We start from the raw sequence: 53,961 nt of genomic DNA on the forward strand, positions 1-53,961 counted from the left end.
GCCGCCCCCTTTTCCTCCCTGCTCTTCCGAGTCGTTGCATGTTGACAGAAAGCCACTTTCACGCCCCCTGGTGGGCCCGCAACCCCCATCTGCAAACCATTTTGCCCAAGTGGCTGCGCCGCTCGCCTGCCCGCTTCATCCAGGAGCGCTTCGAACTTCCGGACGGCGATTTCGTCGATCTGGCCTGGAGCGGCGAACCCGGCCAGGATGAACAACCCCTGGTGGTGGTGTTCCACGGACTGGAGGGGAGCATTCACTCCCACTATGCCAAGGGGCTCTTTGCCCACCTGCAGCGGCAAGGGAACGAGGCGGTGCTGATGCACTTTCGGGGGTGCAGTGGCGAGCCGAACCGGCTGCTGCAGGCCTATCACTCAGGCGCCATCGAGGATGCCCAAGCGGTGATTGCCGAGCTAGAGCGGCGTTTTCCTGGCCGCCCCCTGGTCGCCATCGGCTATTCCCTGGGGGGCAACATGCTGGTCAATCTGCTGGCGCGGGCCTGCCCGGCACCATTGAAGGCGGCGGTGGTAGTGTCGGCCCCGCTGCAACTGGCAAGCTGTGCCGATCGGGTCAATCAGGGCTTCTCACGGGTCTATCAGAACTACCTGCTGCGGACCATGCGAACCAACCTGCAAAGCAAGATCCGGCGCCAGAGCGCGGCACGGGCGCGCTGGCAGCCGGCCCAGATCACCCGCATCGCCACACTGAGGGAGTTCGACGAGCTGGTGACGGCACCGCTCCATGGTTTCGAGAGCGCCGATCACTACTACCAGACCTGCTCCGGCCTGGGCCTGCTGGCCCGCATTCCCATCCCGACCCTCGTCATTCACGCCGCCGACGATCCCTTCATGACCGATGCCGTCATTCCGGCGGCGGAGCAGCTCTCCCCTCTGGTGCGCTACGAGCTGAGCCGCCAGGGCGGCCACGTGGGCTTCCTGCACGGCTCTCCCTGGCGCCCCCGCTTCTGGCTGGATGAGCGCATCAGCCAGTGGTTGCGGGAACAGACTCAGGGCGCGAACCGGTAACCGTTGCGCCCCTCTTCCTTGGCCTGATAGAGGGCGCCATCGACCCGCTCGAGCAGCATGACGAGGCTCTCCCCGGCTCGCCACTGGGCTATCCCCTGGCTCAGGGTGAGGTGGGGGGCTACGTCGGAATCCTCATGGGCCAGAGCCCTGGCCGCCAGAGTGGCGCGAATGCGCTCCGCCACCTCCTGGCCACCGGCCAGCGTCGTCTCCTGCAGCAACACCACGAACTCCTCTCCCCCGTAGCGCGCCACCAGATCGCCGGGCTCCCGCACACTCTCCTCCAGGCACTCGGCCACCAAGATCAGGCACTCATCCCCCGCCTGATGCCCATAGCGATCGTTGTAGCGCTTGAAGAAATCCACATCGAGCAGGATCACGGTGAGCGGTACATCCTGGGTGGTGCCTTGCGCAATGGCACGCTTGCACGCCTGATCGAAGTGGCGACGGTTGGCTATGCCGGTCAGGGGATCCCGGTTGGCCATGGCATTCATCTTGTTTGCCAGCATCAGGTTGTCGTGCTCCCTTGACACCGCAAGCTCGAACCAGCCGTTGAGCATGCGCCGTCCCGTCTCCAGCACCACTAGCAAGACCCCGACCACTATGGTGTTGACCAGAACAAAGGGCTCAGGACTCCAGGAGGCTCTCACCAACAAGAACAGCAGGGGGACCGACACCAGTGCGTAAAACAGCCGCACATCGCAATACGCGGCGACGAGACCGGTCAGCAGCAACAGACTGACCATGTTGAAAATGAAACTGAAGCCTCCCTTCAAGTCGACGATCGAGATGGTGTAACCCACCATGGCCCAGGCCAGCCCCCAGGCCAGGGCACAGACGCACAGGGACACCAGCCAGATGGCATGGGGTTGACGGGAGAGCCAGCCCCACCCGAGCGGCAGCAGTAGGCCAACACCTATCATGGCAAAGAGCTGCCATTTGTAGGACCAGGGCAGGTTGCCGACCAGTACCAGGTGTGCATCCCGATAGATGTAGAAGCGGGTCAGCAGAAATACGAGGGCGATGAGATTGATGACCCAGTACCAGCGCAAACCGGCACTCAGGGCACGGCGGCGGGCATCGAACAGATGCTGTTCGAATTGGCTGGAGGGTCGGCGTTCGTCAATGGATGGCATGGCACCCCTCGTGCGAAACGAGACAAATCCCTTGCGCTTGCCGACCAGACACCGACAATATCCGCAACCCACTGCGTGAAGATGAAATCATGATTATCCCCTGGCAAGAACTGGAGCCGGACACCCTCACCAACCTGCTCGAACACTTTGTGCTGCAAGAAGGCACCGAATACGGTGAACAGGATGTCAGCCTGACCGACAAGGTCGAAGCAGTCAGGCAACAATTGCTACAAGGTAGCGCCGTGCTTGTCTACAGCGAGCTGCACGAAAGTGTCAATGTCGTCCCAAAGACTCATTTAGGCAAGTCTCCCACTGACGACTTCCCCCAAGCGTAACGCGGTCACGGCTTATCGGGCGGCTCACCCCGCCCTCCCCCTATCCAACTCGCACCATCAGGCCGCATGGCCAGCTCGCCACCCAGCAGCACCTATTCCGGCGTCCCCAGAGCACAGGGCAGCCCTCGTTCACCGCTATTGCCGGGAAGCGTGGGGGCAGCGGGAGGATGACGGCGCACTTGACCGCACTTTGGGCCACCCCTTATAACGGAACTCCCAAGGAAGAGAGAATTCTATGTCCGCCAAGCATCCCATCATCGCGGTCACCGGTTCGTCCGGTGCCGGTACTTCCACCTCCACCAACGCCTTCCGCTCCATGTTCCACCAGCTTGGATACAAGGCGGCCGTGGTCGAGGGGGACAGTTTTCACCGCTACACCAGGCCCGAGATGGACGTGGCGATCCGCAAGGCCCGGGAGCAGGGGCGGCATATCAGCTACTTCGGCCCTGAGGCCAACGACTTCGGTCTGCTGGAGTCCTTTTTCCAGGAGTATGGCCAGAGCGGCACCGGCCAGTATCGGCGCTATCTGCACAGCTTCGACGAGGCGGTGCCTTTCAACCAGATGCCTGGCACCTTCACCCCCTGGCAGGATCTGCCCGGCGAGACGGATCTGCTGTTCTACGAAGGACTGCATGGCGGCGTGGTCACGGGGGAGCACAACGTGGCGCGGCACGTGGACTTTCTCATCGGCGTGGTGCCCATCGTCAACCTGGAGTGGATCCAGAAGCTCATTCGCGACACCTCGGAACGCGGCCACTCCCGCGAGGCGGTGACCGACTCCATCGTGCGTTCCATGGACGACTACATCAACTTCATCACGCCGCAGTTCTCCCGCACCCACATCAACTTCCAGCGGGTGCCGACCGTCGATACTTCCAACCCTTTCAGCGCCAAGGTGATACCCAGCCTGGACGAGAGTATGCTGGTGATCAGGTTTCGGGGCATCAAGCAGGTGGACTTCCCCTACCTGCTGTCGATGATAGACGGCGCCTTCATGTCCAGGATGAACACCATCGTCGTGCCGGGTGGCAAGATGGGCTTCGCAATGGAACTGATCCTGCGCCCCCTGATCCAGCAACTGATCGAAACGGGCAAGATCACCTGAGCCAAGGAGCTTAACGATGCGCGCTGCACTTCTCTCATTCACGCTGGCAACCCTGCTGGGCGGTTGCAGCTCCGGCCCCGCCGCACCCACGGTCGAAACGGGCACCATGGTGGTTCGCCCGGCGGAGCATTGGACCTACGGGGCGACACCACGCTATGCGCTGGCCGAACAATTCCAGTATGCGGGCAACAGCGCCGCGCCCTGGCTCGAACCGGTACAGCAGGCCGTCATCCGGCAACTGGACGGCAAAGGCTGGCGCAGCGTTCCCCTGGATGAGGCCGACGTCTGGGTCGCCATCGGGGTAGCTGGCAGCCAGGACATGAGCGATGGTGAGATCTTCTCCCGCCTCGGCATGACACCGGGCCTGAACGCCGCCGCCAATGCCCGCAAGGGGACCCTGGCCGTCGTGCTGCTCGACGGGCATAGCCAGAAAGCGGTGTGGAGCAGCGCCATCCAGCTCGCCAGCGACGTGCCTGTCGCAGAGGAAGCCCGTGGCCAGCTTAGCCAGCAACTGGCCGCCCAGTTGCTGGGCTCGCTACCGTCAGACTGATGTCTCTTTCAACAAAAACGGCCTGCTTCACGCAGGCCGTTTTCCATGCACGCCGTGACGGCATCAGGGTCACTTCAACTCGCAGGTCAGCTGGGTCACACCGCTCTTGACCAGGGTGGCCTGCTTGTCCTGACGGGAGAAGGTAGTCACCCCGTCGGAATAGCTGGCAGTCTCTTTGGGCGACTCGATGCGCCCCAGCTTGTGATAGACACCGGCATAAGGGAACTGCACCATGTCGGCCTGGGCATCATAGGTGATGGCCAGCAACTCTTCCCCGCACTGATACTGGCTGTATTGATACTGGGTCGGCTGCGGCATGCTGCAGGCGGCCAGACCGAACAGGGGAAGCAACATCATCATTTTTTTCATCGCACTTTCCTTATGTCATGGCGTTATCGACGGGACAAACTTTAGCGGTCAACCCTCAAGAATTTGATAACTATGGGTAATTTCTACCGCTTTTTCCAACATCAGGGAAACTGAACAATATTTTTCCATGGACAGATCCACCGCACGGGCGACCTGCTTCTCCGCCAGCCCCTTGCCGGTCACCACGAACTTGAGGTGGATCTGCTCAAATACCCGGGGAACGGTATCGGCGCGGGTCCCTTCCAGTTCGACATGGCAGGCGGTCACGGACTGACGGGCCTTCTCCAGGATGGAGACCACATCGATGGAGCTGCAACCGCCGACAGCCAGCAGGATCATCTCCATCGGGCTGGCACCTTCACCCGGGTTGGCGCCATCCAGGGTCACCTGATGACCGGACTCGCTCTCTCCCACAAACTTCATGCCTTCCACCCAGCTGACCTTGGCTTTCATCTCTCACTTTCCTCTCAATGACTACGGTTCTAACGCCCATAGCATACCTCAAGCCGGGGTCGAGTGGCACATGCGCCAGGATCTTGCCCGTTTCCGGCGATAAAGCCCCGTTTGTGGCGACAGCAGTCTCTCCTGCGAAACGGACAACGACCCAAAGGGAAATAGATCGAAATCAACATCCGACCTCCTCTTCTTGCCTAGAATGCCCCGGACGACGCAGCAGATGGCGGCTCACCGGTGGACGGCAAAACCCCAAAGCCTTGTCAGCACAGGCAAAGGCTCTTATTCTACTGCGACCAAAGAGTAAGGAATGGCAAGCTTGGCAACTTGCCTGGACGCACAGTCCATAAAAATGACACTACAGAGGAAGTCTCATGATCATTGGCAAACCGCAAAGCGATCCCACCCTTGAGTGGTTCTTGTCGCATTGCCACATTCATAAGTATCCCGCCAAGAGCACCCTGATCCACGCCGGTGAAAAAGCGGAAACCCTCTACTACATCGTCAAGGGCACCGTCGCCGTCCTGATCAAGGATGACGAAGGCAAGGAGATGATCCTTTCCTACCTGAATCAGGGGGATTTCCTGGGCGAGATGGGGATGTTCGAAGAGAACGAGAATCCGGAGCGTTCCGCCTGGGTACGTGCCAAAGGCGCCTGCGAAGTCGCCGAGATCTCCTACAAGAAGTTCCGCCAGCTGATCCAGGTCAACCCGGACATCCTGATGCGTCTATCTGGTCAAATGGCCAAGCGCCTGCAGCACACCAGCCAGAAGGTCGGCAACCTCGCCTTCCTGGACGTGACCGGCCGCATTGCCCAGACCCTGCTCAACCTGGCCAAACAGCCGGATGCCATGACCCACCCGGATGGCATGCAGATCAAGATCACCCGCCAGGAGATCGGCCAGATTGTCGGCTGCTCCCGTGAAACCGTCGGCCGCATCCTCAAGATGCTGGAAGAGCAGGAGCTCATCTCCGCCCACGGCAAGACCATAGTGGTGTTTGGTACCCGCTGACCGGGTTCCGCCGACGGCGCCCGCACAGCGCCGTTGGATAAAAAGGCTGCCCATGGCAGCCTTTTCCGATCCTCTCCCCTATAATCCCGAACGCCCCGCCGTCATGGCCTTCGCCAAGAGAACTCCTATGCACCTTCAATGCCCCCTTTGCCGCAGCCCCCTGCACCTTCATGCCGCCTCCCACGGGGTCTATTGCGACAACAAGCACCACTTCGATCCCGCACCGGAAGGCTATCTGGACCTCATCCCCGGCAAGAAGAACCCCAAGGACAGCGACAGCCGGGCCCTGCTGCGCGCCAAGCGCCGCTTCCTGGAACAAGGCCACCAGCTGCCTCTGGTGGACGCCATGGCGAACCTGCTCGCTCCTCTTGGCGAGCGCGAGCTTGTCCACCTCGGCTGTGGCGAGGGGTACTACTGCCGCGCCCTGGTTGAGCGGCTGCCCGGCTGGCAGGTCGGCGGTTTCGATCTGGCCAAGAATGCCATCTTCGCCGCCAACAAGGCGCAACCGGAAGGCCAGTTCGTCATCGCCGACCCGGCGCGCGCCCCGCTGCTGCCTGGCACGGCCCAGGTGCTGCTGGTCAACGACCTCAAGGTCAAGACGGAACTCCTGGTCAGCTGGCTGGCGCCGGGCGGCTATCTGCTCCACGTGCAGCCAGGCCCTCGCCATCAGTGGCAATTGCGCGTCAGCCTCAATCCGGTGAGCATGGAACATCCCCTGAGCTGGCCCGCCTTCACCGGGCTCGTCAGTGTTGCCCAGCAACGCGCCCAGTTCAGTACGGCGCTGGATCAGGGCCTGCGCGAGCACATTCTGGAGACCAGTCGCCTCGGCTGGCGTGCCAGCGGCGAGCAGCGCCACGCCTTCACCCACCAGGGGCCCGACGCCCTCGAGCAGGATCTGCTGCTCAGCCTGTGGCAAAAACCGCTGTGAACCGGTGACATACCATGAAAAAAGGCCCTGACGGGCCTTTTTGACAAAGCGAGTGCGCCTTTCCCCTGACAGGGAAGAGACACCCGACCACGCAGTAAGACAAAAAATGGGGCCCTCGGCCCCATTTTTCATCACGGCAGATCAGTTGCAGCTCGCCGCGCCCTGATCGACCCAGACGGCGGCCTTGCCGGGCTCATCGCCCTTGGTCCAGTACTGGGCCTTCCACTTGCGGCCGTTGTGGCTGGTGACATCACCGCCGTTGTAGACCACTCCGGCATCCCAACCCAGTTGCACCTGGCTCACCAGTTTCCACTGATCGGCGGTGCGGCTCGGCTCGTTGCCCTGGGTCCAATACTTGGCCTGCCACACCAGTTGCTTGTGGCTCACCTTGTCATTGGTGTTGTAGACGGTACCTGCACTCCAGGCCGGGTGGTTGGCCGCATCCGGATCGCTGGCCTCGCAGCCACCACCTGTACTGGCCGGCTTGACGGTCAGGCGGGTAACGGCTGTGGCATCCAGCGCCCCGTCGGTGACCACCAGGGTCAGATCGTAGGCCGTGTCACTGGTCACGTTCGAGCCCGTTACCACCAGGGTCGCGCTGTCCAGACCGGTGGCGCTGAGCCCGGCCGGCACTGTCCACTGATAGCTCAGGGCATCACCATTGGGGTCGGAGGCGGTGGCCTTGATGCTCACCTGCTTGCCGGCCTCGACGGTCGCACTGGCCGGTACGCTGACCACGGGGGGCAGGTTCGGCTGCGGCGCCTTGTTGGTGACCACCACCTGATCCTTGGCCGAGAGCCCCTGATCGTCCGTCACGGTCAGCTCGAACACCAGATTGATGTCGCTGCTGACGGCATCCAGTACCACACGGGCCTTGGCCTGGGTAACATCCAGCAGGCTGGCCTGGGGTCCGGAGACCTGTTTCCAACTGTAGGTCAGCGCCCCGTTTTCCGGATCGTGGGAGGCGCTGCCGTTGAGGGTCACCTCGGCCGGGCCGGTGGCACTCAGATCGCTGCCGGCATTGGCAACCGGCGGCTTGTTGGCCTGCGGCAGCGTACCCTCGCCGTGGCCCAGCCCCTCGTGCATGGCGTTGAGGATGTCGCCGTTGTCCGCATCAATTTCCCAGGCGAACAGACCGCCGAGCTGGTTCGCCAGCACGTACTGCCCCTTGGCCTTGACCGAGCGGTCGTTGTCGAAGGTAATGAGGTCGCCACTGCTGGCCTTGAAGACATAGGGGGCCTCGGCCGACTCGTCATAGCCCTGCTCCCAGCCTGCGCCCATGCGGTTGTTGACGATGTCGCGGTAATCCACTACGCCATTTTCCCAGGTACCGCTCACCGGTCCGGTGGCGGTGCCGGTGAAGGGGTTGCCGGCCTGGTAGTTCTTCACTCCGGTCCAGCCACGGCCATACATGGCCGCCCCCACCACAATCTTGCCCGGTGTCACCCCCTGACCCAGCAGCGCCTTGACGCCCTTGTCGGTGGTGTACTTGGTGGCCGGATCCCAGCTGGAGGCAAAGAGGTTGGTCTGGTGGGCCAGATTCGTCAGGTCGAAGGCGCCGCTGAAGTCGTAGCTCATCAGGAAGATGTGGTCCATGTACTGCTGGGCCGCCTGATAATCCACCTTGGCAATCTTGTCACCGCCGGCGCTGATGGCCGAGGTCAGCTCATACTGGCGGCCGGTCTCGGCTTCCAGTTCATCGAGCATGGCTCGCAACTCCTTCATCAGCACCACATAGGTGGCACCGTCATTCGGGCCGCCCAGGCTGGGGTTGGCCCCCTGTCCGCCCGGGAACTCCCAGTCGATGTCCACGCCGTCGAAGAATTTCCAGGTCTGCAGGAACTCTTTGACCGAGGCGACGAAGGTATCGCGCTTGGTCTTGTCACCCAGGAAATAGAAGGGATCTGAGAGGGTCCATCCGCCGACAGACGGCAGGATCTTAAGGTCCGGGTGGGCCTGTTTGAGAGCCATCAGGTTGCCGAAGTTGCCCTTGTAGGGCTCATCCCAGGCGCTGAGGTTGCCCTGGGACATCTGGATCGCAGCCCAGGGATCATGGATGGAGACCTTGAAGTCTTCGCGACCCGCACAGGAGCGCTGCAACGCCTCGAAGCTGCCCGAGATCTCTTTGAGGCTGTCGTTGATGCCGTTGCCACCGCAGATGGGGGTGAAGCCGTAGAGGATATGGGTCAGGTTCTGGGCCGGGATCTTGTCCACGGTGAACTTGCGACCATAGACACCCCACTCCACGTAGTAGGCCCCCACCACCTTGCCGGACTTGTTGGCGTAGGGCTTGTTGTTCTCCTTGAGGGGCGCATTGAGCGGCGCCAGGTGGCTGCCGTCGGTATCGGCGACCATCAGCTCCTTCTTGTCGGAGAGGGTGCAGCCATCGGCATTGCACAGGGCCACCTGCATCTGGTAACGCCCCCCCTTGGTGACCTTGAAGTTGGCGGTACCCGCGGCGGAGGCCGGGCCTGACCACACCTCCTTGCCGTCGAGCAGTACCTTGGCGGTCTGTCCGACGTCACCGGACCAGAGGTTCCAGGTCACGCTGACGGGAGCGCCATCCTTGTGGACGGTCACCAACTGGTTGTAGGCCGAAGCGGCCTGATTGACTTCAACGATGGCAAACTTGGTGGGGCCGGAGCCAATGGTGGGTTTGCCCGGGGCAGCGGCGAAGGCGGAGGTAGTGCAAAGCCCCCCGACCAGAAGCGCCAGCAGGGAAAGTTTTGGACTTAACATATTTGAACTTCCTTATTTCGTTATTGGAATTAACAACGAAAAAGGCAACGCAACCTGCCAGGTAACGCAGACAACATCGCAACCATGGCTTGGCCCATGGACGATACAACCTGTGGTGGCCCCGCTATCCTAGGTACGCAGACCCTTAGACCGGAAGCTTTGCGTCCCGGACTTTCATCCGGTTTGCCTTTTTGCACAACTTGATTTGCGACAAAAATAATCGCCGAATGACTATAGAGGAGAGTCGCCCGGGTGCCACCTGCCAAAAGTGACACCCAAAGGGACTCAATTTTCACCAAAACCTGAAAATAATAACGAAAGAGGCGCCATCATCGTCGATCATGACGCCTGGATGGCATCCAGAAAATGTTCAGTCAATGCTCGATTCTGTGAGACCAGTCACTGAACCGGCATCAGCAGGCTGTTCATCAGGGCGCGCAGCTTGAGAGGTTTGACCGGTTTGCTCACGTAGCCGAAGCCGTGCTCACGGATCTGTGCCTGCAACTCGCTCTTGCGATCCGCACTGATGATGATGCCGCCGATACCGTTGCCGTGGGCCAGCCTGATCATGTGCAGCGCCTGCAACCCGGTCTTGCCGTCATCCAGGTGATAATCCGACAGCACCAGCGCAGGCAGGAAGCCGCCGCCGATGATTTCTTCCGCCTGCTCCAGGCTCTGGGCACAGCGCACCTCGCAGCCCCAGCGTCCCAGCAGCGAGGCCATGGCGATGAGGATATCCTCCTCGTTGTCGATGCAGAGGATCCTGACCCCTTCCAGCTGGCTGTCTCGCAGGGCCGGGGTCGTCACCTGGCTGGGGATGACGGGCCGGGTCGCGAGGTTCAGGGTGATGGCAAAGACGGACCCCGCTCCGGGCCAGCTGCGCAGGGAGAGCTGATGACCCAGCACCAGCGAGATGCCGCGGGCGATGGCGAGCCCGAGGCCAAGCCCCTGCTCCCTGGCGGTGCGGGAGTGATCGAGGCGGGAAAACTCGTCGAAGATCGCCTCCTGCTTGCCCTCCGGGATGCCGGGGCCGTTGTCCCACACCTCGATGCGCACCTTATCCCCCATGCGGCGACAGCCGAGCAGCACCCGACCGCCGGGGTTGTAGCGAAATGCGTTGGTGAGGAAGTTCTGCAACACCCGCCGCAGCAAGCGCACATCGCTGTAGACCGCAAGGCGGCTCTCCACCACGGAGAACTGGATCCCACCGGCCTGGGCCAGCACGCCGAATTCCGCCTTGAGATTGTCCAGCACATCGCTCAGGGCGAAATCGAGCTTCTTCGCCTTGAACTTGCCCGCCTCGAGGCGCGAGATGTCCAGCAGATCCGTGATGAGATCCTCGGTCGCCCCCAGGGCGTCGTCGATGTGGCGAGCGATGCGGGCCGGTTCGTCCTCCGGGGGCAGCATCTCCAGCAAGGAGGAGGTAAAGAGCTTGGCCGCGTTCAGCGGCTGGGTCAGGTCGTGGCTCACCGCCGCAAGGAACCGGCTCTTGGACTGGTTGGCCCGCTCCACCTGCTGGTTTACCAGCAGCAGTTGGCGGTTGAGTTCGGAGAGCTCGTGGGTGCGCTCGGCCACCCGCGCCTCCAGGTGCTCGTTCGCTTCCCGCAGCACCCGCTCCGCCGCCCTGAACGGGGTGATATCGGTGAAGGTCATGACAAAGCCCCCCGCAGGCATGGGGTTGCCCTGCATCTCGATGACCCGGCCATCGGGACGCTCCCGCGCCGAGACATGGGGGCTGCCACGCTTCATGAAGGCAACCCGCCGCGCCACCTGGGCCTCGATGTCTCCCTGGCCGCACAGCCCCTGTCCGGCGTTGTAGCGGATGATCTCCTCGATGGAACGGCCCACCTGAATGAGACCGGGGGGATAGGAGAACAGCTCGATGTAGCGTCGGTTCCAGGCCACCAGCCTGAGCTCCCTGTCCACCACGGAGATCCCCTGCCCCATGTGTTCGATTGCCCCCTGCAACAGGCCGCGGTTGAAGCGGAACATGTCGGAGGCCTCATCCACTATGGTGGCGATCTCCTCGAGCTGCATGTTGCGTCCCTGCAGGGCGGAGGCCAGCACCAGGCGGGCGGACGAGGTACCAAACACCCCGGCCAGCAGTCGCTCCGTGTGAGCGATGAGCTCGGCGGAGGCCTGCATCTGGGGCGCCAGGGTGCCTCCCCGCTCGCCGGCGAAGCGGCCGAAGGCCCGCTTGACGCGGCTGGAACCGACGAAGCGGGCTGCCAGCATCTCCAGCTCCTTCACCGAGACCCGCGCATGATAGAGCGCCGAGGTATCCCGGCTCGTCTTGCCGACGAAGTTGGCGGCCTGCAGCCGCTCGCTCACCGCCGCCCGAGACAGCAGGGAGCCCGCCACATAGCCGACCAGGTTGAGCAGAAGACTCAGGAAGAGGCACCAGGCCCCCAGGCTCAGATCCCGCACCGCCGGCCAGTCTGGGGGCGCCAGCAGGGCTTCGAGAGGGGAGCCAGCCAGCAGTCCGCTCTCCGCCAGCAGGGTCACGAACCAGAGGCTGACCCCGAGGGCGAGCCCGAGATAGACCCCCTTGCGATTGCCATGACGCCAGTACAGGCCGAGCAGCAGGGCCGGTGCGAACTGGGCCACGGCCCCGAACGAAAGATAACCGATGCGCGACAGACTGGTGAGATCCCCGAGCCAGAGATAGAGCGCCCAGGCCGCCAGCAAAATCAGCAAGATGGCGCCCCGACGCACCTGCAGCAGCAACCGCATCAGGCGCTCGTCCCGCCCCTGTTGCCAGACCCGGCGCAGCAGGACCGGCAACACCAGATCGTTGCTCACCATGATGGCCAGGGCGATGGTGCAGACGATCACCATGCCGGTGGCCGCCGAGGTACCGCCGAGAAATGCCAGCATCGCCATGCCGTCGAATCCGAGGGACATGGGGAGGCTTATCACATAGGTGTCCGAGGCCATGTCTGCCCCGACCCACTGCTTGCCTGCCAGCGCCAGCGGCCAGATGAAGAGCCCCATCAGGAAGAGATAGAGGGGGAAGATCCAGCGGGCCCAGTGCAGATCCTGCCCCTGGTTGTTCTCCACCACGGTCACGTGAAACTGGCGCGGCAGGCAGATGACGGCACACATGGCGATCAGGGTGTAGATCGCGAGCTCCAGCAGACTGCCCGGCGTCACCGCCACCACCGCATCGAGGAAGTCGCCCGCCACCAGGGTACGCGCCTCGCTCGGTCTGGCGATGATGAGCCAGAGCGCAAAGCCCCCCACCGCCATGAAGGCGAGCAGCTTGACCACGGACTCGAAGGCGATGGCCACCACCATGCCCCTGTGGTGCTCGGTGGCATCCAGGTTGCGGGTGCCGAACAGAATGCTGAACAGGGCCAGCAGCAGGGTGACCCCCAGCGCCAGCTCCGCCATGTTGCTGGTGGGGCTGACCCCCGTGCTGTTGGCCATCAGCAGATCGAGCCCGGTGACGATCGCCTTGAGCTGCAGCACCAGGTAGGGAAGTATCCCCATGACGGCGATGAGGCTGATCACCATGGCCAGGCGCTGGGACTTGCCATAACGGGCGGCAATGAAATCGGCGATGGAGGTGATGTGCTCGCGCTTGGCCACCAGGATGAGGCGGGCCAGCAGGCGCCAGCCAAACAGGAACACCAGCATGGGGCCCAGGTAGATGGGCACCGGCGACCAGGGGGATTCGCTGGCTTGGCCCACGGTGCCGAAGAAGGTCCAGGAGGTGCAATAGACCGCCAGCGACAGGCTGTAGAGCAGAGGCTGCCCCTTGGGGCGACGGCGCTTGTTCTTGTCCGCCACATAGGCGATGAGGAACAGCAAGCCCAGATAGGCGAGCGACAACCCGATCAGCAGCCATCCTTGGTGCATCTCTCTACTTCCCTTTTCCAGATAAGTCGGAGGCCTGCCGCGCCAGAGACCGGCAGACCTGTGTCATCGGCCCTGTTCTGGGCTCTCTTCACGCAGCCGCAACACGAAGACCGGCAGCACTACCAGCACCATGATAAAGAAGATGCCGCCTCCCAGCGGCTCGAACAGCACGCCGCAGATCGCCATCAGGGCCGCCACCGTCATGCCGAGGCCGAGCGCCGCATAGAGCGCCTGGGTGGGGATCTGCTGCTCCGCGGGCAACTGGCGGGTCATGAAGCGGATGGCGCCGAGGTGACTGACGCAGAAGGTGACCCCATGCAGCAGCTGGCCGAGCACCAGCACCGCCAGGTCGGTAGAACTGCCGAGCAGCACCCAGCGCACCACGCAGCCAAGGGCCCCCACCAGAAACAGGGTCTGGGCGCCGAAGCGCTGGAGGAAGCGCTTGTCCGCGGCGAACATGGCGATCTCCGCCACCACTCCCAGAGCCCAGAGATACCCGATCAGGGTGCCGCTGTAGCCGGCGCTCTTCCAGTAGATGGCGCTGAAACCGTAGTAGGCCGCATGGCTCCCCTGCAGCAGGGCGGTGATGAGCAGGAAGCGGCGCACCGGTGCCGACCTGAGCGTGACGAGCAACGAGGCCTTGGCCCGCTCCCCTTGCAGCTCCCGGGGGGCGGGTCGCAGCGGCAGCAGGCTGAGCCCCAGCATGATCAGCAGCCCGGCCACCATGGTGTGCAGCACCCAGTCGCTGCCAAAGTTGCCCACCAGGGCCCCCACCAGGGTGGAGGCGACGATAAAGGCAAAGGAGCCACACAGCCGCACCTTGCCGTAGTCGAGGTGAGTCTGAACCACCATGCGGGTGGCAAGCGCCTCTCCCATGGGCATCAGGGTCGGGTAGATGAAGTTGGCCGCCAGGGTCAGCACCACCAGCCACCAGAGGCTGTGGCCCAGATAGAAACCGAGGAAGGCCAGCAGACTCAGCAGACAGAGCAGCCGGGTGACGGGCAGCAACTGGCCGGCCCCCTTGACTCGCCCCATCACCATCAGGTTGCCGGCAAAGCGGATGGCCATGCCCACCCCCAGCAACAGCCCTATCTGTTCAGTACTCACCCCGATGCCTTCCAGCCAGAGCGACCAGAACGGCAGGTAGGCGCCATAAACGAAGTAGAAGGCGCCAAAAAACAGGGCTAACCAGGAGAACGCGGGCATAGGGGCTCGGCAGCGGGACAAGGGGCACAAATGATAACCGATTTCGGGACGGGGATCCCCAGGCGGCATGACAGATAAAAACCATAAATATCAATAAAGTTGAACCTTTGTCACATCCCCCTGTCTATTGGGTAACACCGCTTCCTGATGAGTGTTGCAATCCTTCCACCCGCCCCTGGCGGGTTTCTTTTTTGCAGACGCCGACCTTCATGACAAAAGGGGCCCGAGGGCCCCTTTTCCTGCATGCTGGTCCACGACCATCAGAACACGTACTTGACCCGTGCACTGAGGTTGCGGCCAGGCTCGGTCTGCTTGCTGGTATCTGCGGTGGCGGCAAGGCCGGTGATGCTCTCGTAGCTCACGTACTCCTTGTCAAACAGGTTGAACACCCCCACGTTGAGCTGCAGGTCCTGCACCGGCTTGAACTGGGCATAGAGATCCACCACGCCCCAGCCTGCGCTCTTGATGTTGTCGTTGCCTCGCGCATCCTTGCCCACCTTGTCCATGTCGTCGGCAAAGCGCAATGCGGTGTTGATGTTCCAGTTCGGCTGCTCCAGACGCACACCGACACTGCCGTTCAGGGGGCTCAGGCTGTTGATGTAGTTGCCCTCGCCATCCTTGCCCTCGATGTAGGCCAGGTTGCCCCAGACGTTGACCAGCTCGTTCAACCAGTAGTCCGCCTTCGCCTCGGCCCCCTTGGTGGTCGCCTTGTCCAGGTTCTGGTACTGATAGAGGGCGGTACGGCCTTCGGTGCCCACGGCCGTCAGCTCGATGAAGTCGTCGAACTTGTTGTAGAAGGTGGCCACTTCATAGCTGAACCCGCCACGGCTGCCGCGCACCCCCAGATCGATGCCGTCGCTGCTCTCTGGCTTGAGGTTCGGGTTGGGCTCGATGCGATAGCCATACGCCTGGTGGTTCAGGGTGGAGAAGGCGTTGTCATACATGGGCGCCTTGAAGCCGTGGCTGTACTGGGCGAACAGGTTCGCTGCCTCGTGCGCCTTGAACACCAGCCCCAGCTTGGGAGAGAACTCCCCTTCGGAGATCTTCTTCATGTTCTCGCCCGTGTAGGCGGGATCCTCGTCCGGGGTCATCTTGTAGTAGTCGTAACGCACGCCCGGGGTCAGCACCCAACGCTCGCCGAACTTGATCTCGTCAAAGGCCCAGAGCGCACTGCGCTCGCTGGTGGTGGAGGGGAAGCTCAGCTCGTTGTAGCCGACGAAGTCACCCGGAACGGTCGGCCCCTTGAAGCGGGTGCGCTCGTTGTCGGTGTGCTCGTATTCCAGGCCCCAGGCCAGACGCTGGCTGGCGAGCGCCTTGTTGAACTTCACCTGGGCGCCCAGGCTCTCCTGCTCGAAACCGTTGTGATCCAGGGAGTTCTTGGTCACATAGGGGTTGCCCGGCATGACCGGATACTTGGACGAAGCGTACTGATCCAGGGTCTGCTTGGCGCGGCTGTAGTAGATCTTGCTGTCCACGCGATCCGCCCAGGGGGCGTTCAGGGCGAGGCCATGATCCAGTACCAGGGAGAGGTTGTCGGTCTCCTTGTCGGTAATGGGCTGGTTGAAGACGGAGCCCGCCTTGGTCAGATCGATGGCATCCGGATCCTGCCCCTCGGTGAAGTAATCCACCGTCAGTTTCAGGAACTGCTCATCGGAGAGATTCCACTTGCTCTTGAACAGCACGGCCTGGCTGACGATGTCGAACTCGTTCTTGTCGCCGTCATAATTCTGGGTGACACCGCCATCGCGCCAGGTGTAGCGCAGCAGGTTCTCGACTTCCCCGGTGCGCAGCGCCCCCGTGATGCCGGCCATTCTCTGGTGACTGCTGGAGGCATAACCCGTGGTCGCATCCAGATAGCTGTCGCGGCCCTTGAGGAAGTCGCCTGCATCCTTGGTGGTGATGGCAATGACGCCTCCCAGGGCATCGGAACCGTAAGCGGCGGAGGCCGGCCCTTTGGCCACTTCCACCTGCTTGATCATGTCGGTGTCGAAGTAGGTCTGACCCACGCCGCCATTCTTGTAGGCATCGTTCTGGCGCACACCGTCCTGCACCACCTTGACCCGGTTTTCGCTCATGCCGCGAATGGTGAAGGTCTGGGCATCTCCTGCACCTCCCTGCACGCTCACCCCGGGCTCATAGCGGAACAGATCGGCGACGTTGCTGACGACCTGCTCTTCAATCTGCTCCGAGGTAATGACGGCGATGGGACCGGAAACATCTTCCAGCTTCTGTTCCATCCGTGAGCCGCTGACGACCATGACTTCATCGGCTTTCTTGTCTGCGGCGAAAGCGGGGGAGATCAGCCCGGCCGCCACGGCGAGGGCTATCAGGGAGGGGGGGGTGTTGTGCGCCACTGCAAAGTCCTTATTGAGAATTATTATCAAGAGGAAGGCATATTACCCCGCCAGAGACAAAGATCAATAATAAAGTAAATCATTCTCATTTCACTTTATCGTCATTCCCCCTTACACTGGCGCCACTTTTTCGCTCGCCATGCCGCCATCCCATGGTGCAGCCTTTTCCCATCCCCTGTTTCTTGAGTGAGTAACCATGATCCGACGACTCCCCCTGCTCGCCCTGCCCCTGCTGCTGGCCGCCTGCACCACCACGCCGCAGAACACCCCACCCGAGACCCTCTATGACGCACGGCTCGATACGGCCCAGGGGCAGGCGCTGACCTTCGAGCAGGCGATGGCGCGAGTGGCGGATGCCGACATCGTGCTGGTGGGGGAGCTTCACACTCACCCGGCCATCCATCTGTTGCAGGCACGTCTGCTGGCGGGGCTTGACGAGATGTCGCAAGCCGATGGCCGGGCCCTGGTGCTCTCCATGGAGCAGTTCAGCCGCGCCGATCAGCCGGTGCTGGATGCCTACCTGGCCGGACGCATCGGCGAATCGGCCCTCATTCGAGATGGCCATGCCTGGCCCAACTACCAGAGTGATTACCGCCCTCTGGTGGAATTCGCCAAGGCGCAGCACCTGCCAGTGATCGCCGCCAATGCCCCCAAACCCCTGGTGAGCTGCGTCGGTCAGGAGGGACCGGCCTGGCTAGACAAACTGCCGGCCAATCGCCGCAGCCAGCTTGCCCGCGAGCTGACTCTGGGGGATGACGGCTACCGCCAGAAGTTCATGGCCTCCATGCACCATGGGGATGCGGACGGCAATGCCCGTCGCTTCGCCGCCCAGACCAGCTGGGACGACACCATGGCCGAAAGCATGGTGGATTATCTGGGCAAGCATCCCGGCAGGCGCATCATGCATATCGCAGGCAACTTCCACGTGGAGGGGGGACTCGGGATCGCCAGTCGCATCGCCAGCCGCAATCCGGCACTCAAGGTGGCGCTCATCGTGCCGCAAACCGGTGACGAGACAGCCCCCGGGAGAGACGCAGATGTCAGGGTCCACATCGCTCCCCTGCCGGAACGCTGGCTAAATGCAAAGGAAATGAAGCAAGATATGGGCGCACTGCATCAATCCCGAAGCCGTGACTGCAGCCAATGGTTGCAACCCTCAAAATAGCCCAAGGATTTCATATGGATGTGTTACTCGTCATCGACATGCAACAGGGGTTGTTCGATAACCCCCGCCATCAGGATGCCCAGGTCATCGCCAACATCAATCGTCTGGCCGATCGCGTGCGGGGCCAACACGGACGGGTCATCTATGTGCAACACGACGAACCGGGTTCCGATCTGGAACCTGGCAGTGCGGGCTGGCAACTGCACGCCGATCTGGCCCCATCTCCCCACGACAGCCGGGTGCGCAAGACCGCCTGTGACAGCTTCCTCGATACCGAGCTCGGCTTCCTGCTGGCAGAGCAGTCGGTAGACAGACTGCTCATCTGCGGCTGTGCCACCGACTTTTGCGTCGATACCACGTTGCGCAGCGCCGCCGCCAGGGGCTTTGACGCCTTTGCGGTGACCGACGCCCATACCACGGCGGACAGGCCGCACCTGAGTGCGGAGCAGATCATCCAGCACCACCACTTCATGTGGCGGCATCTGAGCCTGCCTCAAGGCAGAAGCGTGACCCTGCTCACGACGGATGAGCTGCTGGCCACCATTCAACCCGAGCGGGCATGTTAAGCTGCCCGTCCTGATGTGAACACCCGATTGGAGTCTTGTGTGCGTCTACTCTCTGCCGTTGCCCTCACGCTGCTGTTACCGGCGCTCACCGCCTGCTCCGGATTGCCGGGGGCAGCACCCGATGGCCCGGCCCCCCTGTTCCACACCCATATCAGCGACGACGGGAGCAAGCGCTTCACCTTTGAGGCCGCCCCTCTCGACGTCCTGCCAACCCGGTTGCAGGAGGGAGATGACAACCGGCTGAGCCGCCGCGACAAGAGCCTGCTGGAACGCCGGGAAGCCCTGCAGGACGAGCAGCTCACCCAGATGCTGGCCACGCGCAAGTATTGCCGAAGCGGCTATATCGTCCTCAGCCAGACCTCCTGGAAGATCCGCGGGGAATGCAACGAAAGCGCCAGCCAGGCCGATCGCGATGCCTTCCCCAACCTGGCAGGCTGGCAGGAGTAACCCGGGACATAACAACAAAACGGGCAGCCCAGGCTGCCCGTTTCTCATCTCGCTGATTGTCCCCTCAAACGGGTTCATCCGCCGGGCTGGTCAGCTCGGCGCCATTGTCGATGCGTTTGTGCCCTTCCACCAGGTGAACGAAGTCCACCAGCTCGTCGCCGGAGACACGGAACGCCTGACCGAATCCTTTGACGAACAGCCCCTGCTCGGGCTTGAGCCTAAACAGCACGAAGTCCTTGAGGTTGGAGAGCCCTTTGACTATCTCGCCGAAGCGCCCTTCCAGCGCCGCAACGGCCTTCTCCCAGCGTGCGTCGTCGCGCGCCACCACCTCGGCGACCGCATCGAAGGTCAGACGCTTGCGGGCAAACAGCTCGCGTGCCCCGGTTTCGTCCTCGATCAGCATCAGCGATACCTTGGGCACCTGTTGCAGGTTGCGGGCGTGGCGAGCTATCTCGGAGATGAGCACATAGTATCCATCTTCCTGCAGCACGAAGGGGGCATAACTGGCATTGGGGTTGCCTTCGCCATCCACAGTGGCGAGCTGCAGGGTACGGCAACCGTCGCGGAACTCGCGGATCTCCGGTTGCAGGCGGTTTTGCAGGCGCTCCTGACGTTCACTCATGCTTTCACTTCCTCTTGATACTGACGGCGCAGGGCCATGAAACGCTCCACCTGCTCAGGCAGCAGTTGACGCTGCTCGTCCCGGCCCAGGTAGATCTTGAAAATGCAGCGGCCACTGTGGCCGAAGAACTGGAAGGAGTGCCCCTCCTTGCCCATGAAGAGCTTGCTGACCAGGGCGATGCCCGCCACGTTGTCGAGCTTGAGGTGGCCGTGCAGCTCCCCGTCCCGCCCCATCAGGTTGTAGTAGCCGCGCGCGTTCTTGCCCTTGGGGAAGGGAGCCTTCACTTCGAAGATGGAGCCATCGGATTCGACGATGGTGGTCACCTGACCCCAGCTGGCCAGGTCCGCCAGCAGGGCTTCGGCCTCCCCGGCCGGCACTTGCGTCATCAGGGCGGCAGGCAGATGGCGGACCACCTCCCACTCGCTGACGGCCAGCTCGGTGGCGAGGGTGGACGGGTGGGCGCTGGGGTCTTGCTCCAGCAGCGCGTGAATGCGTTGTGCAATGCTCATCGGTTCTCCCTGGATGATCTGGCGATGGTGCTCGGTGTCGCGGCGGATACTGTAATAAAGCGCCCCAAGTAACGCAATTGATAATCGCTTTCATTCTCAGTGCATTTTGATGGACGACTTGATATTCTCGGCGGCAACCCTATTTCATTCACCCTTCGGAGGTTCGCATGGGCCGTCGTTTTGCCCTCGCATTCAGCCTGCTCGGCTGTGCCCTTTCCCTCTCTTCCCCATCCGTCATGGCGGTGGAGCGTATCGTCAGCATAGGCCCGGCCACCACGGAACTCATCCTGGCACTGGGAGGCGAGCAGAGCCTGGTCGCCACCGATGTCAGCAGTCCGGAGCCCAGAGGCGTGCCCAAGGTCGGCTATCACCGCGCCCTCGCCGCCGAAGGGATCCTGAGCCTCTCTCCGACCCTGGTGGTCGGCAGCGACGAGATGGGCCCGAACAGCACGCTTGATCAGTTGCGCCGTGCCAACGTCAAGGTCGAGGTCATGGCCACAGCCCCTACGCTAGCCAACCTCAACGAGCGTATCGATACCCTGGCCCATCTCCTGGGTGACCAGGCGGCAGGGAGCAAGCTCAAGGAGGAAATTGCCGCCCAAAGCGACACCCTGGCGGCGCAGGCGAAGCAGAACAAGCCCCTCAAGGTCGCCTTCCTGCTGCTGCACAAGGGTCAGCCCACCAGCATCGCCGGTGGCAACACCACCGCCAGCGCCCTCGTCACCCTGGCGGGCGGCGTCAATCCGGTGGCTGGGCTCCACGACTACAAGCCCGTTTCCACCGAATCCCTCATCGAGCTGCAACCTGATCTGGTGCTGGTGAGCGGCCGCGACTGGCAACAGTATCAGGATCCCGACGCCGTCCTGAGCCAGGTGCCCGCCCTGTCAGTCACCCCGGCAGGCAAGAACAAGGCCATCCACGCCATCGACGGACATGCCCTGCAAGGGGGCCTCAGCCTTCGTTCCTTGCAACAGGCGAACCAGATCGCCCAGTGGATCAAGCAGGTTTCCTGATGCGCCTGCCACTGCCCTGGCTGCTCGCCCTGACCGGCTGCGCGCTGGCGTTGCTGCTGGTCGGGTCCCTCGCGACCGGCCCCATGTCCCTCTCCCTTGGCGAGAGCCTGCGCGCCCTGTTTGCCGGACCACAGAGCGGGATTGAGGCTCACAAATTATTGATCGTGCAGGAGATCCGTCTGCCACGAACCCTGCTCTGCATCGCCGTGGGGGGCATTCTCGGCCTCTGCGGCGCCGTGATGCAGGGACTGTTTCGCAACCCCCTGGCAGACCCCGGCATCATAGGGGTGTCGGGGGGGGCGGCACTCGGCGCGGCCCTGGCCATCGTGCTGCTCGCCCCGTTGGGCTCGCACCTGCAGAGCCTGCTCGGCCTGGGGTTGCTGCCCCTGCTCGCCTTTCTCGGCGGAGCCCTCACCACCACCCTCGTCTATCTGCTGGGTACCCGAGAAGGGGGCACCTCGGTCACCGTGATGCTGCTGGCCGGGGTGGCCATCACGGCGCTCTCCGGCGCCGTCATTGGACTGCTCACCTATCTCGCCGACGATCAGATGCTGCGCAACTTGAGTCTGTGGCAGATGGGCTCCCTGGCGGCAGGCAAGCCGGTCGATGTGACGCTGGCGCTGCTGACCCTGGCCGCTTTGCTGCTGCTGTTCATGCGCGATGCCAATCCCCTCAACGCCCTGCTGCTGGGAGAGGGAGAGGCACGGCATCTGGGGGTGAACGTGCAGACGCTGAAGCGTCGCCTCATCCTGCTCACCGCTGCCGGTGTCGGCGTGGCGGTGGCCGTGGCGGGCATGATCGGCTTTGTCGGCCTGGTGGTTCCCCATCTGGTACGGCTGCTGGCCGGTCCCAACCATGTCCGCCTGCTCCCGCTGTCTGCCCTACTGGGGGCTGGCCTGCTGCTGGGGGCCGACATGCTGGCACGCACCCTGCTCGCACCGGCCGAGCTGCCCGTCGGCATCATCACCGCCCTGCTGGGGGCCCCCTTCTTCATCTGGCTCTTGGTCAAGAGCCGCCGAACCCTGTAACAGGAGATCGTCACTTTGCCCGGATCCCCCTCCCCCCTGCTCAGTTGCCGGGGTCTTCGCCTCAGTCGTGGCAACCGGCTTATCCTGGACAGCCTGGATCTCGACCTGCATGCCGGCAGCCTGACCGCCCTGCTCGGCCCCAACGGGGCGGGCAAAAGCTCACTGCTCAAGTGCCTGACCGGCGAGCTGGAACATGAAGGGGAGATCCACCTGTTCGGCCAGACCCGCAGGGGGTGGGCCGACAACGCTCTGGCACACCGGGTCGGTGTGCTGCCGCAAAGCTCCTCCTTGAGCTTCCCCTTCCTGTGCGAAGAGGTGGTGGCCATGGGCCGGCTGCCCCACAGCGAGCCTGCCAGCCGGCGCGACGAGATAGTCCGCGCCGCCATGACCCACGCCGGGGTCGACCATCTGGCAAACCGCCTCTATCCCGGCCTCTCCGGCGGGGAGCGTCAACGGGTGCAGTTCGCCCGGGTGCTGGCCCAGATCTGGCAGGCCCCGGAGGAACCGCAGCAAGCGCGGCTGCTGCTGCTGGACGAGCCCACCTCGGCGCTGGATCTCAAATACCAGCACCAGTTGCTCGCCATGGCCCGGGCGCTGGCCGGTCGCAACACCGCCGTGCTGGTGGTGTTGCACGACCTCAATCTGGCAGCCCGCTACGCCGATAGGCTGGTGATGCTGGAGCAGGGCAGGCTGATGGCTGACGGCAGCGCAGGCGAGGTGCTGACCCCGGCGCTCATCGCGCGCCTCTACGGCTACCCCGCCCAGGTGATCCGCCACCCCGAGAGCGGCGTCCCCATGGTGGTGTGACACCCGGGGGCAGATAGCAACAGAGCGCCATCAGGCGCTCTGTCTTTTTGCGGTATCCAGCCCTGGGCTGACCAGCAGGGCAATCCCCACGGGCACATCAGGCTATCTGGTAGCGCCCCGGCTTGTGATTGAGTGTCAACACCAGGTTACAGATGATGGCAGCCACCACAGAAAGCGCCAGCAGCCAGGGGGAGACCACGAAGAAAGAGGCGACGACGATGGCGCAATCCAGCCCCATTTGCAGCTTTCCTGCCCGCACACCCCATCTGTCCTGAATGAAGAGCGCCAGGATGTTGAAGCCCCCCAGGCTCGCCTTGTGGCGGAACATGATGAGCAGCCCCATGCCGATCAGGGTGCCGCCGATCAGCGCCGCATAGACGGGTTCGATCTTGCCGATTTGCAGCACGGCGTTGAGGTGATCCGTCATGAAGGAGACGGTGGCCACGGCGGCAAAGGTATTGAGGGTGAAGCGCGGCCCCATTCTGAGCCAGGCCAAGGCATAGAAAGGCAGGTTCATGGCGAAGAACAGCAGGCCGAAGCTGATGCCGGTCACCTGTTGCAGCAGCAGCGCCAGGCCGGCGGTGCCACCGGTGAGCAGGCCGACCTGATGGAACAGGAAGATGCCGAGGGAAACGAAGCCTGCTGCGGTCAGCAAGGCGAGCACATCCTCATACAGTGGATGCGCAGAGCGTGAAGTGTTGTCCATAACCAGGTATCCAATCGCGAAGCAAGAGAGTGTTGGCCGCCCGTCGGGCGGAGCGAGCCCCGTGAACCGGGGCTTCGTTATGCCGACAGTCTCCATTTTGAGTGAGATGGATCACAAGTCCCGCCCTTCACGCGCCAAAATGGTGCGCGTCATCCAGGCGTTACAATCCTTGCACCAAAATGTTCCACGCTCACCGCCGGCATGATGCTGAAAAACCTGAAACGGGGCGCTGCCCCCGCATCCGAATCGTTCTAGAATGAGTCGCTTGTCACTGCCAGCGGAACAACAGCGGATGAGAGTCACCGTATTCGGAATAGGTTATGTCGGGTTGGTTCAGGCCGCCGTACTGGCGGAGATGGGTCACAAGGTGATCTCTGTGGATGTGGATGCCGACAAGGTCGCGGCCCTGAAAGCGGGACACATTCCCCTCTTCGAGCCCGGCCTCGCCCCTCTGGTGCTGCGCAATCATCAGGCCGGCCGCCTGATCTTCACCACAGACCCGGCACGGGCGGTGGAGTTTGCCGAGCTTATCTTCATCGCGGTCGGAACGCCGCCGGACGAGGACGGATCCGCCGACCTCCATCAGGTAATGACGGTGGCGGACACCATAGGCCGCCTGATGCAAGGGGGCAAGGTGGTGGTCAACAAGAGCACTGTCCCTGTCGGCACCGCCAGCCGGGTACGGCGACACATTGCGGAGCGCCTCGCCGACCGTGGTCTCGATCTTCCGCTCGACGTGGTCTCCAACCCCGAATTTCTCAAGGAGGGCGCCGCCGTCGCCGACTGCCTGCGGCCGGATCGCATCATCATCGGCACCGACTCCGATCACGCCTTCTCCCTGCTGGAGGAGCTCTACGCCCCCTTCAACCGCAAGCGAGACCGCATCCTGCGGATGGATGCACGCAGCGCCGAACTGACCAAGTACGCCGCCAACGCCATGCTGGCGACCCGCATCTCCTTCATGAACGAGATGGCCACCCTGGCCGAAGCCCTGGGCGCCGACATCGAGGAAGTGCGCAAGGGCATTGGTGCCGATCCGCGCATCGGCCACCACTTCATCTACCCGGGCTGCGGTTATGGCGGATCCTGCTTCCCCAAGGATGTCAGGGCGCTGATCCACACCGCGAAGGAGGCGGGGTGCGAGACCCCCCTGCTGCGCTCGGTGGAGCAGGTCAACGAGGCACAGAAGCACAGGCTCATGACCCGGCTGCACCACCATTTTGGTGCCAGTCTGTCGGGGCGCACCTTCGCGTTATGGGGACTCGCCTTCAAACCCAATACCGACGACATGCGCGAAGCCCCGAGCAGGGTGCTGATGGAGGCGATCTGGGCGGCAGGAGGCAAGGTGCAGGCGTTCGACCCCGAGGCCATGACCGAGGCCACCCGCCTCTATGGCCAGCGGGCGGACTTGACCCTGTGCGACACCCAGGAAACCGCCCTCCAGGGGGCCGACGCCCTGCTCGTCTGCACCGAGTGGCAACAGTTCCGCGCACCGGATTTCGACCTGCTTCGCCAGACCCTGAAGCAGGCCATCATCTTCGACGGCCGCAACCTCTATGACCCGGCCCGTTTGCGCCAGCGCGGTTTCACCTACTATGCCATCGGCCGTGGCGACAGCCTGACCCATCAGGAGGAGCGATGAAGTACCTCGTCACCGGCGCCGCCGGGTTTATCGGATTTCATGTGGCGCGCAGGCTCTGTGGCGACGGCCATCTGGTGGTGGGGATAGACAACCTCAACGACTACTACGCGGTGAGTCTCAAGGAGGCGCGCCTCGCCCTGCTCACGCCTCTGCCCGGCTTTCGCTTCGAGCGCACCGATCTCGCGGACCGCGCGGCCATGGCTTCGCTCTTTGCCCGTGAGCAGTTTGACCGGGTGATCCATCTGGGGGCCCAGGCCGGGGTGCGCTACTCCCTGGACAACCCCTTCGCCTATGCCGACAGCAACCTCACCGGCCACCTCACCGTGCTGGAAGGGTGTCGCCAGACCCGGGTGCAGCACCTGATCTATGCCTCCTCCAGCTCGGTCTACGGGCTGAACGAACAGATGCCGTTCAAGCCGTCCCATGGGGCGGATCATCCCGTCTCTCTCTATGCGGCGAGCAAGAAGGCGGGAGAGCTGATGGCCCACTCCTACTCCCATCTCTACGGCCTGCCCACAACCGGGCTGCGCTTTTTCACCGTCTACGGCCCCTGGGGTCGGCCCGACATGGCCCTGTTCAAGTTCGTGCAGGCCATCCTGAACGGCGACCCCATCGACCTCTACAACCAGGGCCAGCTCTGCCGGGATTTCACCCATGTCGACGACATCGTCGAGGGGATAGTGCGCATCTCAGACATCCCCCCCGCGGGCGATGCCCACTGGCAGGGGGCCCCGGATGCCAGCCCGGCCCCCTATCGCCTCTTCAACATCGGCAACGGCAGCCCGGTCAGGCTGCTGGACTTCGTGAATGCCATCGAGTCGGCCCTCGGCAAACGGGCCATCCGCAACATGCTGCCCATGCAACCCGGCGACGTGCTCGCCACCTGGGCCGACACCCGCTCGCTGTTCGACGCCACGGGCTATCGCCCCCGTATCGGGCTCAAGGAAGGGGTAGACAGCTTTGTCCGCTGGTATCGGGACTACTACCGGGTCTGAGCCAAACGAGGTGGCAGGGTCCCCTGGCTCAGACCCTGCGCTCAGGATGAAGGGGTATAGCTGAAGGGCACCATTGTGGGGGATAGCCCACGGCAGGCGGGTTTGAGGGCCTGCGGGCCTGCCAGCAGCCAGTCGGTGCGGTGACGGTTGCCGAGGTTTTCCATCTTCGCGGGGTCAAAACACCTCACCATCAGGTCGGCGCTCCCCAGTACCCAGCGCCCGGGGGCAGCCCCTATCCAGGCGGCAGCTTCCCGGGCCTGCTCCCCGTCCCCCATCAGATAAGGGTAATGTTTCACTGGTTGCAGGCTAAACAGCAGATGCTGCTCCTTGAATCCCGCCAGCAGCAGTTCATCCCCCGCAGGCACCTTCTGCGCCGCTAATGTCATGACTGCCTGAGGGGTGCGCACCTCGTTGAGGCGCACGCTTATCCAGCAGGAGTAGATCAGCCACCCCACCGCCAGGGAGCAGAGAATGGCGGTCAGTGGCGCCCGGCGAAGCCAGGCATTGATCAGAAGCAAGGATCCCCCCAGCACCAACAGGGGAAGCCAGGGATCCGGCCCCAGTTCCCCCAGACGGCTGGCCACTCTGTCGCTAAATGCCAGCACCAGACCCCCCACCAGCCCTGCCCCTCCCAGCAGCCAGCCAAGCCCGGCCAGTAGTCGCCCCGGCCAGACCCGGACCAGCAGGGTGCCGATGAAGGGTGCGGCCAGGAGCGCCATGGCGGGCGTACCAGGCGTGATGTAGACGCCCCGCTTGCCCGGCGAGCAGGAGAAAAACAGCACCACCAGCACCAGATAACCCAGCAGCAGCAGAATACGCCTGTCCTGCGCCCGGATGGCGCGCCGCCAGGCCACCACCAGCCAGGGCAGCAGCAGGGAGAGCGGCAGCCAGAACGGCGGGATCACCGAGGTGAGGTAGTACCAGAAGGGTTTGACGTGATGCCAGGCGCTGGTATAGCGAGTCACCGTCTGGCGCAGCAGTATGTTGTCTCTGTAGGCCAGCAGGAGGGGATCCCCGCTTCGGGTCACGGCCTCCAGCATGGGGACCAGCCAGAGGCCCATCGCCAGGGCCATGGCCAGCGGCCCGAGCAGGGCCTTCAGCCAGGCTGACAAGGGCGCGGCGCGGATTTGCGACCTGTGGGTCCAGAGCGCGGGAAGCAGCACCAGCAGGGCCAGTACTCCCACCCCCTTGGTGATGACGCCAAGCCCCGCGGCAAACCAGCCGAGCCAGTACCAGCGCCACCCGCCACCACAGAGGAGGAAGCGCAGAAAACCATAGAGACCGAGGGTGATGAAGAAGGTGACTAGGCCGTCGATCTGGGCCGTCTTGGCCTGCAGGGTAAACTGGACGGTAAAGAGCAGCAGCAAGCCCGCCAGAAATCCCGTCGCCGGATCCCACAGGCGGCGCCCCAGATCCCACACCAGCAAGATGGTCAGCAAGCCAGATAGCAGGGAGGGCAGCAGAAAGGCCACCTTGATGGAGCCAGTCAACACATAACCGCTCGCGATCCCCCACATAAACAGCGGCGGCTTGTCCGGATAGAGCTCCCCGCCACGCATGGGGAAGAGCCACTGGCCGCTCTCCACCATCTCCCGGGCGATCAGGGCGAAGCGCGGCTCGTCCGCCGGCCAGGGATCCCGCAGACCCAGCCCGGCCCCCAGCACCACCAGCGCGATCAGCAGCAACCAGCCAAGGGACGTCTGATTGAGCAGGGTGCGATCACTCACCATGACGGGCCTCCCCGGTCACTGCCTTGTCCCGCCGCCAGCCCCGATGCTGGATATCGAGATAGAGGCTGTAGAGCGCGGTGAAGGTGGGGAAGAGGTTTTGCAGCACGCCGACTGAGTCCTGCTTGGGAGAGAAGGTGAAGTAGCTGAGCGTCATCAGGCTGCCGATCACGCTCATGTACCAGAACAGGCGCGGGATGACGGGTCGTCCCGCCCGCCTGGACGCCAGAAACTGCACCAGCCAGCGTCCGCCGAACATCAGCGCCCCTGTATAGCCGATCAGCTTCCAGCCGGTGACATGCACCCCGGTCCAGTCCAGCCAGTCGATGGGGGCAGACAGCCAGGCGTCCATCACTCCAGCATCTCCCGGATTTCAACCACCTTGGATCGGCGCTGCAACCACCAGACCCCGACCACATCCACCAGCCCGACCCAGAGCCGGTTCCAGACCCCGTATTTGGAGATCCCCGCCTGGCGTGGCCTGTGGTTGACCGGCCAGGGTGCCATGCGCCCCCCTTGTGCCTGGATCAGCGCGGGGATGTAGCGGTGCATGTGATTGAAGGCGGGCAGTTTCAGATACCAGTCGCGACGCACCACCTTGAGCCCGCAGCCGGTATCCGGAATGCCGTCGCGCAGCAGCAGGTCGCGAAAACCGTTGGCCAGCGTTGAAGAGAGACGCTTGACCCAGTCGTCGCGGCGGTTGACCCTGTGGCCGATGAGGCCCACCTGGTATGGATCGCTCTGGTAGCGGCGCATCGCCTCCTCCAGCATGGCGGGAATGTCGGCGGGATCGTTCTGACCATCGCCGTCGAGTACCACCAGCCAGTCGCCACGCCCGTGGCGCACCCCGCTCAGCACCGCCATGCTCTGGCCCACGGCATGGACATGGCATAGCACCTTCAGCCTGGTGAAACGCGTCTGCAAATCGCGCAGCACCACATGACTTCCGTCCACGCTGCCATCGTCCACATAGATAAGTTCGTACTCGAACCTGCCCCCAAGGGCGGCATCTATTTCGCCGACGAGCGGGGCCAGATTGTCCCGTTCATCCTTGGCGGGTACCACGACAGAGATATCGACCGATTCGACCATATGCATATCCTGCCCTCATCCGAGGCGCTATCGACTCACCCGGCAGACCCGACGACATTGCATCGATGGCCTGGCTGACATCATGCAAATACAAGGCGTTAGAAAACAACTCTGTCAGCATATTGAACTTCAATTAACAAATCTATCAAAGCAGTCACTGTTCCAGGAGCCTGCCGCTCCTCCCCTGCACCAAAAGTTCCATACCGTTTTCATCTCTGCCGCTCACCCACATAACCAGATGTTCCATCTGCTGGCTGGCGTCCCTCCCCGGATCGGGCCTATATGTTGCGGATACCAAAGACGAGGTTTCCATGAAAAAACNACGACTCTGGGGCTGGGGACTCCTGATACTGCTCGCCACCACTTCCCACGCAGATCCCTTTCGTCAGGCCCCCAAGGCCATAAGCGCACTGCGCCAGGGTGCCGCCATGGAACAGGGAAACCCGCGGCAGGCCATCGCCCACTACTGCACCGCCGCCAACCTTGGCAACCCGGAAGCCTATTACCGCATCGGCCGCCTGCTGGCCCGCGGCCCCCAGGGGATCCGCAATGCCCGCAGCGCCAACGCCTACCTAGCCATGGCCATGCGCCTTGGCAACCAGCAAGCCGCCCGTTACTACAACGAGCGGGTCGGCAATGCCCCCCTGGGTACCTGCGGCATCGGAGGCGGTGGCGGAGCCCCCTGGGTGCGCCCCAGTACCCCCTTCGATCAGGAGCGCTACCTGGCCAGACAGTCACAGGCCAAGCAAAAGCTGGCCGTCATGATCCGCCAAGCCGCCCAGCGTCACAAAGTGGACCCCCAGCTCGCCCTGGCCATCGCCATCGCCGAATCCAATCTGAACAGCACCGCCGTCTCCCCCAAGCAGGCGCAGGGCGTCATGCAGCTCATTCCCGAAACCCAGGCCCGCTTCGGCGTAACCCGGCCGTTCGATGCCCAGCAGAACATCCGTGGTGCCATGATCTACCTGAAGTGGCTGGAGAAGCAGTTCGGTCCGGACTGGGTGAGGATCAGCGCCGCCTACAACGCCGGGGAGCAAGCCGTGCTGCGCCACGGCGGTGTGCCGCCCTATCAGGAAACCCAGGAGTATGTGCAGCGGGTGCTCTACTACTCGGGGCAGGATCCTGACAAACCGGCCCGCCGCAGCTCACCGCGCTGAGCTTGCCCGGTTGCCCCTCTTCCCTCGCGCCTGTCGGCCGTCCCGGCCTGCGGCGCCCGGCTTTGCCGCCCCTCTCCCATTGGTTTACAATCGACGGGTTTTTTGGAACCGGGTTGACGGCCCGTCGACCCGGCCCCACCACGACATCAGTTTGTTAATGCCAAGACATTAAACTGCTGAAAGGAAGAGAATTAGCCAATGGCTCAATTTATTTACACCATGAACAGGGTTGGCAAGGTCGTGCCACCCAAGCGTCATATTCTCAAGAACATCTCCCTCTCCTTCTTCCCGGGGGCCAAAATAGGCGTGCTGGGTCTGAACGGCGCCGGGAAATCGACCCTGCTGCGCATCATGGCGGGCATCGACACCGAGATCGAAGGGGAAGCCCGTCCGCAGCCCGGCATCAAGATCGGCTACCTGCCCCAGGAGCCGAAGCTGGATCCGGAGCAGACCGTACGCGAAGCGGTCGAAGAGGCGGTCGGCGACGTCAAACGCGCCATGGCGCGCCTCGACGAGGTCTATGCAGCCTACGCCGACCCGGATGCGGATTTTGACAAGCTGGCCCGCGAACAGGGCGAGCTGGAAGCCATCATCGCCGCCCAGGGCGGCCACAACATGGAAAACCAGTTGGAGCGCGCGGCCGATGCCCTGCGCCTGCCGGCCTGGGATGCCCAGATCAAGCACCTCTCCGGTGGTGAGCGCCGCCGCGTGGCCCTGTGCCGCCTGCTGCTGGAGAAGCCGGACATGCTGCTGCTGGACGAACCGACCAACCACCTGGATGCGGAATCCGTGGCCTGGCTGGAGCGCTTCCTGCACGACTACGAAGGCACCGTCGTGGCCATCACCCACGACCGCTACTTCCTCGACAACGTGGCGGGCTGGATCCTGGAGCTGGACCGCGGCGAAGGCATCCCCTGGGAGGGCAACTACTCCTCCTGGCTGGAGCAAAAAGATGCCCGTCTGGCCCAGGAAGCGAGTTCCGAAGCCGCCCGTCGCAAGTCCATCGAGAAGGAACTGGAGTGGGTTCGTCAGAACCCGAAAGGCCGTCAGGCCAAATCAAAGGCCCGTATGGCTCGCTTCGAAGAGCTCAACACCAACGACTACCAGAAGCGCAACGAGACCAACGAGCTGTTCATTCCGCCCGGACCGCGCCTGGGCGACAAGGTGGTGGAGGTGGCCAACCTCTGCAAGTCCTATGGCGACCGCCAGCTGATCGACGATCTCTCCTTCTCCATTCCGAAGGGTGCCATCGTCGGCATCATCGGTCCGAACGGTGCCGGTAAATCGACCCTGTTCCGCATGATGTCGGGTCAGGAGCAGCCGGATTCCGGTTCCATCACCCTGGGTGACACCGTGGTGCTGGCCTCCGTGGATCAGTTCCGCGACCAGATGAACGACAAGAAGACGGTGTTCGAGGAAGTCGCCGACGGACAGGACATCCTGCGCATCGGCAACTACGAGTTCCCGAGCCGCGCCTACATCGGCCGCTTCAACTTCAAGGGTTCCGACCAGCAGAAGCGGGTCGGCGAGCTCTCCGGTGGTGAACGTGGCCGTCTGCACCTGGCCAAGCTGCTGCAGACCGGCGGCAACGTGCTGCTGCTGGATGAACCGACCAACGATCTGGACATCGAAACCCTGCGCGCCCTCGAGAACGCCCTGCTGGAGTTCCCGGGTTGCGCCATGGTCATCTCCCACGACCGCTGGTTCCTCGACCGCATCGCCACCCACATCCTGGACTACCAGGACGAGGGCAAGATCGAATTCTTTGAAGGCAACTTCACCGAATACGAAGAGTGGAAGAAGAAGACCTACGGTGCCGAGGCTATCCAGCCGCGCCGCGCCAAGTACAAGCGCATTGCCAAGTAAGGCGAGGCAACAGCCGCGCCGCCAGGTATGACGTCACAAGGGGAGCCGGGGCTCCCCTTTTTTGCCTCTTCTGACTTACAATCTCCACCTATTCCCCAGCGATAGCGACCCATGACCCAAGCCTCCACCACCAGACTCACCATCCAGATCCGGCTCGAACCCGGCTGCCTGGGGCCGGATGGCAAGCAGCACATCGATACCTTCTGCGCGGCCGCCAACCGGATCCTCGCCGCCATCGAACCCCGACGGGTGCACTGGGTGCTGCTGCCCCGCCATGACAAGCAACTTGCCGAGCAGGCCTACTTCCTTGATGGCCGCCCCTTGAGCGAAACCCAGGCCACCCTGCTGCTGCAACGCATGGGGTTGACCCTCGATCCCTTGCTGGAGCAGAGCGATGCCGTGCTGAGCCAGCTTATCGAACGCTACCAGAAAAACCGTTGATCCCGATGTGGAAACGGGGCTCCATTGGTCCCCTTTTTTCGACCTCCGAGGGAAAACGTTTGAATTTTTACTCTATTCATTGATCCGCCTCGCACATCCGGGGTTTGTAAACCTGGCCGCCTGTGTGAAAATGTGCGCGCTGTCACGGTATCAGGACGAGTCTGGTCACTTCACCGCCAGAATCAGGGTCCGTCGCCCCGCATGGATGGGCCGGGCCCCCTGCTGCCTATTTCACGTCACCCATTGGAATCCAACATGAATCAACCACATCACGCTACCGGGCAGACCGCCAGCCCGGCTGCCGGGCATGGATTGCTCGAGCGCCTGTTTGCCCTGCGCAGTCATGGCACCACGGCCCGCACCGAGGTGATCGCCGGCATCACCACCTTCCTGACCATGGTCTACATCGTCTTCGTCAACCCGCAGATCCTCTCTGCGGCAGGCATGGACACCCAGGCCGTGTTCGTTACCACCTGCCTCATCGCCGGCATCGGCAGCATCCTGATGGGTCTGCTGGCCAACCTGCCCATCGCCCTGGCTCCCGCCATGGGCCTCAACGCCTTCTTCGCCTTCGTGGTGGTGGCCGGCATGGGCTACTCCTGGCAAGTGGGCATGGGCACCATCTTCTGGGGTGCGCTGGGCCTGCTGATCCTGACCCTGCTGCGGGTACGCTACTGGCTCATCGCCAACATTCCCCTGACACTTCGGGTCGGCATCACCGCCGGCATCGGTCTGCTCATCGCCCTGCTCGGCCTGCACAATGCCGGCATCGTGGTCGCGAGCCCCGCCACCATGGTGACCGTGGGCAACCTCACCTCCCTGCCCTGCCTGCTGGGGCTGCTCGGCTTCTTCCTGATCTGCATCTTCTCCGCCCGCGGCGTCCACTCAGCCGTGCTCATCGCCATCGTGGTGACCACCACCCTGGGCTGGCTGTTCGGCGACGTCACCTTCAAGGGCTTCGTCTCCGTGCCGCCGAGCATTACACCGGTCTTCGGCCAGCTGGACCTGATGGGATCGCTGGACATCAGCCTCGCCGGGATCATCTTCTCCTTCATGCTGGTCAACCTGTTCGACTCTTCCGGCACCCTGATCGGCGTGACCAACCGCGCCAAGCTGGCCGATGACAAGGGGCACTTCCCGCGCATGAAGCAGGCCCTGGTGGTGGACAGCGTCAGCTCCGTCGGCGGCGCTTTCATGGGGACCTCGTCCGTGACGGCCTACATCGAGAGCAGCTCCGGCGTCGCCGTCGGCGGTCGCACCGGCCTGACCGCCATCGTGGTGGGCATCCTGTTCCTGCTGGCCATCTTCTTCTCTCCGGTCGCCGCCATGGTGCCGGCGTATGCCGCAGCGGGGGCCCTCATCTACGTGGGCGTGCTGATGTGCTCCGAGCTGACCCGGGTGAAGTGGGAAGACCTGACCGAAGCGGTGCCGGCCTTCATGACCGCGGTGATGATGCCGTTCAGCTTCTCCATCACCGAGGGGATCGCCGTCGGCTTCATCTCCTACTGCGTGATGAAGGCGGGCACCGGCCGCTGGCGCGAGATCAACCCCTGCGTGCTGGTGGTAGCCCTGCTCTTCGTCCTCAAGTTTGTCTGGGTCGATGCCCACTGATTTTTCTTCCATGAAAAGAAAACCAGACTCTGAAAACAAAAATGCCCGTCATCGACGGGCATTTTTTTATGGCGGGCTCAGGGCTCAGCGAATACCGCGGGCCTCACGGATCCACTCCCAGGCCTGCTGGATCTCCTGGGTCTTCTCCTTGGCCATCTCCATCATCTCGGGGGGCAATCCCTTGGCGGCCAGCTTGTCAGGGTGATGCTTGCTCATCTCCTTGCGATAGGCACGCTTGATCTCCTGATCGCTGTCGCTCTCGTTCACCCCGAGCAACTGATAGGCATCCTTGAGGCGATCCCGGGAGGGGGGCTCCTGGCGGTATTGCTGCCCCTGACCACTGCCCTGCTGTTGCTGGCGGTGGAAGAAGTTCATCTGGGCCTCGGCCATTGCCAGAATGCGGGCCAGCTCGATGCGACTGAACCCCAGCTCGTCGGCGATGGTTTGCAGGATGGCCCGCTCGTTCGCCTCCACCTGACCGTCGGCGAAGGCGGCCTGCAGCTGGACCTCGAGGAAGAAGCGCAGGATGTCGCGCTGCCCCAGGCTCGCCTGGCGAAACTCCGCCAGGGTCTCGCGCAGGGGGAAGTCACTCTCCTTGCCAAGGCGGAACGACTCCTGGGCCCGTACCCGCTGCTCTCCGGCCAGACGCATCCTGTCCATCAGGTTGGACGCGACCCGTATTTCGTGCTCGGTGACCTGGCCGCTCGCCTTGGCGATGTGGCCCATGACGGCGAAGGTGGCATGGAAAAAGACGGCCTGTTGCTGCTGGCTGGGTGCCCGCTGGAAGGCCCCGCGGATCCCCATGCCCCGATCGAAGCGATGGCCGATCCACAGGCCCAGCAGGGCACCGAAGATGTTGCCGAGCAGAAAACCGAAGAAGGTGCCAAGCACCTTGCCCCAAATACGCATGGTTCAAGACCTCGTGATGTTAATGGGTGCCGGCGAGCAGTTGCTCGTCCAGCTCGCGCAGCCGATCCACTGTGCCGATGTCGCGCCACTCGCCAGCCAGCAGGCTGCCACCCACCCGTCCCAGCGCCATCCAGTCGCGCAGCAGGGGGGCCAGCTTGCGCGCCCCGCAGGGCAAGCCGGCAAAGGCGGCGGGGTGATAGAGGCCGACGCCGCTGAAGGTGAGGGCCGGGGTGTCCAGCACCCGACCCGCTTGCAGGGAGAAGTCCCCTTGCGGATGCTGGGGAGGGTTGGGCACCAGCCAGAGGTGGGCGAGATCGTCCCCAAGCGGCTGGTTCACCAGAGCGCGATAATCCAGGTCGAGCCAGGTATCGCCGTTGATCACCAGAAAGGGTTCGCTGCCCAGCAGAGGCAGCGCCTGCACGATGCCGCCGGCGGTCTCGAGCGCGCTCTCTTCGGCCGACCAGTGGATGGATACCCCGAGCGCACTGCCATCGCCGAGGGCCGCCACCAGCTTGTGTCCGAGCCAGGCGTGGTTGATGACAAGTGTGGTCACGCCGGCTGCCTTGAGTTTTTCGATATGGTGCACGATGAGCGGCTTGCCCCCCGCCGCCAGCAGCGGCTTGGGCAGCAGATCGGTGAGCGGACGCATCCGCTCGCCGCGCCCGGCGGCCAGGATCATCGCCTTCATGGTGTCACCCCGGTGCGCGCCAATCCCGGCAGCACCACCTGCTCCAGCCACTGGCCGAAGCGGGCCAGCACCGGATAGGCGGCGCCATGGCTGCGACAGACATCGACCACGTAGCCCAGGGTACGGGGAATGTCCTTGAGGTAGCCGGCCTTGCCATCGCGGTGATAGAGGCGGGTGAAGATCCCCGCCGCCTTGAGGTGGCGCTGCATGCCGGTGAGATCGGCTGCGCGACGAAACGCGGCATAGTCCAGATTGCCGAGCAGGCCGGCCCCTTGCAGGGTGTCGAAGCCAAGTCGCATGCACTGCTCGATCACCGCGTCCGGCCAGCGCACGTAGCAATCTTTGAGCAGGGAAACCAGGTCATAGCTCAGCGGCCCGATGACCATGTCCTGGAAGTCGATAAGGGCGAGGTCGCTCTCCTTCGGGTTCATCCCGCCGCACACCATCAGGTTGCGGCTGTGGAAATCCCGGTGCATCACTCCTTGTGGTTGGGCCAGGTTGCTCGCCGTGAGGCAGGCGAAGGTCTCCGCCAGCAACTGCTGCTCTTCATCGCTCAGGGTCAGTTGCAGGTGATGTCCCAGCAACCACTCGGGGAAGATGGCATTTTCGCGGGCCATGAAGGCCTCATCGAAGGGCTCGAGCTCGAGCGCCACGGTGCCGAGCCCTGGCAGCAGGGCGATGGCCTTGCCATACCAGGCCAGTACGCTCGCTTCGTTCAGGCAGCCGATAAGCTGGGTATCCCCCAGGTCCGTCACCGCCAGCAATCCCTGCTCGTAGTCGACCCCCTTTACCTCGGGGGCCAGCAGCCCCGCATCGTGCAGGGCGGCCGCATTGCGAACGAATTCATGATTTTTTTCGGTTTTCGGATTAGCATCCACCCACACCAGACCGCCGCCCCGGAAGTAGCGGCGGAAACTGGCGTCACCGGAAATAAGCGTCAACGAGAGGTTGGCGTCACCGGAAATCCGGCGAGCCCATTGCAAAAGCAGGGAAGCGCGATCGTGCATGAGTCGGGAACCAAATTGGAAAGCAGCACTTGGCTGTTAGCCCTGGCCGCAATAATGCTTTATCATTGCCGGCTAACATAAAGCAATGACATGCAATGTCAACTCGATGGATCCTGACATAAAATGCATGCCCTGAATCCACCGTTTTTACTACGGATTGCGCGAGCCTTTCACATGACAAAATGGACACTGGGATACTCCTGTCCCATCGCCCTGACCATCAGCCTTGTTCCTGCCCTGAGCCCGCTCATGGCCCAGGCAGCGCCACTCAATGCGCCACCCGCAACCGGGATCCTCGACAGCCTCTGCTATGACTATGTCCCCAAGATAGAGAAGCCCAGTGCGGGCCAGGACGCCAATGCCCAGCCCGTCGAGGTGGATGCCGATCGCCTGGAGGCCAAGCAGGGCGGTACCGCCGTCTACGAGGGTGACGTCAAGGTGCGTCAGGGCGTGCGCAAGTTCGACTCCGACTATGCCCAGCTCGACCAGAAGAGCCGGGATGTCATCGCCATCGGCAACATCTATTACAACGATGGCCAGATCACGGTCACCAGCGACAAGACCCTGAAATCCAACCTGGACACCAAGAACTCCGAGCTGGAAGAGGGCAAGTATCAGGTCCATGGCTCACCGGTGCGCGGCTTTGCCGAAAAGGTGACCATGACCAACAACAACCAGAACATCACTCTGGAAGGGGCCCAGTACACCACCTGCCCACCGGGCCAGGAGGCCTGGACCCTGAAGGCCGGCAGCATCGACATCGATCAGTCCGAGGTATTCGGGGAGGCCTGGAACGCCAGCCTCTGGCTCTATGACTATCCGGTCTTCTACTTCCCCTATATCAACTTCCCCATCAAGGATGAGCGCAAGACCGGTCTGCTCTACCCGGGCTATACCCAAAGCTCCAAGAACGGCATGGACATCACCCAGCCGTTCTACTGGAACATCGCCCCCAACTACGATGCCACCATCACCTCCCGCTTCATGGACAGACGGGGCCTGATGGAACAGGTCGAGTTCCGCTACATGCCGGACCCGGCCCACGTGGGGAGTCTCTACTTCGAGAACCTGGCGGACGACAAGCAGTACGACGAGACGGCCAGCCTCAATCAGCATCTCTCTGACGGTCACCGCTACCTGCTCAGCGCCCGCCACACCTCCATGTTCATGGACAACGCCATGCGGGTGTCGGTGGACTACACCAAGGTACGGGACCAGGACTACAACTACTTCAACGACTTCACCCCCAAGGTGGGGACCCAGGTCGACAACCAGTTGCAGCAATCCCTGAAGGCAGGTTACTACCAGCAGAACTGGAACCTCGATGCCGAGGTACGGACCTACCAGATCCTGCTGGCCAGCGCCCAGCAGCCCCACGAGCTGATGCCGCGCATCAACCACAACTACTACCAGCAGGGTAGCTGGTACGATCTGGCCTGGAATACCGAGCTGACCAACTTCGGCTACAACAACGATCAGGCCATCGAGCAGAACAAGGGTGAAGCCTATACCGGCCCCCGGGTCTACACGGCCCCCACCCTGACCATCCCCCTCGTTGACGAGGCGGGCTACTTCCTCGACAGCCAATACAAGCTGATGTACACCCGCTACGACCAGACGGTGCCTGACCAGATGAGCAGCACCTTCACCAATCGTTTCACCCCGAGAGAGGGCGGCGACGTCACCCTGGAAGAGGGGACCATCACCCGGGTACTGCCCTCGTTCCGTCTCAAGGGCGGCATGACCTTCGAGCGGGATCAGCAGTGGTTTGGCGAGGGTGCCAACCAGACCCTGGAGCCTGAGTTCCAGTACCTCTATGTGCCCTACAAGGATCAGGACAACATCGGTGTCTATGACTCCACCACCATGCGCCAGGACTACTACAGCCTGTTCAGCGATCGCCGCTTCGCCGGTCTGGACCGCATCAGCGACTCCAACCGGCTCTCCTTGGGGGTCACCACCCGCATTTATGATCCGGCCGGGGATGAACGAATCCGGTTGGCCGTTGCCCAAGCCTTCGACTTCGTTGCGCCCAGGGTCAAGCTTTACAGCAGCGATGAGCTGAGCACCAATACCCGCTCCCCGCTGTCGTTCGAGGGTGACGCCAAGATCAACGAGCAGTGGTATGCCCATGCGGGGGCACAATATGATATGGAACAGCGCCAGATAAGCTCTGCCAACAGCGCCCTGGAATACCGTCACGAGAAGTTGATCAGCCAGTTGAACCACCGCTTCGTGCGGGATGCCAACTACGACCTCGACCACAAGGGCCAGGTGACGGATCTCAACCAGATCGGCCTGCTGCTGACCACCCCGCTGGACGATCGCTGGCACCTTTATGGCGGCTACTATCAGGAGCTCAACCAGAACGTCAAAGTGGACCGCAAGGTGGGTCTGAAATACGACTCCTGCTGCTGGAGCATCAACTTCAACCTGGAATGGGTCAACACGCCAGACAACGTGAACCTGACCCCGACGTCCGAGCGCAGCCTCGGCATTCAATTTGAAATGAAAGGATTGGGTAGCGTGGGTACCGGCTCCAAGGGCACTTCCCTGGACACCGAAGCACTGCCTTACATTCGTCCGTTTAACCTGCGAGACCAGTAACCGGTCTGGCAAACGCCTTGAGAGATGGATATGAAGAAGACGTTGATTTCCCTGCTGACCGCAGGCCTGTTCGGAGTCATGAGCCAGGGTGCCCTCGCCGCCCCCGAGCTGATGGACAAGGTGCTTGCCGTGGTCAACAAGGATGTGGTGCTGGCCAGTCAGCAGGAGGCCCTGGTGCAAAAGGTCAAGGCCTCTGCCCAGGAGAGCGGCCAGTCCCTGCCCGATGACGTCACCCTGCGCAAGCAGGCGCTGGATCGCCTGATCCAGGAGAGCCTGCAACTGCAACTGGCGGAGCGCCAGGGGCTCAAGATCAGTGACACCCAGCTGGAACAGGCCATTCAGAGCATCGCCGCCGACAACAAGATGAACCTGGAGCAACTGCGCGCCCAGCTGGAGCGGGAAGGCCTGACCTACGCCCAGTACCGTGAGGAGGTGCGCCGCGAAATCCTGATGAACGAGGTGCGCCGCAGCCAGGTCCGCCGTCGCATCAACATCTCCGATCAGGAGGTCAAGCAGGTGGTCGAAGCCCTGAGCAAACAGGGCCAGCAGCAGACGTCATATCATATCGGCCATATCCAGGTAGCGCTGCCGGACAACCCGAATGCCGAGCAGCTCAACGCTGCCAAGGCCAAGATCGAGCGCATTCTGGCGTCCCTGAAAGAAGGGGCCGACTTCCGCAAGCTGGCCATTGCCGAGAGTAACGGTCCCAAGGCTCTGGAAGGGGGTGACTGGGGCTGGTTGAGCCCGCAGGAGATGCCCACCCTGATGGCGGAAGCCGTGCAAGGGGCCGGCAAGGGTGACATCGTCGGCCCGCTGCGCTCCGGCGCCGGTCTGCACATCATCAAGATCTTCGACACCAAGGGCCAGCAACAGGTCATGCAGACCGAGGTCAAGGCGCGCCACATCCTGATCAAGCCCTCCATCATCCTGAGCGAGGAGAAGGCCAAGGGCACCCTGGACGGCATCCTGCACGACATCAAGAGCGGCAAGGCCAGCTTTGCCAGCATGGCAGAGAAATACTCCGAGGATCCGGGCTCTGCGGTGCAGGGTGGCGAGCTGGGCTGGTCTGATCCCAACGTCTATGTACCGGAGTTCCGCGACATGCTGGGTCGCCTGCAACCGGGCCAGATCAGCGAACCCTTCCGCACCAGCCACGGCTGGCACATCGTGCAGCTCGAGGATCGCCGCAGCCAGGACGCCACCGGCAAGGCCCAGGAGCAACGCGCCTACCAGCTCATCTTCAACCGCCGCTTCGCCGAAGAGTCCCAGGCTTGGCTGGATGAGCTGCGCGACGAAGCCTACATCCAGATCGAACCCAATTGATGGGCGACACTCAGATGAACAAGGTGCATCCAGGGCACGCCGAGGCACAACTGAGCTGCCACCGGCTTGCCATCACCCCGGGTGAACCGGCCGGGATCGGTCCGGATCTGGTGCTGCAGATTGCCCAGCGGGCCTGGCCCCATCAGTTGGTGGTGATCGCCGATCCCGCCCTGTTGCGCGAACGGGCCGCCCTGCTGGGGCTGCCCGTCGAGCTTGAACCCTATGACGAAAGCGCCCCCACCCGTCCGCAGCGAGCGGGGACTCTGACCGTCTGCCCCGTGCCGCTCGGCGCCCCCGTGGTACCAGGCAAGCTGGATGAGGGTAACGGCGCCTATGTGCTGGCCACCTTGCAGCGCGCCTGCGACGGCAACCTGAGCGGCGAATTTGCCGCCGTGGTGACCGGGCCGGTGCACAAGGGGATCATCAACCAGGCGGGCGTCTCGTTCAGCGGTCACACCGAGTTCTTCGCCCAGCAGTCCGACACCGCCGATGTGGTGATGCTGCTGGCCACCGAAGGGCTGAGAGTGGCCCTCGCGACCACCCATATTCCCCTTGCCTATGTGGCCAAAGCCATCACCGAGGATCGCCTTGGCAAGGTGATCCGCATCCTGGATGCGGATCTCAAGCGCAAGTTCGGCATCGCACACCCCCGGATCTATGTCTGCGGCCTCAATCCCCATGCCGGGGAAGGGGGTCACCTGGGCCGTGAAGAGATCGATGTCATCGAACCCGCCCTGGCCGCCCTGCGCCAGGAAGGGATCGATCTGGTCGGCCCGCTGCCGGCCGATACCCTGTTCCAGGACAAATACCTCAAGGATGCGGATGCGGTACTCGCCATGTACCACGATCAGGGGCTGCCCGTGCTCAAATACAAGGGCTTTGGCAACTCGGTCAACATCACCCTCGGACTTCCCTTCATCCGTACCTCGGTGGACCACGGCACCGCGCTGGATCTGGCAGGCAAGAACCTGGCAGACCCCGGCAGCCTCACCACCGCGATCAACCACGCCATCCAGATGGTAGAGAAAAAAAGATATGAGCAGTAAGGTGCACATGGGCCACACGGCCCGTAAGCGTTTCGGTCAGAACTTCTTGCACGACCGGTATGTGATCGACCAGATAGTGGCCGCCATCAACCCGCAACCGGGTCAGAATCTGGTGGAGATAGGCCCGGGTCTGGCCGCGCTCACCGAGCCGGTCGCCGCCCAGATGGACAAGATGACCGTGGTCGAGCTGGACCGTGATCTGGCGGCACGTCTGCGCGAACACCCCACCCTGAAAGAGAAGCTGACCGTCATCGAAGCCGATGCCATGCGCTTTGACTTCAGCACTCTGATGGGGGAAGGCAAGGGGCCGCTGCGCATCTTCGGCAACCTGCCCTACAACATCTCCACCCCCCTCATCTTCCACCTGTGCGAATTTGCCGACCGGGTGGAGGACATGCACTTCATGCTGCAAAAGGAAGTGGTGCTGCGTCTGGCCGCCGGCCCGGGCAGCAAGGCCTATGGCCGTCTGAGCGTGATGACCCAGTACTACTGTCAGGTAGTGCCGGTGCTGGAAGTGGGCCCGGGCGCCTTCAAGCCGGCGCCGAAGGTGGATTCCGCCGTGGTGCGTCTGATCCCGCACAAGAACCCGACTATCGTCGCGAAAGACATTCGTTGCCTGAACCGGGTCTGCACCGAAGGCTTCGGCCAGCGTCGCAAGACCATTCGCAACAGCTTCTCCAACTTCATCACCGACGCCCAGCTGACCGAGCTTGGCATCGATGGCAACCTGCGCCCGGAGAATCTCTCCCTCGAGCAGTTCGTCACGATCGCCAACTGGCTGGCCGACCAGCAACAGGCCTGATCCCATGACCCAAGCCCGGATAGTGGTCCGCCCCCACCCCAGCTATGTGGCGGGAACCGCAGATCCCTACCATTTTCTCTATCGCATCGAGATTGAGAACCTGGGTCCGGGCACGGTGCAACTGCTGCATCGACGCTGGCTCATTACGGATGCCAATGGCAAGATGCTGGAAGTGGAAGGTCCCGGCGTGGTCGGTGAACAACCCCTGATCGCCCCCGGCGAGACCTTTTCCTACCAGAGTGGCGTTCCCCTCGCCACACCGCTTGGCGTGATGGAAGGCAGCTACATCCTGCAGGATGAATCGGGGCAACAATTCGAAGCCCCCATCGCCCCCTTCACGCTGGCCGTCCCCAACATAATCAACTGAGGTTTCATGGCGAACTGTTTCGTCGGTGATATCCAGGGCTGCTACGACGATTTGCGCCGTCTGCTGGATCTTGCCGAGTTCGACTTCGATAACGACACGCTCTGGCTGTGCGGCGATCTCGTCGCCCGGGGGCCGGACTCCCTCAACACCCTGCGTTTCGTCAAATCACTGGGGCAGCAGGCCGTCACCGTGCTCGGCAACCACGACCTGCACCTGCTGGCGGTGGCCCACGGGGTCGCCCCGCTCAAGAAGAAAGACAAGCTGCAGGCGCTGATGGAGGCGCCGGATCGGGACGAGCTGCTGGAGTGGCTGCGTCACCGTCCCCTGCTGGCAGAACACCCCGACCTGCCCATCATGATGGTGCATGCGGGCCTCTCCCCCGCCTGGGACGCCCACACCGCCCGCAGTTGCGCCCGGGAGGTGGAGAGCCTGCTGCGCGGGGATCAGTACAGCTGGCTGCTTCACAACATGTATGGCGATCAGCCCGACAGCTGGAACGACAACCTGCTGGGCATAGAGCGTTACCGCTACATCATCAACAGCTTCACCCGGATGCGCTTTTGCTACTTCGACGGGCGCCTCGACTTCAAATGCAAGAAGGGCCCCACCGAATCGACCCCGGGCCTGCGCCCCTGGTTCGAGCAGCGCGAGCACCATGTGGATGACCCCATCCTGGTCTTCGGCCACTGGGCGGCCCTGATGGGCAACACCGGCAAATCCGATATCAAGGGACTCGACACCGGGTGCGTCTGGGGCAACAGCCTCACCCTGTGGCGCTACGAGGACGACGCCCTGATCGCCACCCCCTGCCCGGCCTATGCCAAGTAGAGCGGCTCTCTGCGGAACAAGGGAATGATCCGCCGTTGAGAGGACAGCAATGCCCTCTCCTGCGAAATGGAGCTGAAAACAGAACGGGCCCGGCAATGCCGGGCCCGTTTTTTCATGATGAGCGGATCAGAGCCTGCGCCCCAGCCGTTTCTCGACCTGACGCCGCTCCCATTCCGGGCCAAACAGCTTGAAGGGCTGGAACAGGTTGATGGCGTGAGAAGCCAATCCCAACCCCCAGCCCAGCATGGGCCACCAGGCCCAGATATAATCCGGGTTGCTCAGGTAGTTGATGATGAACAGCCCCCCTATCACCAGCACATAGCTCATGAGGTGGCCGTAGAAGCCCCTGAGCCCCTCCACGAACTTCATCGCCTCCCGCTCATCCCGCGCCACCTGCACGCGCCCCCGATCTTCGCCCTCATTCCCTTTCATCTCGCTCTCCTGCAGTTGGGTCACATCGAGCTCGAAGACGGCGGCCAGGGCCTTGAGGGATTCCAGTCCGGGTTGCTGGCCCTGCTCTATTCGCTGAATGGTGCGAACGCTCAGGCCAGTGAGGGTCGCCAGCTGTTCCTGGGACCATCCCCGTTGCAATCTCAACTTCCTGACGATCATCTTGCGCTCCTTGTGGTGATTGACAGGGCCAGCATAGGGGAAGGGGATGAGAGGCGACACGACAGATGGCCGACACTCACCTGACTTCCTTTAAAAATCATAAATTTACTACCACGCAATCGTGGCTTTTGCGCCCCGAGCAGCCAGGCTTGGCGTGCCGCTGGCGACCAGACGTCACGGGGGGTTACAACCCCTGCATCAGCTCGGCACCAATCTCGAAGGAGCGCAGGCGCGCCTGATGATCGACGATGGGGCCGTTGAACATCAGCTCGTCCGCTCCGGTCTCTGCCAGCAGAGCCTTGAGGCCGTGGCGTACCCGATCCGGCTCCCCCACCAGGGAGCGAGCCAGGGTCTGCTCCATCGCCATCAATTCGCGGGGAGACCACTCATCCCCCAGCGTCTGCACCGGCAGTGGCAGCTTGCCGGCATCCCCCCGGTAGAGACGCAGGAACTGCTGCTGCAGAGTGGTGAACAGGAAGCGGGCCTCACGGTCGGTGTCGGCGGCGATCAGATTCACGCACACCACCGCATGGGGTTTGGGCCAGCGGGCAGAGGGGCGGTATTGGGTACGGTAGATCTCCAGCGCCTGCAGCAACATGGCGGGAGCGAAGTGGGAGGCAAAGCCGAACGGTAACCCCATGGCCGCAGCCAGTTGGGCACTGTAGAGGCTGGAGCCCAGCAGCCAGATGGGCACATGGAGTCCCTGACCCGGCACCGCCTGCACGGCACCGACCTCGTCGCCAAAATAACTCATCAATTCGCGTACATCCGCCGGGAAATCATCCACCTCGCCGCTGCGCTGGCGGCGCAGCGCCTGCATGGTGCGCTGATCGCTGCCAGGGGCGCGGCCCAGGCCGAGATCGATGCGATCCGGATAGAGGGAACTCAGCGTACCGAACTGCTCCGCAATGACCAGGGGGGAGTGGTTCGGCAACATGATGCCGCCAGCCCCGAGCCGCAACGTCGTGGTGCCCCCGGCCAGGTGGCCAATCAGCACCGCTGTGGCGGCGCTGGCAATGCCCGGCATGTTGTGGTGCTCCGCCAGCCAGTAGCGATGGTACCCCCAGCGCTCCGCATGGCGAGCCAGATCCAGCGAGTGGCGAAACGACTCGGCCGGCAGACCACCTTCGGGAACGGGCACCAGATCCAGCACGGAATAGGGGACGACAGACATGGGACACTCCATTGGTTCACAGGGCGTTTATCAGGGGAGCAATGTAGCACGAGATATCTGAACGAATCATCTCACCACAGGGGCAAGGACGCAGCGCGAAGGCCGGCTGTTGATTTGGGGCTGAAGAGCGCAAGATCGAGTCCTAGGCTTTTTGTCATCCAGCAAGCACACTGTTAGGTGACCAATACGGCGATCGCCAGGGGACAAGGATCCGTCCATGACAAACGCAAGTCTCAGTCGCAGACCCTTTTACGTACACATTGCCACCCTTTTCATCCTGCTCTTCTCCTTGCTGGGGGGCGCCCTCATCGTGCTGCAGTTCCAGCAGGGCATGCAGCAGGGGCTGGAGCACGAACGTCAGAGCTTCCAGCAATACCGGGAGCAGCTTGCCCTCGCCATCAAGCTGAACCAGCGACCGGCCCGCATGTCCCTGAATCTGCTGCGCAGCGGCCAGCTGTCCGCCATGACAGGGCTGGAGACGCGGCTAGCCTTCCTGCCCCAGCTGGCGGAAGTGCTGGCCAACAGCACCAGTTACGGTGCCATCTATGCCGGTTACGAGGACGGCGATTTCTTTCTGGTACGCAAGCTGACCGAACGGGCGAGAGGGGCGCTGGAGGCGCCTCCGCCCGAGAGCCGCCTGCTGGTCCAGAGCCTGCATCAGGGACAGGGAGAGTTCCTCTATTTCGACCAGCGGCTGCGGCTGCTGGAGCGGCGCCCCATGCCGGATTACCGTTTCGATCCGCGAGATCGGGGCTGGTACAAGGAGGCGCGCTGGAGCACGGGCATCATAGTGACCCACCCCTACCTCTTCTTCACTACCCGGGAGCCAGGCATGACACTGGCGGTGGAGAGCGATGATCGCCGGGCGGTGATCGGGCTCGATGCGGGCGTGGAGGGACTCTCTTCCCTCATCGGCGAGTTGCCCCTGCCCGGTCACAGCCAGCTGGTGCTGTTTGACGAGGTCGGGACCCTGCTGGCCACGGATCCCGAGCGCCTTCCAAGCTTCGAGCAACTGAGCCGCCTGCCCATGCTGTCGGCCCTCAATCACCCCATTCTCACCAGGCTGCAACAGGAGATGGCTGCGCGGCCTGCCCTGCTGCATCACCCCGCCGAGCTGACCCTGGCAACGGTTCAGGGTCAGGAGTGGCTGGTCAACCTCTCCTCCCTCGGGGAAGAGTCTCCGTTTTATCTCGCCCTCCTGGTGCCCACCGAGGTGCTCACCGCCCCGGCGCGCCAGGATGCGCTGCACAATCTCGCCTGGGCCCTTGCCGGTCTGCTGCTCCTGCTGCCCGTCATCTGGCTGGCTGCCCGGCGCACTGCCGCCCCCTTGCTGGTATTGACCGGGGAGGCTGAGCGGATCCAGCACTTCGACTTTGGCGAAAGCCCGGGGCCGGATTCGGCGATCCGCGAAATTGACGACCTCGCCCGCGCCATGTCCAGCATGCGCCTGACCCTCGGCAATTTCATGAACATGGGCCGGGCGCTGGCGGCAGAGCATCGCTTCGATTCGTTGCTCAGCCGCATCCTGCACGAGACGGTGGCGGCAGCCCAGGCCGAGGGCGGCTGCCTCTTCCTGGCCCAGGAGAGCGAGATGCAGGCCGTTCATGCCATCTGGCAGGGGCAGCCGCTGGCGTGCGAACAGGTACAGTGGCAGGCTGCGCTGCTCGGCGGTCTCTACCACACGGAGCGCCTCTGCCTGCCCCTCGACGAGGCACAGTGGGCCCGCTACCTCACCGACTGGGGCCCCTTCCCCGGTGCCTGCCAACTGCTGGTCGAGCCCCTTCACAACCACCGTCAGGAGCTGATCGGCTGCCTGCTGCTGATCCTGCCAGACTGCTCGGCCCGCGAACTGGCCTCGCGCATCAGCCTCATCGAGGCACTGGCGGGCACCTCCTCCTCCGCCATCGAAAACCAGCGCCTGCTGGAGGAGCAGAAGCAGCTGTTGGAAGCCTTCATCGAGCTCATCGCCGGTGCCATCGATGCCAAGAGCCCCTACACCGGCGGCCACTGCCAGCGGGTGCCGGAACTGGCCAGGATGCTGACCCAGGCTGCCTGCGCACAGCAGACGGGGCCCTTTGCCGATTTCCGGCTCAACGAAGAGGAGTGGGAGGCCATCCATATCGCGAGCTGGCTGCACGACTGCGGCAAGGTCACCACCCCGGAGTTCGTGGTGGACAAGGCGACCAAGCTCGAGACCATTTACGACAGGATCCACGAGATCCGCACCCGCTTCGAGGTGCTCAAGCGGGATGCCCACATCGAGGCGCTCTGCGCCCTGCTGCCCCCATCCGGGCAGCAGGCCGCCCTCGAGGCCGTGATCCCCCTCTGGCACACCCTGGATCAGGAGTTTGCCTTCGTGGCCGAGTGCAATCTGGGGGGCGAGTGGATGGCGCCGGAGAAACTCGCCAGGCTGGATGCCATTGCCAGCCGCACCTGGTTGCGCACTCTGGACGATCGGCTCGGCATCAGTCAGGAGGAGCGCAAGCGCCACCAGGAGGCCCCCTCTCCCCTCCCCTGCCGCGAGTCGCTGCTCGCCGACAAGGCGGTCCATCTCGTCCCTCGCCCCGAGCACGACAATCTCGCCCGACACAACCCATGGGGGTTCAAGGTGCGGGTGCCCACCCACCTCTACAACCGGGGGGAGCGCTACAATCTCGCCATCGGCCGTGGCACTCTCACCGAAGAGGAGCGCTACAAGATCAACGATCACATCATCCAGACCATACGCATGCTGGAGAAGCTCCCCTTCCCCCGCCATTTGCGCAAGGTGCCGGAGATTGCGGGGGGCCATCACGAGCGGATGGACGGCACGGGCTATCCGCGCCAGTTGCAAGGGGGGCAGATGAGCATTCCAGCCCGCATCATGGCCATTGCAGACATCTTCGAGGCGCTGACGGCGAGCGATCGCCCCTACAAGTCTGGCAAAACGGTCTCCCAGTCCCTGACCATCATGGTGAAGATGGTGCAGGAACAGCACATAGACCCGGCCCTGTTTGCCCTCTTCATCGAGAGCGGCATCTGGCGGGACTACGCCAGACGCTTCCTCGCCCCCGAGCAGCTGGACGAGGTCGAATGCCAGGCCCTGCTGGCAGAATCACACTGACCTTCCGCTGGCACTCGCCCATAAAAAAACGGTCAACCCAGGTTGACCGTTTTTCATTCCACTTCGCCCCTTAGAACAGCAGGTGCGCCACACCGGCAATCACCGGCAGAGTGACCAGGGTGCGCAGCAGGAAGATGACGAACAGCTCCCACAACTTGACCGGGATCTTGCTGCCCAGTAACAGAGCGCCCACTTCCGACATGTAGATGAGCTGGGTGACCGACATGGCGGCGATCACGAAGCGGGTGATGTCGCTCTCGATAGTGGAGGCCAGCACCGCCGGGATGAACATGTCGGCGAAGCCCACCATGATGGTCTTGGAAGCGGCTTCCGCCTCCGGCAGTTGCAGCAGCTCGAGCAAAGGCACGAAGGGCGCCCCCAGCCAGTTGAACACCGGGGTGTGCTCCGCCAGCATCAGGGCACAGGTCCCGACGGCCATCACCACCGGCAGCACGCCAAACACCATGTCCAGGGCGTTTTTCACCCCTTCACGCGCCACGGCGCCGAGATCCGTCATGCTGTCGGCCTTGGTCAGGGCACGATGGTAGCCGTAGCTCAGCACGCTGTGCTGATGGGGGATGGCCTCCTGCTTGCGGCACAGGGGAGTACCGTCGCTGTAGACATCCTTCTTCCAGGAGAGCGGCGGCAGACGCGGTACCACGATGGCGGCCACCACACCGGCCAGGCAGACGGTCAGGTAGAAGGGGACGAACATGTGCTCCAGCTTCACCTGGGAGATCACCACCAGACAGAAGGTGATGGAGACGGCGGAGAAGGTGGTACCGATGACGGCCGCTTCCCGCTGGGTGTAGAACTTGCCTTCATACTGCTTGCTGGTCAGCAGGATCCCGACGCTGCCATCACCGAGCCAGGAGGCGAAGCAGTCCACCGCAGAACGACCCGGCAGACGGAACACCGGACGCATGATGCGGGTCATCATGGTACCGACAAACTCCAGCAGACCAAAATCCAGCAGCAAGGGCAGCAGCAGGCCCGCAAAGATGAAGACGGAGAACAGTACCGGCAACAGATCATGCAGCACCAGGCCGCCGGTCGCCCCTGAGCGCAGCACCTCGGGACCGGCTTCAAAGAAGGTCAACAGCACGAAGACCCCGCCCAGCACCCGCACGCACGCCCAGAAGGGGGAGACGTTGAACAGGCTGTTGAGGAAGGGGCGTTTCACCAGGATCGCCGGTTTGAACAGCCAGGCGATCAGGGTCATCAGCATGGTGGTGGTGATGATGGCGCTGACCATGGCCACCAGATGATCGGCAAACACCGTTTGAACCAGCTTCGCCAACACGGCGACGGGAATGGTGACATTGCCGTCATAGATGACCGGGGTCATGAACAGCAGGATCCCGATCAGTGACGGGATCAAAAACATCAGCACGTTGCGGCGAGTACGGATTGCCGGTGCTTCCAGGGTCTTTTCCAACATATAAACAGCCTTAAATGTGACTTTTCCTTCAGCCGGGCCGCCTGCATACTCATGCCCTCGCCCGGAAAACGGGCGCAAGAATAACCCAAAAAACTGCACAAACAAGCCGTTAATTGATCATTTCAAGCATAAATATTTTATCAGGCGAACCATCCATAAGAACAAACCAAAACAGTCATGCATATCGATTCAATTTGAATGGTTAGCATAATGTTTCATACAGGTTACATTCAGGTGCGCAGTATAATCCGCAGCCACTGTCAGGCAATAAGAGACATAAAAAATATATCTATAGGGTGATCCCGTCGATCCTCCTATAAAAAAACCGGAGCCTGTCTGGCTCCGGTCTTGTCACGAACATGATGCTCAATCGCGAACGTAAATGACTTCGACGCCGTCGTCGTCCTCATCGTCCCAGTCGTCATCGTCCAAGCCATCATCGAAGGCCTTGGACGCCGCCAGGGCATCGGCTTCCGCCTTGGCCAGCTGGTTCTTGTGATAGTCATCCCACTTGAACTCCACCTTCTCGATGGCGTCTCTGGCATCTTCCGCCAACTGACGAGGCATGGTATCCAGCAGATCCAGGATGTCGTAGCACACCTTCTTGGTGCCTTCCTTGCTGATGGCGGTGATGGCGTAGACCGGACCTTCGTGGTTGAGGGCTGCCTTGACTCTGTCCATCACTTCCTGAGCCTCTTCTTCCAGGATCAGGTCCATCTTGTTGAACACCAGCCAGCGCGGCTTGCCCGCAAGCTCGGGGCTGTATTTTTCCAGCTCCCGGACGATGGTCACGGCGTTCTCGGCAGGATCGGAGCCATCCACCGGGCAGATGTCCACCAGGTGGATCAGGACGCGGCAACGCTCCAGGTGCTTGAGGAAGCGGATACCCAGGCCTGCTCCCTCGGCAGCCCCTTCGATGAGGCCGGGAATGTCGGCAATGACGAAGGAGCGGGAGTTTTCACCGCGTACCACACCCAGGTTCGGTACCAGGGTGGTGAAGGGGTAGTCTGCCACTTTCGGACGGGCCGCAGAAACGGCGCGAATGAAGGTGGACTTGCCTGCGTTGGGCAGACCCAGCATGCCGACATCTGCCAGCAGCAACAGCTCCAGCCTCAGGGTACGCACTTCACCCGGGGTGCCGTTGCTCTTCTGGCGCGGCGCCCGGTTGACCGAGCTCTTGAAGCGGGTGTTGCCAAGGCCGTGGAAGCCGCCCTTGGCAACCAGCAGCTTCTGATCGTGACTGGTCAAATCCCCCAGCAGTTCGCCGGTGTCTTCATCGGTGGCGCGGGTGCCGACCGGTACTCGCAGGATCTTGTCCTTGCCGCGACGACCGGTACAGTTGGCACTCTGGCCGTTCTCGCCACGCTCGGCGGCGTGGAAGCGCTCGAAACGGTAGTCGATCAGGGTGTTCAGGTTTTCATCGGCCACCAGATACACGTCGCCACCATCACCGCCGTCACCGCCGTCCGGGCCGCCGTTCGGGATGTACTTCTCGCGGCGGAAGCTCACACAACCGTTACCACCGTCACCGGCATCGACTCGAATCTGGACTTCATCAACAAACTTCATAGGTAACCGTCACCTTAATTCGAAAAACCGATACGCAATTATAGTGATACGGGCCCCTTCGGGCGAGGCGCATCTGGCCGATGAGGGCTGTCAGCGCCGGCTCATCCGCGTGCCGTTTTTTCGTCAAACTCATCAGAAAAACAAAAGCCCCGCCAGGTTGGCGGGGCTTCGGATCCTTGCGGTCCGTAATTACTCAGCAACGATGCTGACGTACTTACGATTCTGCGGACCTTTAACTTCGAACTGCACTTTACCGTTCGCGGTAGCGAACAGAGTGTGGTCCTTGCCCAGACCAACGTTCTCACCAGCGTGGAACTTGGTGCCGCGCTGACGAACGATGATGCTGCCAGCCAGAACTGTTTCGCCGCCGAAACGCTTCACGCCCAGGCGTTTAGCTTCAGAATCGCGACCGTTGCGGGATGAACCGCCAGCTTTTTTGTGTGCCATCTATCGGACTCCTCTAATTAAGCGCTGATGCCAGTGATTTTGACTTCAGTGAACCACTGACGGTGGCCCGCTTGCTTACGGTGGTGCTTACGACGACGGAACTTGACGATAGTCACTTTCTCGCCACGGCCGTGAGCCACAACTTCAGCCACAACCTTGCCACCTTCAACGAAAGGAGCACCTACTTTGAAAGTGTCGCCTGCAGCAACCATCAGCACTTCGTTGAAGTCGATGGTAGCGCCAGTCTCAACGTTCAGCTTTTCCAGACGAACGATTTGACCTTCGGCCACACGGTGTTGTTTTCCGCCGCTTTGGAATACCGCGTACATTTGATTAACTCCGTAAAGGCGTGTCTTTTGCTCAAGGCCAGACACGCACAAAAACCTATAACAATGGGCGGGCATTCTACGCAGAACGATTTGCCGAGGCAAGGCCAATTTAGCAAAAAGTTTATTTTGTGCGCATATCTGCCCCCGTGAATAAACGCCTAACTGTAACCCATTGTGAAATCGTGTAGAATCCCCGCCATTGCTAAAAACGCAGTAAATGCTGCCGTCACGTTACGAGACTTATGGACCAACAGACTATCCGTGCGCTCTGTGCCGCCGACATGACGGCGGTCAATGAACTGATCCTGGCGAGACTCCAGTCCGATGTCAGCCTGATCAACCAGCTAGGTTTCTATATTGTCAGTGCGGGCGGAAAACGGATGCGCCCCATGCTGACCGTGATGGCCGCACGCGCACTGGGCTATGAGGGTGAAGATCACCTGAAACTGGCCGCCATCATCGAGTTCATTCACACCTCCACCCTGCTGCACGACGACGTGGTCGACGAATCCGACCTGCGCCGCGGCCGGGAAACCGCCAACGCCCTGTTTGGCAACGCCGCCAGCGTTCTGGTGGGTGACTACCTCTACAGCCGCTCCTTCCAGATGATGAGCGAACTCTCCAACCTGAAGGTGATGGAGATCCTCTCCGATGCCACCAACACCATCGCCGAAGGAGAAGTGCTGCAGCTGATGAACTGCAACGATCCGGATACCACGGAAGAGAGCTACATGACGGTCATCTACTGCAAGACCGCCAAGCTGTTTGAAGCCGCGACCCGACTCGCCGCCGTGCTGACCCATCAGCCCCAGCCCGTCGAGCAGGCCATGACCGACTACGGCAAGTACCTGGGTACCGCGTTCCAGATCATCGACGACGTGATGGACTACTGCTCCCAGAGCGAGGAGATGGGCAAGAACGTGGGTGACGATCTGGCCGAAGGCAAGCCGACCCTGCCGCTGTTGCGCGCCATGGAAGTGGGTACCCCGGAAGAGCGTCAACTGGTGCGCGATGCCATCGAGCACCGCAACGGTATGGATCACCTAGAGCGTATTCTGGGCATCCTGGATCGCACCGGAGCTCTCGAATACTCCCGCCAGCGAGCTCGGGAAGAGGCTGACAAGGCCATCGCCGCCCTCACCATCCTGCCTGACTCCCGGCACAAGCAAGCGCTGGAGACCCTGGCCCACATGGCGGTGCAGCGCAGCGCCTGATGCCAGCCGGCGGACAATAAAAAAGAGGCCCTC

At 62.6% G+C, this 53,961-nt stretch carries 48 protein-coding genes and 1 riboswitch; of the genes, 26 read left to right on the forward strand and 22 right to left on the reverse strand.

Features of this window, described 5'->3' with window-relative positions:
- Positions 1 to 38: 38 nt before the first annotated feature.
- Entirely contained in the window at positions 39 to 1,022 is a 984-nt protein-coding gene (locus AB5Y89_RS17830) for a hydrolase (RefSeq protein ID WP_104451752.1), read from the forward strand.
- Here the strand turns inward: AB5Y89_RS17830 and AB5Y89_RS17835 are convergent.
- Positions 1,004 to 2,155, reverse strand: coding sequence for a membrane-associated sensor domain-containing protein (locus tag AB5Y89_RS17835; RefSeq protein ID WP_368224229.1), 1,152 nt, complete (start codon positions 2,153 to 2,155; stop codon positions 1,004 to 1,006). The genes AB5Y89_RS17830 and AB5Y89_RS17835 overlap by 19 nt on opposite strands.
- A gap of 89 nt (positions 2,156 to 2,244) precedes the next feature.
- Between AB5Y89_RS17835 and AB5Y89_RS17840 the strand changes: the two genes are divergently transcribed.
- The 3 genes from AB5Y89_RS17840 to AB5Y89_RS17850 all read left to right on the forward strand — a co-directional run bounded on the left by AB5Y89_RS17840 (position 2,245) and on the right by AB5Y89_RS17850 (position 4,145).
- Positions 2,245 to 2,490, forward strand: coding sequence for a YheU family protein (locus tag AB5Y89_RS17840; protein ID WP_045523730.1), 246 nt, complete (start codon positions 2,245 to 2,247; stop codon positions 2,488 to 2,490).
- A gap of 235 nt (positions 2,491 to 2,725) precedes the next feature.
- On the forward strand, positions 2,726 to 3,595 hold the full coding sequence (locus AB5Y89_RS17845; RefSeq protein WP_010673241.1) for a phosphoribulokinase: 870 nt from the start codon (positions 2,726 to 2,728) through the stop codon (positions 3,593 to 3,595).
- Between the two features lie 16 nt (positions 3,596 to 3,611).
- A complete protein-coding gene (locus tag AB5Y89_RS17850; protein WP_043152620.1) occupies positions 3,612 to 4,145 on the forward strand; it encodes a lipoprotein in 534 nt (177 codons plus the stop codon).
- 69 nt (positions 4,146 to 4,214) lie between these two features.
- On the opposite strand, the gene AB5Y89_RS17855 is transcribed toward AB5Y89_RS17850, so the two are convergent.
- Positions 4,215 to 4,514, reverse strand: a complete 300-nt coding sequence (locus tag AB5Y89_RS17855; RefSeq protein ID WP_010673239.1) for a hypothetical protein — start codon at positions 4,512 to 4,514, stop codon at positions 4,215 to 4,217.
- 48 nt (positions 4,515 to 4,562) lie between these two features.
- The gene (locus tag AB5Y89_RS17860) at positions 4,563 to 4,967 is read right to left on the reverse strand and encodes an OsmC family protein (protein WP_010673238.1); all 405 of its coding nucleotides are present in this window, start codon (positions 4,965 to 4,967) and stop codon (positions 4,563 to 4,565) included.
- Positions 4,968 to 5,341: 374 nt separating this feature from the next.
- Between AB5Y89_RS17860 and crp the strand changes: the two genes are divergently transcribed.
- Complete coding sequence (gene crp, locus AB5Y89_RS17865) at positions 5,342 to 5,980, forward strand: cAMP-activated global transcriptional regulator CRP (protein WP_010673237.1); 639 nt, start codon at positions 5,342 to 5,344, stop codon at positions 5,978 to 5,980.
- Between the two features lie 127 nt (positions 5,981 to 6,107).
- Positions 6,108 to 6,908, forward strand: a complete 801-nt coding sequence (locus AB5Y89_RS17870; RefSeq protein WP_368224230.1) for a putative RNA methyltransferase — start codon at positions 6,108 to 6,110, stop codon at positions 6,906 to 6,908.
- A 141-nt stretch (positions 6,909 to 7,049) separates the two neighbouring features.
- Here the strand turns inward: AB5Y89_RS17870 and AB5Y89_RS17875 are convergent, their stop codons facing one another.
- The 4 genes from AB5Y89_RS17875 to AB5Y89_RS17890 all read right to left on the reverse strand — a co-directional run bounded on the left by AB5Y89_RS17875 (position 7,050) and on the right by AB5Y89_RS17890 (position 17,068).
- A complete protein-coding gene (locus tag AB5Y89_RS17875; protein WP_368224231.1) occupies positions 7,050 to 9,647 on the reverse strand; it encodes a glycosyl hydrolase family 18 protein in 2,598 nt (865 codons plus the stop codon).
- Positions 9,648 to 9,758: 111 nt separating this feature from the next.
- A riboswitch (cyclic di-GMP riboswitch) is annotated at positions 9,759 to 9,845 on the reverse strand.
- 201 nt (positions 9,846 to 10,046) lie between these two features.
- Complete coding sequence (locus AB5Y89_RS17880) at positions 10,047 to 13,508, reverse strand: PAS domain-containing hybrid sensor histidine kinase/response regulator (protein ID WP_201996059.1); 3,462 nt, start codon at positions 13,506 to 13,508, stop codon at positions 10,047 to 10,049.
- Between the two features lie 63 nt (positions 13,509 to 13,571).
- Complete coding sequence (locus AB5Y89_RS17885; RefSeq protein ID WP_010673233.1) at positions 13,572 to 14,714, reverse strand: 3-phenylpropionate MFS transporter; 1,143 nt, start codon at positions 14,712 to 14,714, stop codon at positions 13,572 to 13,574.
- Between the two features lie 260 nt (positions 14,715 to 14,974).
- Positions 14,975 to 17,068 carry a TonB-dependent hemoglobin/transferrin/lactoferrin family receptor gene (locus AB5Y89_RS17890; protein ID WP_103244361.1) on the reverse strand — a complete coding sequence of 698 codons (2,094 nt, stop codon included), beginning with the start codon at positions 17,066 to 17,068 and terminating at the stop codon, positions 14,975 to 14,977.
- A 196-nt stretch (positions 17,069 to 17,264) separates the two neighbouring features.
- On the opposite strand from AB5Y89_RS17890, the gene AB5Y89_RS17895 reads away from it, so the two are divergent.
- From AB5Y89_RS17895 to AB5Y89_RS17905, 3 genes are read left to right on the forward strand one after another with little or no spacing between them, the layout of a single operon-like run.
- Positions 17,265 to 18,233: a ChaN family lipoprotein gene (locus AB5Y89_RS17895; RefSeq protein ID WP_368224232.1), complete on the forward strand. Its 969-nt coding sequence runs from the start codon at positions 17,265 to 17,267 to the stop codon at positions 18,231 to 18,233.
- 14 nt (positions 18,234 to 18,247) lie between these two features.
- On the forward strand, positions 18,248 to 18,799 hold the full coding sequence (locus AB5Y89_RS17900) for a cysteine hydrolase family protein (protein ID WP_368224233.1): 552 nt from the start codon (positions 18,248 to 18,250) through the stop codon (positions 18,797 to 18,799).
- Between the two features lie 39 nt (positions 18,800 to 18,838).
- Positions 18,839 to 19,246, forward strand: a complete 408-nt coding sequence (locus AB5Y89_RS17905; protein WP_143238000.1) for a hypothetical protein — start codon at positions 18,839 to 18,841, stop codon at positions 19,244 to 19,246.
- Positions 19,247 to 19,310: 64 nt separating this feature from the next.
- On the opposite strand, the gene hutZ is transcribed toward AB5Y89_RS17905, so the two are convergent.
- Both hutZ and hutX read right to left on the reverse strand, forming a co-directional pair.
- A complete protein-coding gene (hutZ, locus tag AB5Y89_RS17910; protein ID WP_010673228.1) occupies positions 19,311 to 19,868 on the reverse strand; it encodes a heme utilization protein HutZ in 558 nt (185 codons plus the stop codon).
- Entirely contained in the window at positions 19,865 to 20,377 is a 513-nt protein-coding gene (gene hutX, locus AB5Y89_RS17915) for a heme utilization cystosolic carrier protein HutX (protein ID WP_041214612.1), read from the reverse strand. Before hutX ends, hutZ begins: the two co-directional genes overlap by 4 nt.
- Before the next feature lie 167 nt (positions 20,378 to 20,544).
- Between hutX and AB5Y89_RS17920 the strand changes: the two genes are divergently transcribed.
- Genes AB5Y89_RS17920 through AB5Y89_RS17930 form a run of 3 tightly spaced genes read left to right on the forward strand, consistent with a single transcriptional unit; the run spans position 20,545 to position 23,225 of the window.
- Positions 20,545 to 21,390 carry a hemin ABC transporter substrate-binding protein gene (locus tag AB5Y89_RS17920; RefSeq protein ID WP_368224234.1) on the forward strand — a complete coding sequence of 282 codons (846 nt, stop codon included), beginning with the start codon at positions 20,545 to 20,547 and terminating at the stop codon, positions 21,388 to 21,390.
- Complete coding sequence (locus AB5Y89_RS17925; RefSeq protein ID WP_039040072.1) at positions 21,387 to 22,418, forward strand: iron ABC transporter permease; 1,032 nt, start codon at positions 21,387 to 21,389, stop codon at positions 22,416 to 22,418. Before AB5Y89_RS17920 ends, AB5Y89_RS17925 begins: the two co-directional genes overlap by 4 nt.
- A gap of 15 nt (positions 22,419 to 22,433) precedes the next feature.
- Complete coding sequence (locus AB5Y89_RS17930) at positions 22,434 to 23,225, forward strand: heme ABC transporter ATP-binding protein (protein WP_268452304.1); 792 nt, start codon at positions 22,434 to 22,436, stop codon at positions 23,223 to 23,225.
- A gap of 97 nt (positions 23,226 to 23,322) precedes the next feature.
- Here the strand turns inward: AB5Y89_RS17930 and AB5Y89_RS17935 are convergent, their stop codons facing one another.
- Positions 23,323 to 23,931: a YitT family protein gene (locus AB5Y89_RS17935; RefSeq protein WP_039040037.1), complete on the reverse strand. Its 609-nt coding sequence runs from the start codon at positions 23,929 to 23,931 to the stop codon at positions 23,323 to 23,325.
- A 292-nt stretch (positions 23,932 to 24,223) separates the two neighbouring features.
- Here AB5Y89_RS17935 and AB5Y89_RS17940 point away from each other — a divergent pair, with 292 nt between their 5' ends.
- Complete coding sequence (locus AB5Y89_RS17940) at positions 24,224 to 25,573, forward strand: UDP-glucose/GDP-mannose dehydrogenase family protein (RefSeq protein ID WP_319897560.1); 1,350 nt, start codon at positions 24,224 to 24,226, stop codon at positions 25,571 to 25,573.
- Complete coding sequence (locus AB5Y89_RS17945) at positions 25,570 to 26,568, forward strand: NAD-dependent epimerase (RefSeq protein WP_368224235.1); 999 nt, start codon at positions 25,570 to 25,572, stop codon at positions 26,566 to 26,568. Before AB5Y89_RS17940 ends, AB5Y89_RS17945 begins: the two co-directional genes overlap by 4 nt.
- A 41-nt stretch (positions 26,569 to 26,609) precedes the next feature.
- Here the strand turns inward: AB5Y89_RS17945 and AB5Y89_RS17950 are convergent, their stop codons facing one another.
- The 3 genes from AB5Y89_RS17950 to AB5Y89_RS17960 are packed head-to-tail and all read right to left on the reverse strand — an operon-like array spanning position 26,610 to position 29,387.
- Positions 26,610 to 28,298, reverse strand: coding sequence for an ArnT family glycosyltransferase (locus AB5Y89_RS17950; RefSeq protein WP_368224236.1), 1,689 nt, complete (start codon positions 28,296 to 28,298; stop codon positions 26,610 to 26,612).
- Positions 28,288 to 28,647, reverse strand: coding sequence for a lipid-A-disaccharide synthase N-terminal domain-containing protein (locus tag AB5Y89_RS17955; RefSeq protein ID WP_039040033.1), 360 nt, complete (start codon positions 28,645 to 28,647; stop codon positions 28,288 to 28,290). Before AB5Y89_RS17955 ends, AB5Y89_RS17950 begins: the two co-directional genes overlap by 11 nt.
- Complete coding sequence (locus tag AB5Y89_RS17960; protein ID WP_045523762.1) at positions 28,647 to 29,387, reverse strand: glycosyltransferase family 2 protein; 741 nt, start codon at positions 29,385 to 29,387, stop codon at positions 28,647 to 28,649. The genes AB5Y89_RS17955 and AB5Y89_RS17960 overlap by 1 nt, the downstream gene beginning before the upstream one ends.
- Positions 29,388 to 29,698: 311 nt before the next feature.
- Here AB5Y89_RS17960 and AB5Y89_RS17965 point away from each other — a divergent pair, with 311 nt between their 5' ends.
- The 4 genes from AB5Y89_RS17965 to AB5Y89_RS17980 all read left to right on the forward strand — a co-directional run bounded on the left by AB5Y89_RS17965 (position 29,699) and on the right by AB5Y89_RS17980 (position 34,462).
- The gene (locus tag AB5Y89_RS17965; protein WP_368224237.1) at positions 29,699 to 30,544 is read left to right on the forward strand and encodes a lytic transglycosylase domain-containing protein; all 846 of its coding nucleotides are present in this window, start codon (positions 29,699 to 29,701) and stop codon (positions 30,542 to 30,544) included.
- Positions 30,545 to 30,742: 198 nt separating this feature from the next.
- Complete coding sequence (gene ettA, locus AB5Y89_RS17970; protein ID WP_039040030.1) at positions 30,743 to 32,410, forward strand: energy-dependent translational throttle protein EttA; 1,668 nt, start codon at positions 30,743 to 30,745, stop codon at positions 32,408 to 32,410.
- Between the two features lie 111 nt (positions 32,411 to 32,521).
- On the forward strand, positions 32,522 to 32,851 hold the full coding sequence (locus AB5Y89_RS17975; RefSeq protein WP_045523765.1) for a hypothetical protein: 330 nt from the start codon (positions 32,522 to 32,524) through the stop codon (positions 32,849 to 32,851).
- Positions 32,852 to 33,106: 255 nt separating this feature from the next.
- On the forward strand, positions 33,107 to 34,462 hold the full coding sequence (locus tag AB5Y89_RS17980; RefSeq protein WP_052815199.1) for an NCS2 family permease: 1,356 nt from the start codon (positions 33,107 to 33,109) through the stop codon (positions 34,460 to 34,462).
- A gap of 84 nt (positions 34,463 to 34,546) precedes the next feature.
- Here AB5Y89_RS17980 and djlA read toward each other — a convergent pair whose 3' ends face one another.
- Genes djlA through AB5Y89_RS17995 form a run of 3 tightly spaced genes read right to left on the reverse strand, consistent with a single transcriptional unit; the run spans position 34,547 to position 37,066 of the window.
- Complete coding sequence (gene djlA, locus AB5Y89_RS17985) at positions 34,547 to 35,371, reverse strand: co-chaperone DjlA (protein WP_103260750.1); 825 nt, start codon at positions 35,369 to 35,371, stop codon at positions 34,547 to 34,549.
- 19 nt (positions 35,372 to 35,390) lie between these two features.
- A complete protein-coding gene (murU, locus tag AB5Y89_RS17990) occupies positions 35,391 to 36,059 on the reverse strand; it encodes an N-acetylmuramate alpha-1-phosphate uridylyltransferase MurU (RefSeq protein WP_263309110.1) in 669 nt (222 codons plus the stop codon).
- Positions 36,056 to 37,066 (reverse strand): aminoglycoside phosphotransferase family protein, encoded by a 1,011-nt coding sequence (locus AB5Y89_RS17995; RefSeq protein WP_368224238.1) that lies wholly within the window; start codon positions 37,064 to 37,066, stop codon positions 36,056 to 36,058. The genes murU and AB5Y89_RS17995 overlap by 4 nt, the downstream gene beginning before the upstream one ends.
- 174 nt (positions 37,067 to 37,240) lie before the next feature.
- Between AB5Y89_RS17995 and lptD the strand changes: the two genes are divergently transcribed.
- Genes lptD through AB5Y89_RS18025 form a run of 6 tightly spaced genes read left to right on the forward strand, consistent with a single transcriptional unit; the run spans position 37,241 to position 44,039 of the window.
- Positions 37,241 to 39,673, forward strand: coding sequence for an LPS assembly protein LptD (gene lptD / locus AB5Y89_RS18000; protein ID WP_368224239.1), 2,433 nt, complete (start codon positions 37,241 to 37,243; stop codon positions 39,671 to 39,673).
- Positions 39,674 to 39,703: 30 nt separating this feature from the next.
- Positions 39,704 to 40,996, forward strand: coding sequence for a peptidylprolyl isomerase SurA (surA, locus tag AB5Y89_RS18005; RefSeq protein WP_010673209.1), 1,293 nt, complete (start codon positions 39,704 to 39,706; stop codon positions 40,994 to 40,996).
- A 50-nt stretch (positions 40,997 to 41,046) separates the two neighbouring features.
- Positions 41,047 to 42,042 (forward strand): 4-hydroxythreonine-4-phosphate dehydrogenase PdxA, encoded by a 996-nt coding sequence (gene pdxA, locus AB5Y89_RS18010; RefSeq protein WP_368224250.1) that lies wholly within the window; start codon positions 41,047 to 41,049, stop codon positions 42,040 to 42,042.
- Positions 42,032 to 42,844, forward strand: a complete 813-nt coding sequence (gene rsmA / locus AB5Y89_RS18015) for a 16S rRNA (adenine(1518)-N(6)/adenine(1519)-N(6))-dimethyltransferase RsmA (RefSeq protein WP_010673207.1) — start codon at positions 42,032 to 42,034, stop codon at positions 42,842 to 42,844. The genes pdxA and rsmA overlap by 11 nt, the downstream gene beginning before the upstream one ends.
- Positions 42,845 to 42,848: 4 nt before the next feature.
- Positions 42,849 to 43,211, forward strand: coding sequence for a Co2+/Mg2+ efflux protein ApaG (apaG, locus tag AB5Y89_RS18020; RefSeq protein WP_010673206.1), 363 nt, complete (start codon positions 42,849 to 42,851; stop codon positions 43,209 to 43,211).
- A gap of 6 nt (positions 43,212 to 43,217) precedes the next feature.
- Entirely contained in the window at positions 43,218 to 44,039 is an 822-nt protein-coding gene (locus AB5Y89_RS18025) for a symmetrical bis(5'-nucleosyl)-tetraphosphatase (protein WP_039040022.1), read from the forward strand.
- 126 nt (positions 44,040 to 44,165) lie between these two features.
- Here the strand turns inward: AB5Y89_RS18025 and AB5Y89_RS18030 are convergent, their stop codons facing one another.
- On the reverse strand, positions 44,166 to 44,651 hold the full coding sequence (locus tag AB5Y89_RS18030) for a 2TM domain-containing protein (RefSeq protein WP_045523772.1): 486 nt from the start codon (positions 44,649 to 44,651) through the stop codon (positions 44,166 to 44,168).
- A 184-nt stretch (positions 44,652 to 44,835) separates the two neighbouring features.
- Positions 44,836 to 45,825 (reverse strand): luciferase-like monooxygenase, encoded by a 990-nt coding sequence (locus AB5Y89_RS18035; RefSeq protein WP_010673203.1) that lies wholly within the window; start codon positions 45,823 to 45,825, stop codon positions 44,836 to 44,838.
- 217 nt (positions 45,826 to 46,042) lie between these two features.
- Here AB5Y89_RS18035 and AB5Y89_RS18040 point away from each other — a divergent pair, with 217 nt between their 5' ends.
- On the forward strand, positions 46,043 to 48,928 hold the full coding sequence (locus AB5Y89_RS18040) for an HD domain-containing phosphohydrolase (RefSeq protein WP_368224240.1): 2,886 nt from the start codon (positions 46,043 to 46,045) through the stop codon (positions 48,926 to 48,928).
- A 70-nt stretch (positions 48,929 to 48,998) separates the two neighbouring features.
- Here the strand turns inward: AB5Y89_RS18040 and AB5Y89_RS18045 are convergent, their stop codons facing one another.
- The 4 genes from AB5Y89_RS18045 to rplU all read right to left on the reverse strand — a co-directional run bounded on the left by AB5Y89_RS18045 (position 48,999) and on the right by rplU (position 52,714).
- Positions 48,999 to 50,369 carry a YjiH family protein gene (locus tag AB5Y89_RS18045; protein WP_010673201.1) on the reverse strand — a complete coding sequence of 457 codons (1,371 nt, stop codon included), beginning with the start codon at positions 50,367 to 50,369 and terminating at the stop codon, positions 48,999 to 49,001.
- A 366-nt stretch (positions 50,370 to 50,735) separates the two neighbouring features.
- Positions 50,736 to 51,938 carry an Obg family GTPase CgtA gene (cgtA, locus tag AB5Y89_RS18050; protein WP_010673200.1) on the reverse strand — a complete coding sequence of 401 codons (1,203 nt, stop codon included), beginning with the start codon at positions 51,936 to 51,938 and terminating at the stop codon, positions 50,736 to 50,738.
- A gap of 189 nt (positions 51,939 to 52,127) precedes the next feature.
- Positions 52,128 to 52,385 (reverse strand): 50S ribosomal protein L27, encoded by a 258-nt coding sequence (gene rpmA / locus AB5Y89_RS18055; RefSeq protein WP_010673199.1) that lies wholly within the window; start codon positions 52,383 to 52,385, stop codon positions 52,128 to 52,130.
- A gap of 17 nt (positions 52,386 to 52,402) precedes the next feature.
- Positions 52,403 to 52,714, reverse strand: coding sequence for a 50S ribosomal protein L21 (rplU, locus tag AB5Y89_RS18060; RefSeq protein WP_005304210.1), 312 nt, complete (start codon positions 52,712 to 52,714; stop codon positions 52,403 to 52,405).
- Between the two features lie 242 nt (positions 52,715 to 52,956).
- Here rplU and ispB point away from each other — a divergent pair, with 242 nt between their 5' ends.
- Positions 52,957 to 53,928 (forward strand): octaprenyl diphosphate synthase, encoded by a 972-nt coding sequence (gene ispB / locus AB5Y89_RS18065; protein WP_368224241.1) that lies wholly within the window; start codon positions 52,957 to 52,959, stop codon positions 53,926 to 53,928.
- The last annotated feature ends 33 nt before the right edge of the window (positions 53,929 to 53,961 follow it).

The organism is Aeromonas sp. s4, from assembly GCF_040907855.1.
Lineage (GTDB): Bacteria > Pseudomonadota > Gammaproteobacteria > Enterobacterales > Aeromonadaceae > Aeromonas > Aeromonas caviae.

What these genes read in the sequence shown, in the direction of transcription:
- AB5Y89_RS17830 (WP_104451752.1), top strand. Translation starts at nt 39, where the DNA reads ATGTTGACAGAAAGCCACTTTCACGCCCCCTGGTGGGCCCGCAACCCC.
- AB5Y89_RS17835 (WP_368224229.1), bottom strand. Translation starts at nt 2,155, where the DNA reads ATGCCATCCATTGACGAACGCCGACCCTCCAGCCAATTCGAACAGCAT.
- AB5Y89_RS17840 (WP_045523730.1), top strand. Translation starts at nt 2,245, where the DNA reads ATGATTATCCCCTGGCAAGAACTGGAGCCGGACACCCTCACCAACCTG.
- AB5Y89_RS17845 (WP_010673241.1), top strand. Translation starts at nt 2,726, where the DNA reads ATGTCCGCCAAGCATCCCATCATCGCGGTCACCGGTTCGTCCGGTGCC.
- AB5Y89_RS17850 (WP_043152620.1), top strand. Translation starts at nt 3,612, where the DNA reads ATGCGCGCTGCACTTCTCTCATTCACGCTGGCAACCCTGCTGGGCGGT.
- AB5Y89_RS17855 (WP_010673239.1), bottom strand. Translation starts at nt 4,514, where the DNA reads ATGAAAAAAATGATGATGTTGCTTCCCCTGTTCGGTCTGGCCGCCTGC.
- AB5Y89_RS17860 (WP_010673238.1), bottom strand. Translation starts at nt 4,967, where the DNA reads ATGAAAGCCAAGGTCAGCTGGGTGGAAGGCATGAAGTTTGTGGGAGAG.
- crp (WP_010673237.1), top strand. Translation starts at nt 5,342, where the DNA reads ATGATCATTGGCAAACCGCAAAGCGATCCCACCCTTGAGTGGTTCTTG.
- AB5Y89_RS17870 (WP_368224230.1), top strand. Translation starts at nt 6,108, where the DNA reads ATGCACCTTCAATGCCCCCTTTGCCGCAGCCCCCTGCACCTTCATGCC.
- AB5Y89_RS17875 (WP_368224231.1), bottom strand. Translation starts at nt 9,647, where the DNA reads ATGTTAAGTCCAAAACTTTCCCTGCTGGCGCTTCTGGTCGGGGGGCTT.
- AB5Y89_RS17880 (WP_201996059.1), bottom strand. Translation starts at nt 13,508, where the DNA reads ATGCACCAAGGATGGCTGCTGATCGGGTTGTCGCTCGCCTATCTGGGC.
- AB5Y89_RS17885 (WP_010673233.1), bottom strand. Translation starts at nt 14,714, where the DNA reads ATGCCCGCGTTCTCCTGGTTAGCCCTGTTTTTTGGCGCCTTCTACTTC.
- AB5Y89_RS17895 (WP_368224232.1), top strand. Translation starts at nt 17,265, where the DNA reads ATGATCCGACGACTCCCCCTGCTCGCCCTGCCCCTGCTGCTGGCCGCC.
- AB5Y89_RS17900 (WP_368224233.1), top strand. Translation starts at nt 18,248, where the DNA reads ATGGATGTGTTACTCGTCATCGACATGCAACAGGGGTTGTTCGATAAC.
- hutZ (WP_010673228.1), bottom strand. Translation starts at nt 19,868, where the DNA reads ATGAGTGAACGTCAGGAGCGCCTGCAAAACCGCCTGCAACCGGAGATC.
- hutX (WP_041214612.1), bottom strand. Translation starts at nt 20,377, where the DNA reads ATGAGCATTGCACAACGCATTCACGCGCTGCTGGAGCAAGACCCCAGC.
- AB5Y89_RS17920 (WP_368224234.1), top strand. Translation starts at nt 20,545, where the DNA reads ATGGGCCGTCGTTTTGCCCTCGCATTCAGCCTGCTCGGCTGTGCCCTT.
- AB5Y89_RS17935 (WP_039040037.1), bottom strand. Translation starts at nt 23,931, where the DNA reads ATGGACAACACTTCACGCTCTGCGCATCCACTGTATGAGGATGTGCTC.
- AB5Y89_RS17940 (WP_319897560.1), top strand. Translation starts at nt 24,224, where the DNA reads ATGAGAGTCACCGTATTCGGAATAGGTTATGTCGGGTTGGTTCAGGCC.
- AB5Y89_RS17945 (WP_368224235.1), top strand. Translation starts at nt 25,570, where the DNA reads ATGAAGTACCTCGTCACCGGCGCCGCCGGGTTTATCGGATTTCATGTG.
- AB5Y89_RS17950 (WP_368224236.1), bottom strand. Translation starts at nt 28,298, where the DNA reads ATGGTGAGTGATCGCACCCTGCTCAATCAGACGTCCCTTGGCTGGTTG.
- AB5Y89_RS17955 (WP_039040033.1), bottom strand. Translation starts at nt 28,647, where the DNA reads ATGGACGCCTGGCTGTCTGCCCCCATCGACTGGCTGGACTGGACCGGG.
- AB5Y89_RS17960 (WP_045523762.1), bottom strand. Translation starts at nt 29,387, where the DNA reads ATGGTCGAATCGGTCGATATCTCTGTCGTGGTACCCGCCAAGGATGAA.
- ettA (WP_039040030.1), top strand. Translation starts at nt 30,743, where the DNA reads ATGGCTCAATTTATTTACACCATGAACAGGGTTGGCAAGGTCGTGCCA.
- AB5Y89_RS17975 (WP_045523765.1), top strand. Translation starts at nt 32,522, where the DNA reads ATGACCCAAGCCTCCACCACCAGACTCACCATCCAGATCCGGCTCGAA.
- AB5Y89_RS17980 (WP_052815199.1), top strand. Translation starts at nt 33,107, where the DNA reads ATGAATCAACCACATCACGCTACCGGGCAGACCGCCAGCCCGGCTGCC.
- djlA (WP_103260750.1), bottom strand. Translation starts at nt 35,371, where the DNA reads ATGCGTATTTGGGGCAAGGTGCTTGGCACCTTCTTCGGTTTTCTGCTC.
- murU (WP_263309110.1), bottom strand. Translation starts at nt 36,059, where the DNA reads ATGAAGGCGATGATCCTGGCCGCCGGGCGCGGCGAGCGGATGCGTCCG.
- AB5Y89_RS17995 (WP_368224238.1), bottom strand. Translation starts at nt 37,066, where the DNA reads ATGCACGATCGCGCTTCCCTGCTTTTGCAATGGGCTCGCCGGATTTCC.
- lptD (WP_368224239.1), top strand. Translation starts at nt 37,241, where the DNA reads ATGACAAAATGGACACTGGGATACTCCTGTCCCATCGCCCTGACCATC.
- surA (WP_010673209.1), top strand. Translation starts at nt 39,704, where the DNA reads ATGAAGAAGACGTTGATTTCCCTGCTGACCGCAGGCCTGTTCGGAGTC.
- rsmA (WP_010673207.1), top strand. Translation starts at nt 42,032, where the DNA reads ATGAGCAGTAAGGTGCACATGGGCCACACGGCCCGTAAGCGTTTCGGT.
- apaG (WP_010673206.1), top strand. Translation starts at nt 42,849, where the DNA reads ATGACCCAAGCCCGGATAGTGGTCCGCCCCCACCCCAGCTATGTGGCG.
- AB5Y89_RS18025 (WP_039040022.1), top strand. Translation starts at nt 43,218, where the DNA reads ATGGCGAACTGTTTCGTCGGTGATATCCAGGGCTGCTACGACGATTTG.
- AB5Y89_RS18030 (WP_045523772.1), bottom strand. Translation starts at nt 44,651, where the DNA reads ATGATCGTCAGGAAGTTGAGATTGCAACGGGGATGGTCCCAGGAACAG.
- AB5Y89_RS18035 (WP_010673203.1), bottom strand. Translation starts at nt 45,825, where the DNA reads ATGTCTGTCGTCCCCTATTCCGTGCTGGATCTGGTGCCCGTTCCCGAA.
- AB5Y89_RS18040 (WP_368224240.1), top strand. Translation starts at nt 46,043, where the DNA reads ATGACAAACGCAAGTCTCAGTCGCAGACCCTTTTACGTACACATTGCC.
- AB5Y89_RS18045 (WP_010673201.1), bottom strand. Translation starts at nt 50,369, where the DNA reads ATGTTGGAAAAGACCCTGGAAGCACCGGCAATCCGTACTCGCCGCAAC.
- cgtA (WP_010673200.1), bottom strand. Translation starts at nt 51,938, where the DNA reads ATGAAGTTTGTTGATGAAGTCCAGATTCGAGTCGATGCCGGTGACGGT.
- rpmA (WP_010673199.1), bottom strand. Translation starts at nt 52,385, where the DNA reads ATGGCACACAAAAAAGCTGGCGGTTCATCCCGCAACGGTCGCGATTCT.
- rplU (WP_005304210.1), bottom strand. Translation starts at nt 52,714, where the DNA reads ATGTACGCGGTATTCCAAAGCGGCGGAAAACAACACCGTGTGGCCGAA.
- ispB (WP_368224241.1), top strand. Translation starts at nt 52,957, where the DNA reads ATGGACCAACAGACTATCCGTGCGCTCTGTGCCGCCGACATGACGGCG.